This is a genomic window from Amycolatopsis sp. NBC_01480 (assembly GCF_036227205.1).
Taxonomy (GTDB): Bacteria; Actinomycetota; Actinomycetes; order Mycobacteriales; family Pseudonocardiaceae; genus Amycolatopsis.
On the sequence record NZ_CP109442.1, the window covers coordinates 112,113 to 167,425 of the forward strand.

General features: G+C 70.7%; 53 protein-coding genes (1 of these 53 only partly in view). 21 read left to right on the forward strand and 32 right to left on the reverse strand.

Annotated features, from left to right (window positions below):
- Positions 1–37: 37 nt before the first annotated feature.
- Positions 38–1,225, reverse strand: coding sequence for an MFS transporter (locus OG371_RS00575; protein ID WP_329064378.1), 1,188 nt, complete (start codon positions 1,223–1,225; stop codon positions 38–40).
- Positions 1,226–1,279: 54 nt separating this feature from the next.
- Here OG371_RS00575 and OG371_RS00580 point away from each other — a divergent pair, with 54 nt between their 5' ends.
- The 3 genes from OG371_RS00580 to OG371_RS00590 all read left to right on the forward strand — a co-directional run bounded on the left by OG371_RS00580 (position 1,280) and on the right by OG371_RS00590 (position 4,946).
- Positions 1,280–2,050 (forward strand): AraC family transcriptional regulator, encoded by a 771-nt coding sequence (locus tag OG371_RS00580; RefSeq protein WP_329064380.1) that lies wholly within the window; start codon positions 1,280–1,282, stop codon positions 2,048–2,050.
- A gap of 39 nt (positions 2,051–2,089) precedes the next feature.
- Complete coding sequence (locus OG371_RS00585; protein ID WP_329064382.1) at positions 2,090–2,893, forward strand: methyltransferase domain-containing protein; 804 nt, start codon at positions 2,090–2,092, stop codon at positions 2,891–2,893.
- A gap of 61 nt (positions 2,894–2,954) precedes the next feature.
- Positions 2,955–4,946, forward strand: coding sequence for an eCIS core domain-containing protein (locus OG371_RS00590; protein ID WP_329064384.1), 1,992 nt, complete (start codon positions 2,955–2,957; stop codon positions 4,944–4,946).
- A 290-nt stretch (positions 4,947–5,236) separates the two neighbouring features.
- Here the strand turns inward: OG371_RS00590 and OG371_RS00595 are convergent, their stop codons facing one another.
- Positions 5,237–6,226, reverse strand: a complete 990-nt coding sequence (locus OG371_RS00595; RefSeq protein WP_329064386.1) for an ABC transporter substrate-binding protein — start codon at positions 6,224–6,226, stop codon at positions 5,237–5,239.
- A gap of 109 nt (positions 6,227–6,335) precedes the next feature.
- Here OG371_RS00595 and OG371_RS00600 point away from each other — a divergent pair, with 109 nt between their 5' ends.
- Positions 6,336–6,905: a TetR/AcrR family transcriptional regulator gene (locus OG371_RS00600; protein WP_329064389.1), complete on the forward strand. Its 570-nt coding sequence runs from the start codon at positions 6,336–6,338 to the stop codon at positions 6,903–6,905.
- A 9-nt stretch (positions 6,906–6,914) separates the two neighbouring features.
- Here the strand turns inward: OG371_RS00600 and OG371_RS00605 are convergent, their stop codons facing one another.
- Entirely contained in the window at positions 6,915–7,556 is a 642-nt protein-coding gene (locus OG371_RS00605; RefSeq protein WP_329064391.1) for a class I SAM-dependent methyltransferase, read from the reverse strand.
- Between the two features lie 85 nt (positions 7,557–7,641).
- Here OG371_RS00605 and OG371_RS00610 point away from each other — a divergent pair, with 85 nt between their 5' ends.
- The gene (locus OG371_RS00610; RefSeq protein ID WP_329064393.1) at positions 7,642–8,442 is read left to right on the forward strand and encodes an NYN domain-containing protein; all 801 of its coding nucleotides are present in this window, start codon (positions 7,642–7,644) and stop codon (positions 8,440–8,442) included.
- 59 nt (positions 8,443–8,501) lie between these two features.
- Here the strand turns inward: OG371_RS00610 and OG371_RS00615 are convergent, their stop codons facing one another.
- Both OG371_RS00615 and OG371_RS00620 read right to left on the reverse strand, forming a co-directional pair.
- Positions 8,502–8,924, reverse strand: a complete 423-nt coding sequence (locus OG371_RS00615; protein WP_329064395.1) for a Rid family hydrolase — start codon at positions 8,922–8,924, stop codon at positions 8,502–8,504.
- 36 nt (positions 8,925–8,960) lie between these two features.
- On the reverse strand, positions 8,961–9,629 hold the full coding sequence (locus OG371_RS00620) for an HD domain-containing protein (protein WP_329064396.1): 669 nt from the start codon (positions 9,627–9,629) through the stop codon (positions 8,961–8,963).
- Positions 9,630–9,700: 71 nt separating this feature from the next.
- On the opposite strand from OG371_RS00620, the gene OG371_RS00625 reads away from it, so the two are divergent.
- Positions 9,701–10,657 carry a GlxA family transcriptional regulator gene (locus OG371_RS00625; RefSeq protein WP_329064398.1) on the forward strand — a complete coding sequence of 319 codons (957 nt, stop codon included), beginning with the start codon at positions 9,701–9,703 and terminating at the stop codon, positions 10,655–10,657.
- 9 nt (positions 10,658–10,666) lie between these two features.
- Here the strand turns inward: OG371_RS00625 and OG371_RS00630 are convergent, their stop codons facing one another.
- From OG371_RS00630 to OG371_RS00640, 3 genes are all read right to left on the reverse strand, one after another.
- A complete protein-coding gene (locus OG371_RS00630) occupies positions 10,667–11,872 on the reverse strand; it encodes an LLM class flavin-dependent oxidoreductase (protein ID WP_329064399.1) in 1,206 nt (401 codons plus the stop codon).
- Between the two features lie 63 nt (positions 11,873–11,935).
- Positions 11,936–13,504, reverse strand: coding sequence for an AMP-binding protein (locus OG371_RS00635; protein ID WP_329064402.1), 1,569 nt, complete (start codon positions 13,502–13,504; stop codon positions 11,936–11,938).
- A 56-nt stretch (positions 13,505–13,560) separates the two neighbouring features.
- Positions 13,561–14,106 (reverse strand): TetR/AcrR family transcriptional regulator, encoded by a 546-nt coding sequence (locus OG371_RS00640; protein ID WP_329064404.1) that lies wholly within the window; start codon positions 14,104–14,106, stop codon positions 13,561–13,563.
- Positions 14,107–14,217: 111 nt separating this feature from the next.
- Between OG371_RS00640 and OG371_RS00645 the strand changes: the two genes are divergently transcribed.
- Positions 14,218–15,219 (forward strand): NADP-dependent oxidoreductase, encoded by a 1,002-nt coding sequence (locus OG371_RS00645; protein WP_329064406.1) that lies wholly within the window; start codon positions 14,218–14,220, stop codon positions 15,217–15,219.
- A gap of 74 nt (positions 15,220–15,293) precedes the next feature.
- On the opposite strand, the gene OG371_RS00650 is transcribed toward OG371_RS00645, so the two are convergent.
- Positions 15,294–16,760 (reverse strand): sulfatase family protein, encoded by a 1,467-nt coding sequence (locus tag OG371_RS00650; protein WP_329064408.1) that lies wholly within the window; start codon positions 16,758–16,760, stop codon positions 15,294–15,296.
- 114 nt (positions 16,761–16,874) lie between these two features.
- Positions 16,875–19,745 carry an RICIN domain-containing protein gene (locus OG371_RS00655; RefSeq protein WP_329064410.1) on the reverse strand — a complete coding sequence of 957 codons (2,871 nt, stop codon included), beginning with the start codon at positions 19,743–19,745 and terminating at the stop codon, positions 16,875–16,877.
- Positions 19,746–19,907: 162 nt separating this feature from the next.
- Here OG371_RS00655 and OG371_RS00660 point away from each other — a divergent pair, with 162 nt between their 5' ends.
- Positions 19,908–21,281 carry a M4 family metallopeptidase gene (locus OG371_RS00660; protein ID WP_329064412.1) on the forward strand — a complete coding sequence of 458 codons (1,374 nt, stop codon included), beginning with the start codon at positions 19,908–19,910 and terminating at the stop codon, positions 21,279–21,281.
- Between the two features lie 42 nt (positions 21,282–21,323).
- Here the strand turns inward: OG371_RS00660 and OG371_RS00665 are convergent, their stop codons facing one another.
- On the reverse strand, positions 21,324–22,097 hold the full coding sequence (locus OG371_RS00665; RefSeq protein ID WP_329064415.1) for a maleylpyruvate isomerase family mycothiol-dependent enzyme: 774 nt from the start codon (positions 22,095–22,097) through the stop codon (positions 21,324–21,326).
- Between the two features lie 46 nt (positions 22,098–22,143).
- Entirely contained in the window at positions 22,144–23,163 is a 1,020-nt protein-coding gene (locus OG371_RS00670; RefSeq protein ID WP_329064417.1) for a methyltransferase, read from the reverse strand.
- A 207-nt stretch (positions 23,164–23,370) separates the two neighbouring features.
- On the opposite strand from OG371_RS00670, the gene OG371_RS00675 reads away from it, so the two are divergent.
- Positions 23,371–23,763 (forward strand): cysteine/serine endopeptidase inhibitor, encoded by a 393-nt coding sequence (locus OG371_RS00675; protein ID WP_329064419.1) that lies wholly within the window; start codon positions 23,371–23,373, stop codon positions 23,761–23,763.
- Between the two features lie 9 nt (positions 23,764–23,772).
- On the opposite strand, the gene OG371_RS00680 is transcribed toward OG371_RS00675, so the two are convergent.
- Positions 23,773–24,999: a LuxR C-terminal-related transcriptional regulator gene (locus OG371_RS00680; protein ID WP_329064420.1), complete on the reverse strand. Its 1,227-nt coding sequence runs from the start codon at positions 24,997–24,999 to the stop codon at positions 23,773–23,775.
- A gap of 366 nt (positions 25,000–25,365) precedes the next feature.
- Complete coding sequence (locus OG371_RS00685) at positions 25,366–26,703, reverse strand: helix-turn-helix transcriptional regulator (protein WP_329064422.1); 1,338 nt, start codon at positions 26,701–26,703, stop codon at positions 25,366–25,368.
- 225 nt (positions 26,704–26,928) lie between these two features.
- Between OG371_RS00685 and OG371_RS00690 the strand changes: the two genes are divergently transcribed.
- Positions 26,929–27,678 (forward strand): thaumatin family protein, encoded by a 750-nt coding sequence (locus OG371_RS00690; protein WP_329064423.1) that lies wholly within the window; start codon positions 26,929–26,931, stop codon positions 27,676–27,678.
- A gap of 38 nt (positions 27,679–27,716) precedes the next feature.
- Positions 27,717–28,547, forward strand: a complete 831-nt coding sequence (locus tag OG371_RS00695) for a hypothetical protein (RefSeq protein ID WP_329064426.1) — start codon at positions 27,717–27,719, stop codon at positions 28,545–28,547.
- A gap of 40 nt (positions 28,548–28,587) precedes the next feature.
- Here the strand turns inward: OG371_RS00695 and OG371_RS00700 are convergent, their stop codons facing one another.
- The gene (locus tag OG371_RS00700; protein ID WP_329064429.1) at positions 28,588–29,085 is read right to left on the reverse strand and encodes a hypothetical protein; all 498 of its coding nucleotides are present in this window, start codon (positions 29,083–29,085) and stop codon (positions 28,588–28,590) included.
- A 59-nt stretch (positions 29,086–29,144) separates the two neighbouring features.
- Positions 29,145–29,720 (reverse strand): TetR/AcrR family transcriptional regulator, encoded by a 576-nt coding sequence (locus OG371_RS00705; protein ID WP_329064431.1) that lies wholly within the window; start codon positions 29,718–29,720, stop codon positions 29,145–29,147.
- Between the two features lie 142 nt (positions 29,721–29,862).
- Here OG371_RS00705 and OG371_RS00710 point away from each other — a divergent pair, with 142 nt between their 5' ends.
- The 3 genes from OG371_RS00710 to OG371_RS00720 are packed head-to-tail and all read left to right on the forward strand — an operon-like array spanning position 29,863 to position 32,172.
- Positions 29,863–30,597 carry an SDR family NAD(P)-dependent oxidoreductase gene (locus OG371_RS00710; RefSeq protein ID WP_329064433.1) on the forward strand — a complete coding sequence of 245 codons (735 nt, stop codon included), beginning with the start codon at positions 29,863–29,865 and terminating at the stop codon, positions 30,595–30,597.
- A gap of 20 nt (positions 30,598–30,617) precedes the next feature.
- Entirely contained in the window at positions 30,618–31,241 is a 624-nt protein-coding gene (locus OG371_RS00715; protein ID WP_329064435.1) for an NADPH-dependent F420 reductase, read from the forward strand.
- Positions 31,242–31,269: 28 nt separating this feature from the next.
- Positions 31,270–32,172 carry a TIGR03619 family F420-dependent LLM class oxidoreductase gene (locus OG371_RS00720; RefSeq protein ID WP_329064437.1) on the forward strand — a complete coding sequence of 301 codons (903 nt, stop codon included), beginning with the start codon at positions 31,270–31,272 and terminating at the stop codon, positions 32,170–32,172.
- A gap of 12 nt (positions 32,173–32,184) precedes the next feature.
- Here the strand turns inward: OG371_RS00720 and OG371_RS00725 are convergent, their stop codons facing one another.
- From OG371_RS00725 to OG371_RS00740, 4 genes are all read right to left on the reverse strand, one after another.
- Positions 32,185–32,697: a MarR family winged helix-turn-helix transcriptional regulator gene (locus OG371_RS00725; protein WP_329064440.1), complete on the reverse strand. Its 513-nt coding sequence runs from the start codon at positions 32,695–32,697 to the stop codon at positions 32,185–32,187.
- A 9-nt stretch (positions 32,698–32,706) separates the two neighbouring features.
- Positions 32,707–33,876, reverse strand: a complete 1,170-nt coding sequence (locus tag OG371_RS00730; protein ID WP_329064442.1) for an MFS transporter — start codon at positions 33,874–33,876, stop codon at positions 32,707–32,709.
- Positions 33,876–35,372, reverse strand: coding sequence for an FAD-dependent monooxygenase (locus tag OG371_RS00735; RefSeq protein ID WP_329064444.1), 1,497 nt, complete (start codon positions 35,370–35,372; stop codon positions 33,876–33,878). The genes OG371_RS00730 and OG371_RS00735 overlap by 1 nt, the downstream gene beginning before the upstream one ends.
- Before the next feature lie 95 nt (positions 35,373–35,467).
- Positions 35,468–36,055, reverse strand: a complete 588-nt coding sequence (locus tag OG371_RS00740) for a TetR/AcrR family transcriptional regulator (protein ID WP_329064446.1) — start codon at positions 36,053–36,055, stop codon at positions 35,468–35,470.
- A 94-nt stretch (positions 36,056–36,149) separates the two neighbouring features.
- Between OG371_RS00740 and OG371_RS00745 the strand changes: the two genes are divergently transcribed.
- Together OG371_RS00745 and OG371_RS00750 are read left to right on the forward strand one after the other, a co-directional pair.
- Positions 36,150–37,634: a flavin-containing monooxygenase gene (locus OG371_RS00745; protein ID WP_329064448.1), complete on the forward strand. Its 1,485-nt coding sequence runs from the start codon at positions 36,150–36,152 to the stop codon at positions 37,632–37,634.
- 36 nt (positions 37,635–37,670) lie between these two features.
- Positions 37,671–38,669, forward strand: a complete 999-nt coding sequence (locus tag OG371_RS00750; RefSeq protein ID WP_329064450.1) for an NADP-dependent oxidoreductase — start codon at positions 37,671–37,673, stop codon at positions 38,667–38,669.
- Between the two features lie 4 nt (positions 38,670–38,673).
- Here the strand turns inward: OG371_RS00750 and OG371_RS00755 are convergent, their stop codons facing one another.
- Positions 38,674–39,453: a FadR/GntR family transcriptional regulator gene (locus OG371_RS00755; RefSeq protein ID WP_329064452.1), complete on the reverse strand. Its 780-nt coding sequence runs from the start codon at positions 39,451–39,453 to the stop codon at positions 38,674–38,676.
- A gap of 213 nt (positions 39,454–39,666) precedes the next feature.
- Between OG371_RS00755 and OG371_RS00760 the strand changes: the two genes are divergently transcribed.
- On the forward strand, positions 39,667–41,022 hold the full coding sequence (locus OG371_RS00760; RefSeq protein WP_329064454.1) for a pyridoxal phosphate-dependent decarboxylase family protein: 1,356 nt from the start codon (positions 39,667–39,669) through the stop codon (positions 41,020–41,022).
- A gap of 6 nt (positions 41,023–41,028) precedes the next feature.
- Here the strand turns inward: OG371_RS00760 and OG371_RS00765 are convergent, their stop codons facing one another.
- Genes OG371_RS00765 through OG371_RS00790 form a run of 6 tightly spaced genes read right to left on the reverse strand, consistent with a single transcriptional unit; the run spans position 41,029 to position 46,052 of the window.
- On the reverse strand, positions 41,029–41,601 hold the full coding sequence (locus OG371_RS00765) for an NADPH-dependent FMN reductase (protein ID WP_329064457.1): 573 nt from the start codon (positions 41,599–41,601) through the stop codon (positions 41,029–41,031).
- A 28-nt stretch (positions 41,602–41,629) separates the two neighbouring features.
- Positions 41,630–41,920, reverse strand: coding sequence for a Dabb family protein (locus tag OG371_RS00770; RefSeq protein ID WP_329064459.1), 291 nt, complete (start codon positions 41,918–41,920; stop codon positions 41,630–41,632).
- On the reverse strand, positions 41,913–42,872 hold the full coding sequence (locus OG371_RS00775; RefSeq protein ID WP_329064461.1) for a cupin domain-containing protein: 960 nt from the start codon (positions 42,870–42,872) through the stop codon (positions 41,913–41,915). Before OG371_RS00775 ends, OG371_RS00770 begins: the two co-directional genes overlap by 8 nt.
- A 44-nt stretch (positions 42,873–42,916) precedes the next feature.
- Complete coding sequence (locus OG371_RS00780; RefSeq protein ID WP_329064463.1) at positions 42,917–43,762, reverse strand: LLM class flavin-dependent oxidoreductase; 846 nt, start codon at positions 43,760–43,762, stop codon at positions 42,917–42,919.
- A 4-nt stretch (positions 43,763–43,766) separates the two neighbouring features.
- Positions 43,767–45,197 carry an aldehyde dehydrogenase family protein gene (locus tag OG371_RS00785; RefSeq protein WP_329064466.1) on the reverse strand — a complete coding sequence of 477 codons (1,431 nt, stop codon included), beginning with the start codon at positions 45,195–45,197 and terminating at the stop codon, positions 43,767–43,769.
- Between the two features lie 12 nt (positions 45,198–45,209).
- Positions 45,210–46,052: a 1-deoxy-D-xylulose-5-phosphate synthase N-terminal domain-containing protein gene (locus OG371_RS00790; RefSeq protein ID WP_329064468.1), complete on the reverse strand. Its 843-nt coding sequence runs from the start codon at positions 46,050–46,052 to the stop codon at positions 45,210–45,212.
- Between the two features lie 200 nt (positions 46,053–46,252).
- Here OG371_RS00790 and OG371_RS00795 point away from each other — a divergent pair, with 200 nt between their 5' ends.
- From OG371_RS00795 to OG371_RS00810, 4 genes are read left to right on the forward strand one after another with little or no spacing between them, the layout of a single operon-like run.
- Positions 46,253–47,284: a transketolase family protein gene (locus OG371_RS00795; RefSeq protein WP_329064470.1), complete on the forward strand. Its 1,032-nt coding sequence runs from the start codon at positions 46,253–46,255 to the stop codon at positions 47,282–47,284.
- A gap of 11 nt (positions 47,285–47,295) precedes the next feature.
- Positions 47,296–48,621 (forward strand): M24 family metallopeptidase, encoded by a 1,326-nt coding sequence (locus tag OG371_RS00800; protein WP_329064472.1) that lies wholly within the window; start codon positions 47,296–47,298, stop codon positions 48,619–48,621.
- A 9-nt stretch (positions 48,622–48,630) separates the two neighbouring features.
- Positions 48,631–49,515 carry an NAD(P)-dependent oxidoreductase gene (locus OG371_RS00805; protein WP_329064474.1) on the forward strand — a complete coding sequence of 295 codons (885 nt, stop codon included), beginning with the start codon at positions 48,631–48,633 and terminating at the stop codon, positions 49,513–49,515.
- Positions 49,516–49,546: 31 nt separating this feature from the next.
- The gene (locus OG371_RS00810) at positions 49,547–50,458 is read left to right on the forward strand and encodes a LysR family transcriptional regulator (RefSeq protein ID WP_329064475.1); all 912 of its coding nucleotides are present in this window, start codon (positions 49,547–49,549) and stop codon (positions 50,456–50,458) included.
- Between the two features lie 23 nt (positions 50,459–50,481).
- Here OG371_RS00810 and OG371_RS00815 read toward each other — a convergent pair whose 3' ends face one another.
- From OG371_RS00815 to OG371_RS00835, 5 genes are all read right to left on the reverse strand, one after another.
- The gene (locus OG371_RS00815; protein WP_329064477.1) at positions 50,482–51,951 is read right to left on the reverse strand and encodes an aldehyde dehydrogenase family protein; all 1,470 of its coding nucleotides are present in this window, start codon (positions 51,949–51,951) and stop codon (positions 50,482–50,484) included.
- Positions 51,952–52,031: 80 nt separating this feature from the next.
- Complete coding sequence (locus OG371_RS00820; protein ID WP_329064479.1) at positions 52,032–53,033, reverse strand: quinone oxidoreductase family protein; 1,002 nt, start codon at positions 53,031–53,033, stop codon at positions 52,032–52,034.
- Positions 53,024–53,635, reverse strand: coding sequence for a nuclear transport factor 2 family protein (locus tag OG371_RS00825; RefSeq protein WP_329064481.1), 612 nt, complete (start codon positions 53,633–53,635; stop codon positions 53,024–53,026). Before OG371_RS00825 ends, OG371_RS00820 begins: the two co-directional genes overlap by 10 nt.
- 17 nt (positions 53,636–53,652) lie before the next feature.
- On the reverse strand, positions 53,653–54,723 hold the full coding sequence (locus OG371_RS00830) for an MBL fold metallo-hydrolase (protein WP_329064483.1): 1,071 nt from the start codon (positions 54,721–54,723) through the stop codon (positions 53,653–53,655).
- A 35-nt stretch (positions 54,724–54,758) separates the two neighbouring features.
- Positions 54,759–55,313, reverse strand: the 3' portion of a protein-coding gene (locus tag OG371_RS00835) for an NAD(P)-dependent alcohol dehydrogenase (RefSeq protein ID WP_329064485.1). It continues 558 nt past the right edge of the window; only the last 555 of its 1,113 coding nucleotides appear in the window; its start codon lies beyond the right edge, outside the window — the gene reads right to left on this strand; it ends in the stop codon at positions 54,759–54,761.

The following is a 55,313-nucleotide window of genomic DNA, read 5'->3' on the forward strand; positions in this document are numbered from 1 at the left end:
GCATGGTTTTTACGTTCATGTATGTGAACATTAATTGTCATAACCGGACATTTTCGGGTCGCGGGAGTTTCGGGTCGGCCAATCCGCGTGAGACCAGGAACGAGACGACCGGCATCGCCACGAGCGACAGCAGCGCCCACTGCAGCGTGGTCGCGTTGGCGATCGCGCCGATCGCGGGCGCGGCCAGTCCGCCGACGCTGACCGCGAGTCCGAGGGTGACCCCGCTGGCGGTGCCGATCCGGTGCGGCAGGTAGTCCTGGCCGAGCGTGACGTGCAGGGAGAACGGCACGTACAGCGCCAGCGCGGCGATCGCCACCGCCGGGAACACCGCGTACCCCGGGGCGAACGCGATCGCGGCGACCGCGGGCACCGACACTGCGTACGAGACGCGCAGGGTGCGCGTCCGGCCCCAGCGGCCGGCCAGCACCCCGCCGAGCAGGGTGCCGAGCGCGCCGACCCCGAACAGCACGACCAGCGCGGCCTCGCCGGCGGTCGAGCTGCCGCCGACCCGTTGCGCCACCCAGAGGGCGAGGAAAGTGTTCAGCCCGAACGTCACGATCGAACGCGCGACAACCACGACCGTCAGCCGGCCGAACTGGCGCCAGTCGTCACGGCCTTCGGCTTTCGCCTGCTGATGGTGGATGGCCGACTGCGGGCCGCGCAGCCGCCTCAGCAACACGGCCGTGCCGAGGCCGCCGACGACGGCCGGGATCAGCAGGAACGGGCTCGCGGTGAGGCCGCCGGCCTGCAGCACGGGGGTGACCAGGATCGGGCCGAGCGCGAAGCCGACGTTGCCGCCGAGGGAGAACCAGCTCATCCCGACGTGCCCCTTGCTCGCGATCCGGCGGGCGATGCGCGCCGATTCGGGGTGGTAGGCGGCGACCCCGAGGCCGGACAGGGCGATCGCGAGCCAGGTGAACGCGTAGGAGTCCCCCAGTCCGGACAGGCCGATGCCGGCCCCGGCGACGGTCATGCCGGCCGGGACGAGCCACGGCATCGGGCGTTTGTCGGTCAGCACGCCGAACAGCGGCTGCACCACCGAGGACAGCAGGGTCGCGGCGAGCGTGATCCCAGCCGCGGCGAGATAGCCGTAATGCCGCTCGGCGACCAGGAACGGGACGATGGCCGGAACGGAGCCCTGGTACAGATCGTCGATCGCGTGGCCGGCGACCAGGGTGATCATCGGCCACCGGGAGGTCCGGGTGGCCGCGCGGATTGTCGTCATGGCCTCATCGTCGAGCCGGACGGTGCCTTCGCGATTCCAGTATTATGCCGAGTTGTGTCGAATTCCCGCCATCTCCCGGAGGCGCCCACCGACATCCGGGACCTGGCCGCCACCGCGAGCGTCACCGCGCACTGGCACGACGGGCACCAGGTCGTGTACGCCAGCAGCGGGGTGCTGGCCGTGCACACGGCGGACTCGCGGTGGATCACGCCGGCCCATCGCGCGCTGTGGATCCCGGCGGGCACCGTGCACTCGCACCGCGCGTACGGTGTGACCCGCTTGCACCTGTTCGGGATCCCGAAGGCGGCCAGCCCGCTGAAGCTGGCCGAGCCGACCGCGCTCACCGTCACGCCGTTGTTGCGGGAGCTGCTGATCGCCTACACCACGCTCGGCGACGAGCGCGAAACTCCCGCCGGACGGCGAATGCGCGGCGTGCTGTTCGACCAGCTTTCGACGGCCCCGGAACGGCCGGTGCGGGTGCCGGCCGCGCAGGACCCGCGGCTGGCCGAGGTCTGCCGGCTGCTGGAGGAGGACCCGTCGGATTCGCGCGGCCTCGACGCGCTGGGCCGCGAGGTCGGCGCGAGCGGGCGGACGCTGACCCGGCTCTTCCGGCACGACACCGGAATGACGTTTCCCCAGTGGCGCACGCAATTGCGGCTGTATCACGCGCTGCGGCTGCTCGCCGAGGGCCGGTCCGTGACGTCGGTGGCCCAGCAGTGCGGATTCGCGACGACCAGCGCGTTCATCGACGTCTTCCGGCGTTCGCTCGGCCACACGCCCGGCTCGTATCTCCACAATGGACTGTTCTCTCATATTTCGGGATGACCATTGCACAATGCGGGACGGTCGTCAAGGGTGGGAGGCATGAGCACTGCCGCCCATTCCTACGGCCAGGGCCACGCCGAGAGCGTGGTGCGCTCCCAGCAATGGCGCACCGTCGACAATTCCGCCGCGTATCTGCGCGCGGAACTCCGCCCGGGCCTGCGGGTGCTGGACGTCGGCTGCGGCCCCGGCACCATCACCGCCGACCTGGCGCGGCTCGTGGCGCCGAGCCAGGTGACCGGGCTCGACGTCGCCGAGGACATCCTCGACCAGGCCCGTGAGCACGCGGCCGGCGTCGGGACCATCGAGTTCCGGCTCGGCGACGTCAATGCCCTGGAGTTCCCCGACGGCAGCTTCGACGTGGTCCACGCGCACCAGGTCCTGTTGCACCTGCGCGATCCGGTCGGCGCCCTGCGCGAAATGCTGCGGGTGGCCAAGCCCGGCGGGGTGGTCGCCGTCCGCGACACCGATTACCTGGGCGCCTTCTGGTTTCCCGCCGATCCGCGCCTGGACCGCTGGCGCGCCGTCTACCGCGCGGTCTCGCACGCCAACGGCGCGGAACCCGACGCCGGCCGGCGCCTGCTTTCGTGGGCCCACGCCGCGGGCGCCACCGACGTCACCCCGAGCGCCTCCATCTGGAGCCACTCGACCCCCGCCGAGCGCGCCTGGTGGGGCGGCATGTGGGCCGAGCGGATCCTGCACTCCCGCATCGCCGAACAGGCCGTCGACGGCGGCCACGCGACTCCCGAAGACCTCCAGGAGATCTCGAGCGGCTGGCGGGACTGGGCCCGGCATCCGGACGGGTTTTTCGCGATTCCACACGGGGAAGTCCTCTGCCGCAAGTAAACCCGGGTCAGAAACGAAGACTGTGACGGCCTGGTGACGTTGTCCGAGCACTGTCTTCCGGATGAGGGAGCACCAGCCACGAGTCGCGAACGGCGCTGAACCGCGGCGGACCGCGGTCGACGACGCGCTGCACTCGCCCGGGGAGCCGTTGGCCGCCGAGGTCCGGCGGCCCATGGAGGCACGGCTCGGGCAGGACTTCAGCCGGGTGCGGGTGCACACCGACGGGAAAGCGGCAGCGGCAGCCGGGGCGGCCCGTGCGTCGGCTTACACCGTCGGGCGCGACATCGTATTCGGCGCCGGACAGTACCGGCCCGGCTCGGCAGAGGGGCAGCGACTGCTGGCCCACGAACTCACCCACGTCGCGCAACAACAAGGCGCCGTGGCGACCGGCTCACCGGTCGCCACGGAAGCCGAGCACCCGCTGGAACGGCAAGCGGCCGAAGTCGCCGCCGGTGGCCGGCTCACCGCGCCGATCAGCGCCGGGCGGCAGCGGGTGTCTCGCCAGGCCGTGGCGAGGCAGCCGGGAGCCCACGACGTTCACGCCGGACTGGGAGACGTCCAAGGGCTGCCGATGGCCGAGTTGCTGCCCGCGCTGGCGATGCTGCCGGCCGAGGTTCGCTCCGACGAGCGGGCTGGGCAGGCTGCCGGGGGACCGCGGCTGGTGCTGGCCATGCGCGTGGTCGCGGCCGGAGGAAGTGCGTGGGAACCGTTCCAGGCGCAGCACACCGGCGAACTGGGTGCGCTGCCTGCCGACCAGGTGCGCGAGATCGGCGCTTACCTGCGGGCACGTGACGTCGGAGTGCTCCGCACGACTATCGCCGCCATCGCGCCGAAGGACATCGGCCTCACTTGGCGGTCCCGGAAGCAGGATTTCGAAGCCGCCGCCAACGATCCCACCAATACCCTTGACGCCGCGCAGCTTTACCAGATCTGGCTGCATCACTGGACGGACGAGCAGGCCGCCGCCTATGCCGCGTTCGAGCCACTCAAGTCCGCGGAGGGAAAAGCCGACAGCGTCGGGTATGCCGACAAGCTCCAGATGTTCCAGGCCGGCCGCCGCGGTGTTTTCTCGCCCGAATACGAGGCGGCCGCGGACCGGGTCACGGCGGCGAACTACTACACCTCCGATCTCGCGGACGTGCTCGGCTGGCTCGAGGCCCAGCTGGACATCACGAACAAGCACGCCACGCCCGAAACGCGCAAGCACGTCACGCTGGAACAGGTCAGGCTGCAGACCGTCGAGCTGATCAAGAGGCGCGAAAATCAGATGGCGGTCCTGGGACTCGCGCTCGGAGTCGCCGGCGCGCTGGAAGCGCGCGCGATGACACCCCGGCCCGGCGCAGGCCAGGCACCCGCCGCCCGCGAGACACCCGGTGAACACCAGACGCCCGGCAAGAAGGCGCCACAGGCCGAGAGCAAGGCCCCGGGCAGTTCCGAGCCTGTTCCGGCGCCGCGGTTGCGTGACACCGACACCAAGGACTACGCGCTGCCGCGACCCGATGAGACACCCGCGATGTACGCGCAGCGGACCAGGCGGGACTGGGACGCGCAAACGGAGATCATGCAGCGGGCCATTGTCCGCGAGGCCCCGGAAGACATGGAAGCGGCCCGGTTGCATCACGCACTGCGGAATCCGGACGGCCTCTTCACCCATTACCTCACAGAAGGCGGATTCGAGCAGATCATGCTCGGTCAGGAACTTCGGTCCGGGGCAGGTCAGCTCCTGCACGGCCACGGTAAGGGTATCCGCGCCGTGGGTGGCCCGTTCGCTCCCGGGCGCCCCCGAGTGGCCAAGGCCATCCACCTCGACTTCACCGTCCCCGATCCGCCCGTGCCCGGGAATGTCGAGCGGTTCGGCCAAATGGGCACCGGAGTCATGTGGCACCTCCCCGAGGGAGAAATGCTCCCGATCGAAATTCAGCGCGTCGGGTATCCGAACGGCGCTTTCGCCGAACGCGGTGGCAGCCGCGGATGGGTGCTCAAGATCCCGGACGCGGCGCCACGCGAAGTCACCCTGCAAGAGCTGGTCCGCTTGGGCGAGTCCCCGCGCTGAGGGCCGTCCGAAGGTACTGGTCGTGGCGATCTGAGCGTCACGGCGAAATCAGGGAATCGAGGAACGGCTCCTCGACCCGTAGCCCGTGAGGACAAACCCTGTTCCCAGTGGTACCGGAGAAACGTATGGATCGTCGTGCGGTTGGCTCTGATGCCGTATGCCCAGGGAACAGGCGGCGGCTGCGCCAGCGGGAGGTAGCCGATCGGCGTGGTCGGCCGGTCCAGGCCACCGGCGTTCACGAACACCGCCGAGATCCGGAACGCCCGGGCCGGCAAGACCGGCAGCGCGATTCAAGACCCGAGCAGCTCGGGCACGAAGATGTCCTCACTGGTCAGCAACCGCTGCGACAAGCCCTGTTCATGGTGGTACCGCAGGAAAGTGTCCACCGCGTGCCGGTTCTTCCCGACGCCGTACGGCCACCAGTCCTCCGACATCAGCCGGCGGTTCTCCGCGAACAGGGAGCTGAACCAGGGGGTGATCACGTTCATGTGCTGCTTGGCCGCGCGGTCCAGGTAGAGCTGCTGCGTCTGGTCCTTCGCGGTCAGGAACGCGTCGTACACCGCACTCGCGACGTCGGGGTGCTCGGCGTGGAAGTCCTTGCGGATCGCCACCACGTGCATCATCGGGAAGTTGCCGGTGCGCGCGAAGTACTCACGTTCGACCGATTCGTAGTCCGGGAACAGGCGGCGGATCCGGCCGGTACCCGCCAGCACGGACTGTGGGACGTCCACCGACAGGAGCGCGTCGATCTCGCCCGACTCCAGCATTGCCGCCAGCGTCTCCCCTTCGCCGGCGTGACGCACGCGCACGCCCTCGGGGACCGGCTGCGGCACCCAGCCGAACGACGGGATCGGGTGGTCCGTGCCGCCGATGACCCAGCTCAGCTGATCCGGTGTCACCCCGTGTTCCTCGGCCAGGATGCCCTTCATCCAGACGCCGGGATCGCTGCCCCACAAGGCGAATTCGCCGATCGTCTTGCCGGCCAGGTCCGCGGGCCGCTTGATTCCGTTGTCCGCGTTGACGAACAGCGCGGAGTGGCGGAAGTTGCGGTTGGGGAAGATCGGCAACGCCAGGAACGGCGACTCGCCGGTGTCCCACATCCGCAGGAAGTAGGTCAGGCCCAGCTCGGCGACGTCGTAGCGTCCCTCGATCATCCCGCGGAAGACGTCCGAGACCAGTGGCTCGGTCGTCGGCTCGAGGTCTGCGCCCTTGATCGGCACAGTTCCGTCGAAGACCGCGGCCGTGTGCTCGTAGCGGTAGCCGCCGAGCCGCAGGATCATGGCCCCTCCCTCAGATAAGTGAACGACCTTTCATCTAGAGTAGGAAAGGCCGGCGACGGCGTCAAGGCGAATGCCCGTTCATTTTTCACGGACGACAGGGAGGGACGGCATGCCCCGCATCACCAGCGAGCACTGGTCCGCGAACCGCGACCAGATCCTCGCGGCCGCCCGCCGCTGCTTCGCCCGCCAGGGCTTCCACGGCACGTCGATGCCGGACATCGCGGCCGAGGCGGGCCTGTCCACCGGCGCCCCGTACCGCTACTTCAGCGGCAAGCAGGAGCTGATCCTCGAGGTCGCCCGGCTCGCGTTCGCGGCCGTGTTCGACCCGGTCCTGCGGCGCATCGAGGAGGCGGGCACCGTCACGATCGACGAGCTGGTGACCATAACCGTCCGGGCCCGGCCGGCGACCTCCGAGGCCGAGGACGAGTTGCTGCGGTGCGGCATCGTGGCCTGGAGCGAGGTGCTCCAGAACCCGGACCTGCGCGAGCACGCGATCAGCGGCTTCACCCGCGTCACCGGCGAAATCGCCCAGGCCCTCCGCGGCACCGCACCGAAACGCGACGCCGACGCTCGCATGATCGTCGCGCTCCTGCACGGCTTCATGATCCAGCGGGTCGCGCTCGGCCGGCCCGATCTCAAAGCCCTCCCCCACGCGGCGATCACCGGTGAAACGACCTGAAACAGCCGGTCAGACCGCTTTGCGCGCGAGCAGGTAGACGTCCTGGAACTGCCGCCGGTCGGCCGGCTCGGGCTCGCGAATCATCCGGGCAACCTCGCCCAGCCCGGACTCGCGCAGCAGCGCGGCGAAGTGATCGGGCGACCATCGGTAGGCCGGGGCGACCGAGTGGTCGAAAACCTGCGTCAGGTGGGACGGGTCCTCGGTGGCCGAGAAGCCGATCAGCAGGTGTCCGCCCGGCGCCAGCACCCGGTGGAACTCCGCCAGGATCGCGGGGACTTCCGGCGGCGGGGTGTGGATGACGGACCACCGTGAGAGCACGCCGCCCAGCGCACCGTCGGCGATGTCCAGCGCGGTCATCAAGCCGACCTCGAACCGCAGCTTCGGATAGGCCTGCCGGGCCAGCTCGATCATCGCTGGGGAAGCGTCGACGCCGGACACCGCCAGGCCCAGCCGGTCCAGATGAGCGGTGACGTCGCCGGGCCCGCAGCCCAGGTCCGCGACCTTGCCGTCGCCGACGACTTCGGCGAAGACGCCCAGCATCGCACGGTCGAGGGGCCGGTCGCGCAGCTGGTCGCGGAACAGCTGCGCGTACGTGGCGGCAGCGGCGTCGTACCCTTCGCGGGTGGTCGTGAGGGCGTCGTGTTCGGCCATGCCCGCGAGCGTAGTTGCCGGCCCGCGTGCCAGGCTGGTCCCCACGGGAGCAGTCGGCATCGGATGAGGAACGGGGACCCCCAGCATGGTCACGGCCAGCGAGAACACCGCGAAGCTCGCGGTGCTGATCGACGCGGACAACGCCCAGCCCTCGATCACCGAGGCCCTGCTCGCCGAGGTCGCGAAGTACGGCACCGCGCACGTCAAGCGCGCTTACGGCGACTGGACCGGCACCAACCTGCGGGGCTGGAAGGACCAGCTGCTGGCCCAGTCGATCCAGCCCATCCAGCAGTTCGCGTACACCACCGGCAAGAACGCCACCGACACCGCGATGGTCATCGACGCGATGGACCTGCTGTACTCCAACCGTTTCGACGGGTTCTGCATCGTCTCCAGCGACTCCGACTTCACCCGGCTGGCGGCGCGGCTGCGCGAATCCGGCCTCACCGTGTACGGCTTTGGCGAGCGCAAGACCCCCAAGCCCTTCGTCGCCGCCTGCGACAAGTTCATCTACATCGAGAACCTCACCTACACCGAGAGCGCCGCGACCCCGGCCGCCGCCGCGACCGCGCCGAAACCGGCCACCCCGGCCACCCAGCTCAAGGGTGACGCGACCCTGGTCACCCTGCTGCGCAACGCCGTCGAGGCCGCCTCCGACGACGACGGCTGGGCCGCGCTCTCGGCCGTGGGCAGCATCATCACCAAGCAGCGCCCCGAGTTCGACTCCCGCACCTACGGCTACGCCAAGCTCAGCGACCTGATCACCGCCACCACGCTGTTCGAAGTGGACCGCCGCAGCCCCGGCGAGGGAAAGCCGTCGACGATCTACGTCCGGGACCGGCGCCGCCGGCCGGACCGGGACGCCAAAGGCAGCGCCGCGGGTTAGGTCCTTTGTGGACAGAGACCTCGCTCCCGGGCCCGAAAACGAGCCCAGGAGCGGGGATTTCAGCGAGCGTCCTCCGGATACGCGGCCGTCGCGCGGATCTCGACCAGGAGGCCCGGGCTGGCGAGGCCGCTGACGCCGATCAGCGACCAGGTCGGGTACGGCGGGGTGATCAGGCGCTGCTTGGCCGCGCTGAAGCCGGGCAGGTGCCGGTGGATGTCGACGTGGTAGCTGGTCACGTCGACCAGGGCGGACAGGTCGAGGCCTTCCAGGCGCAGGATCTCCTCGATGCGCGCGATGGCGATTTCGGTCTGCTCTTCGATGGTCTCGGGGATGATGCCGTCGGCGCGGCGGCCGATCGTGCCGGCGATGAAGAGCAGGCCGTGCGCGCGGACCGCGGCGGAGTAGCCGAAGCGCTCGAAGGCGTTCCTGGCCTCTCCGAAGACTTCGGAGCCTTCGGGGATCTCGACGGTGTGGAGAGCCATGGTGATACTTGCCTTTCCTTGATAGCTGTTACGAAATCAGTTGCCCCAGCGCGATGAGTGGCACGAATTCTCCATCCGGGTCCGGCCGAAGGTCTGCCGCTCGTGGAGGAACTCGCCGGGGATCGAGTAGCGGGGCGCGTTGCGCGGGTTTTTCGCGGCCTGCGCGACGATCGCGTCGGTGAGCGAGCCGATCATGTCCAGCCGCGGGTAGCCGGCGTGGATGGTGTCGGCCATTTCGTCGGTGACCGCGTCGAGGTGGCCGCTGCCCACGGCGCCGCCGAAGTCGAGGCCGACGCCCTCGCGGACGAGCACGCACAGGAGCCCACGGCGTTCGGCGATGCCCGGGGAGGTGTGCAGCGCGATCGCCTGCCAGACCAGGTCGGCGCCGGCGGCGGGAATTCCTTGCTGGACCAGGAATTCGGCCGCGCGGTCGGCGCCCTCGACCTCGAACCGCTGACGGTGCGGGCCGTCCGCCGCGACCCCCAGGTCGTGCATGACACACGCGGCGAAGAGCAGGTCGTCGTCGTAGTCGTCCGGGCCGAGGCGGCCGGCCACCAACCGGGCGAACAGGTAACTGCGGATGCTGTGGCTGAACACCGACGGCGATTCCAGCGGCCGCACGAGGTCCACCACCGCCTTCGCCAGCGGCGTGCCCGGCAGCGTGATCAGGTCGGCGTTCGCCCCGTGGGCGGTGGTTCCGGTCATGCCTTCAGCGTGCTCCGCAGCGCCCTGACCTGGCGAGTGGCAAAGTTGCCCCGGTTCGATAGGATAGTGCCATGACTGTGCATCGAGTCGCGGTGCTGGCGCTGGACGGGGTCACCCCGCTGGATCTCGCGATCCCGGCGCAGATCTTCACCGCCCGCCCGGAAACCCCGTACGAGATGGCGCTTTGCGCCCTCGAGCCGACGGTGACCACCACCGCGGGCTTCACCTTGACCGCCGAAGCCGGCCTCGACCGGGTGCGGGCCGCCGACACCGTGATCATCCCGGGATTCGAGCCGATCACCCGCCTGCCGGAGCCCGCGCTGAGCGCGCTCGCCGATGCCCGCGACCGGGGCCGGCGGGTGGTGTCGATCTGCACCGGCGCGTTCGCACTGGCCGCGGCGGGGGTGCTGGACAGCCTGCACGCCACCACCCACTGGCAGCACATCGACGAGCTCGAACGGGACTATCCGGGCGTCACCGTCGACCGCGATGTGCTCTACGTCGACCAAGGCGACGTGCTCACCTCGGCCGGAGTGTGTTGCGGCATCGACCTTTGCCTGCACATCGTGCGCCGCGACCTGGGCGCGATGACGGCCAACCGGATCGCCCGCGGCATCGTCGCGGCGCCCCACCGCGACGGCGGGCAGGCCCAGTACGTACCGGCCCCGGTCGCCGTCGCGGGTGAGGCCTCCCTGTCCGGCACCCGGGCCTGGGCCTTGGCCCGCCTCGACGAACCGCTCGCCCTGCGGGTGCTCGCCCGCCACGCGGGCGTCTCGCAGCGCACCTTCATCCGCCGCTTCACCGAAGAGACCGGCACGACCCCGTTGCAGTGGCTGCTCAACGCCCGCCTCAGCCAGGCCCGCGAACTGCTCGAAACCACCGATCACCCGATCGACCGGATCGCCCGCGACTGCGGCCTGGGCACGGCCACCAACCTGCGCCTGCACTTCCGCCGCGCGCTCGACACCACGCCCACCGCGTACCGCCGCGCTTTCCGGCAGACGGTGCCGGAAAGCGCGGCAGTCTGAGCGCCGCCGTCACGAGATAGCTTGTGCGGCAACGATTTCCGGCCCGCGATCGAGGTCGGGGATGAGTTCGCCGATCAGCTGGATGCTGCGGGTGACCTTGTCGTGGGCGAGGCCGCCGATCTGCTGCAGGCACATCATCCGGTCGATGCCGAGGCCGGCGTAGGCCCGCAGCTTCCGGAGGCAGGTCTCCGGGCTGCCGACGATCAGCGAGTCCTGCGCGCTGAGCACGGTGAAGATCTCGTCGTCCGGCACTTTTTCGCCCTGCAGGACGCGGCCGATCAGCAGGGCGGCCTCGCTCGGCGGGTCGGCGGCCTCGCCGCGCAGGAAGCCGCCGGTGAGGCCGCCGCCGTCGGGCGCTTCCGCCAGTTGCTGCTGGACCTGGGCCGTGCGGACGAACTCCTTGGCCGCCTCGAAGAAGTTCAGCGCCGTGACGGTGTACCAGGCGGCGGCCGCGGCGGCGCCGTTGCGCATCGCTTCCTCGTCGGTGTCCGCGCAGTGCACGAAGGTGAAGAAGCCGACCTGGTTGTTGACGAACGCGCCCACCGGTTCGGTGCACGACGCGGCCGCCTCGCGGTAGAGCGAGATCATCCGGCCCGCGCGTTCGAGCGACTCCCACATGGTCGTGCCCAGCACGCCGACGCCGCGTTTTCCCGCGTCCTCGAACGACTTCGGGCTCGCCGCCGCCTGCCACAGCGGCGGGTGCGGCCGTTGCAGCGGCTTGGGCGAGATCGGCACGTCGTCGATCTGGTACGCGTCGCTGTGGTAGGAGAACCGGTCCGTGGTCCACATCTTCGGCACCATCTCGAACGCCTGCTGGGTCTGGGCCCGGGCGTCGTCGGCCTCGATGCCGAACAGGCGCCACTCCGGGATCGTCGAACGGGTCAGCCCCAGCTCGACCCGGCCCCCGCTGAGGTGGTCGAGTGTCGCCGCGCGCTCGGCGACGCGGATCGGGTGGTTGAACCGGCCCGGCGCGAGCACGGCGGCGTGGCCGAGCCGGATCCGGCTGGTGCGCTGGGAAAGCGCGGCGAGCATCAGCTCCGGCGCCGAGGACAGGCTGAACTCGCCGGCGCCGTGGTGCTCGACCTGCCACCAGCAGCCGTAGCCCAGCCCGTCCGCGAGCACGGCCTGCTCGATCGCCTGCGCGAACCGCAGCTGCTCATGGCCCGCCGGCCAGGGCCGGGGATTCTGGATCTCGTTGAACAGGTCGATCTGCATCGGGTCCTCCACGGGTCGCCGGATCCAGCCGTAGAGTCCATCGCCGCGAGCGGGCGGGCCGTATCAGCCGGCGGCCAGGAATTCGTCGCGTAGCGCGTGCTTGCGGACCTTGCCGGAGCCGGTCATCGGGAACTCCGTGACGAACCGCCACACCCGCGGTGTCTTGTGCGGCGCCAGAATCCCGCGGACGTGGTCGAACAGCTCGGCCTCGTCGGCCGCGGCGCCGGGCACGAGGCGGACGAACGCCGCGACCTGCTCGCCCCACTCGGGATCGGGCACACCGACGACCGCGGCCGCGTCGATCGCCGGGTGCGTGAGCAGCGCGTGCTCGACCTCCTGGGGGTAGATGTTCTCGCCGCCCCGGATGATCATGTCCTTGATCCGCCCCTCGATGCGCAGGTAACCGCGCTCGTCCCGGCGGCCGAGGTCGCCGGTGTGCAGCCAGCCGTCCGCGTCGATGGCCGCCGCGGTCTGCTCGGGCAGGCCGAGGTAGCCCGTCATCACGTGGTAGCCGCGGGTGCGCACCTCGCCGATCCGGCCCGGCGGGCAGGACTCCCCCGTCGACGGGTCGACGATGTCCACCTCGCAGGCGGGCAGCGGGAGCCCGACCGTGGTGGCGCGGTCCTCCGGGCTGTCGTCCGGGGTGGTCATGGTGATGCCCGGGGACGCCTCCGTCTGCGCGTAGACGGTGCTCATCGGCACGCCCAGCGTGGCCTCGACGCGCCGGACCAGCTCGGGTGGGACCAGCGCGCCGCCGGAGAGGGCGTACCGAACCGACGACAGGTCGGTGGCGGCGAAATCCGGGTGGCCGAGCATGGCGAGGATCATCGTGGGCACGCCGCCGAACACGGCGCTGCGCTCGGACTCCATCACGTGCAGCTGCAGCGCCGGGTCGAACCAGGGCATGAGCACCTGCGTGCCCAGGGTGGCGATCGGTGCCAGCGTCGCCAGCACGCAACCGGCGGTGTGGAACAACGGCATCGGGTTGACAAACGCCTCGCCGGGCTGCATCGCGAGCTTCCGGGCATAGGAGAGGCGCGCGTTGTTGGTGAGGCCCCGGTGGTGCAGCACGGCGCCTTTCGGCGTGCCGGTGGTGCCGGACGTGTACTGGACCTGCGCGGCGTCGTCCGGGCTGACGACGGGCAGCTTCTGGCCGGCCGAGCCGGAGTCGCGGAAGGCGCGCCAGTCCTCGAACAGCACGGTCTCCCGCAGGTGCGGCAGGTCGGGGCGGAGGTGCTCGACGAGTTCGGCCATCCGGCTGCCGCGGTATTCGCGCACCAGGAACAGGCCGGTGGCCTGGGAGTTGCCCAGCACGTGCCGCAGCTCCTGCTCGCGCAACGCCGGGTTGACCGTCACGAGCGTGACCCCGGCGAGGGCGGCGGCCAGTTCGAGCAGGACCCATTCGGGAATGTTGTTGGCCCACACGGCAATCCGCTCACCGGGCTCGAAGCGGCCCAGCAGCGCCTTGGCCGCGCGCTCGGCCTCGTCCAGCAACTCGCCGTACGTCCACCTCCGGCGCGCGTCCGCCTCAGCGACCCCTTCCACCAACGCGGGCGCGGCGGGTGCCTGTTCGGCGGCGGCGCGGAGCAGGTCGCCGACGGTCTCTTCACGCACCAGTTCCGAACGGGACATGACCGCTCCTTCCCTTTGGGCGGAGCATAACCGCGATTCTTGTGGGGTCGGTGTTGTCACGCCACCAGGATCGCGCTCACCACCACGTCGAAGAGGTGCTCCGCACGGGCCTCCAACCCCGGCTGGTCACCGAGCCAAGCCAACGACGAAGCCAACGCGAACAAGTCAGCACCATCCAGGTCCGCCCGCGCCACGTTCTCAGCCTGAGCCCGGGTCAGCAGCCGAGTCCCAGCCGCGCGCATCGCGACGCAGGAGGTGTGCAGCGCGGACTCCGGGTCCTCGATCGCGCGGACCATCGACGTCACCACCCCGCGGTAGTTCGTCGTGTACGTGACGAAATCGCGTAGCCACAACCGCAGCGCGTCCGGCGCCGAGCTGGAGGTCTCGACCTCCGCGGCCCGTGCGGTCAGCTCGTCGAAGCTCGTGCGGAGCAACGCTTCGAGCAGGGACTCCCGCGTCGGGAAGTGGCGGAGCAGGGTGGCCAAGCCGACCCCGGCCTGGCGGGCGATGTCGCGCATCGACGCGTCCGCGCCCTGGTCGGCGAGGACGGCGCCGGCCACCTCCAGCAGGCGGTCGTGGTTGGCGCGGGCGTCCGCCCTCATCGGCCCTCCTTGAACAAACGGATCACTGACCCGTATTATCGGATCAGTGATCCGGAAAAACGGATCTCTGGTTCACTTAGGTTACCCCGTTGCCAGACGCAGGAGAGCATCGTGCCGACACAGACCATGAAGGCGATCCGGCTGCACGAGTTCGGCGGCCCCGAAGTGCTGCGCCACGAGGAAGTGCCGGTGCCCGCGCCGGGGCCGGGCGAAGTGCTCATCCGCGTGCACGCGATCGGCCTCAACCCGCCCGACTGGTATGCCCGCGAGGGCATGCCCGACGTCCCGGCCGAGCTGAAGCCCCCGATGACCCTCCCCCTGATCCCGGGGACCGACGTCTCCGGCGTCGTCGAGACCGGAGACGGCTTCGAGCCCGGAGACGAGGTGTTCGGCCTGCTGCGCTTCCCCACCGCGCTCCAGGCCGGCGCGTACGCCGAGTACGTCACCGCGCCCGCGTCCGACCTCGCCCTCAAGCCCGCCGGCGTCGGCCACGCGCACGCCGCCGCGCTGGCCATGTCGGGGCTGACCGCGTGGCAGTTCCTGATCGACCTCGGGCACGACCACCCGTCACCGTTCCAGGCCGCCCAGCACCGCCCGATCCCCCTCGGCCCGGGGACCACGGTCCTGGTCAACGGCGCGGCCGGCGGCGTCGGGCACCTCGCCCTGCAACTGGCCAAATGGCAGGGCGCGCGCGTGATCGCCGTGGCCTCCGGCGCCCACGAGGACTTCCTGCGCGAACTCGGCGCCGACGAGTTCATCGACTACACGAAGGACCGGCCCGAAGAGCTCGCGCGCGACCTCGACCTGGTCCTGGACACCGTCGGCGGCCCGCACAGCCGTCGTTTCCTGCCGGCCGTCAAACGCGGCGGATCCCTTTACCCCGTGTACTTCGGCGAGTTCGACGACGAGGAGAACGCGAAGCTGGGCGTCACGGTCACCGCCGCCCAGGTCCGCTCGGACGGCGCCCAGCTCGCCGAACTCGGGCGCCTGCTGGCGGACGGCACGATCCGCGTGGCGATCGACAGCACCTTCCCGCTCCAGGACGCCCGGGCGGCGCACGAGCGAGCTGCGCGGGGCCACATCCGGGGCAAGATCGTGCTGACCGTCCCCTGAACACTGAACCGCTCGTGAGTGTTTATGCCGGTTAGAACCGGCATAAACACTCACGAGCGATTACCTGCGGGCCTTCAGTGCCGGCAGGCGGCCGCCCCGTGGCAGGAAGTCATGGCCTGCAACGTTTCGTGCAGTTTCTTCGCGGTGTCCGGCGGCAGCTGGGCCACGGTGTTGTGCAGCTCCTGCGGGTCCGTGCTGCGGTCGTAGTACTCCTTGGTGCCGTCGGCGTACTCGACGTAGGTGTACGTGGTGCTGCGGATCGCCTCGTACGTGGTCGGGTTGCCGCTGTTCTTCCCCGGTTTGTCCGGGTCGGCCGGGTCGAAGTCCGGGCCGTGGTGCTCGACCAGCCCGACCGTGCGCCACGCCGGCGGGGTGGTCCCGTTCAGCAGCGGCACCAAGCTTTCGCCGTCCACCGCCGCGGGCGTCGCGGCGCCGGCCAGCGCCTCGAAGGTCGGTCGCAGATCGATGTTCTCCACCGGGCTGGCCACCGTCGCCCCGGCCTTGACGCCGGGCCCGGTGACCACCAGCGGCACGTGCACGTCGGTGTCGTACGCGGTCTGCTTGCCGGGGGTGAGCCGGTACTCACCCATGTGGTAGCCGTTGTCCGAGGTGAACACGATGTCGGTGGCCCCGCGCACGCCGGCCTGGTCCAGCGCGGACTCCACCGTGCCGATCATCTTGTCCACCGACTGCACAGCCTGCGCCCGCTTGCGGAACGCCTTGTTGATGGCCGCCTTTTCCTTGTCGGTCAACGGAGTCCGCGACGCGAGCCACGGCGGCGGCGAGGACGGCAGGGTGTCGAACGCGGGCCCGCGCGGCGCGGTGAGGCCGGGGAACGCACCGGCGTCGCGCGGCGCCGGGGTGTACGGGGCGTGTGGCGCGAAGGTGGCCAGCTCGATCGCGAACGGTGTGTGCGCGCTCGCCGAGCTGGTCACGAACTGCGCGGCCTTGCCGGCCATCACGTCGACCAGGTAGTCGCTCGGGGTCTTGCCGTAGTGCTTGACCGTGCCGTTTTCGTTGAGGTCGTAATTGAACTCGGGGTACCCGTTGCCGGCGACGTCCCACTCGTTCCAGCCCGGCGGCACGCCGTCGCTCTTCGGGTTGTAGCCGTTCAGGTACTTGCCCATCATCGCCGTGCGGTATCCGGCCTGCTGCAACGAGGTCGCGTAGGTCGACTTGTCGTCGCCTTTGCCGTGGAAGGCGCCGTAGCCGCCGTCGGCGCCGCTATTGGTGAACACCCCGGTGTCGTGCGGCAGCATCCCGGTGAACAGCGACGACCGCGACGGGCAGCACAGCGAGTCGGTGACCGTGTAATTGCTGAACGACGTGCCGGTCTTGGCCATCTCCTGCACGTGCGGCAGGTACGGCAGCAGGTTCATCGACAGGTCGTCGGTGAGCACGAGGACGAGGTTCGGCTTGCTGCCCGCGGTTCCGGCGACGGTGGACTGGGCAGTGGCCGAACCGCCGGTCGAGCAAGCGGCGGTCGAAGCCACTGCCACCGCCAGTACCGCGGTCAGGAGGAGACGGACGCGAGAGGACATGCGGTCAAGCTAACGGTGCCACCACAGAGCCCGGTCAGCGTTGTGTTCGGGCTCGGTAAAGACTCGTGAGTGGCAATGACGGTTCTAACCGGCATAAACACTCACGAGCCTTTCCTAGCGCAGCCGCCACAGGTGGTCCGCGGTGCCGCTGTCCGCGAACTGGACCACCTGCGCACTGTCCGCTTTGGACATCTGATCCACGCTGAGCACCTTGCCCGAGTTCCGGTTCATGATCCGGAACCAGCCGCTGCCGTCGTCGAGCAGGCGCCACTGGTGATCGGCCGTGCCGTTGTCGGAGAACTGGACGACCTGCGCGCTGTCCGCCGTGGACATCCGGTCCACGCCCAGCACCTTGCCCGAGTTGACGTTGCGGATCAGCAGCCAGCCGTCCGCAGTGGACTCGAACGTCCACAGGTGATCGGCTGTGCCGCTGTCCGCGAATTGGACGACGCGGGCGCTGTCGGCCGTCGACATCTGGTCGACGCCCAGCACCTTCGCCGAGTTCCGGTTCTCGATCCGCACCTGGCCGTTCGCCACCAGCTGCCAGAGGTGGTCGGCGGTCCCGTTGTCCGCGAACTGCACCACCTGCGCACTGTCCGCCGTGGACATCTGGTCTACGCCCAGCACCTTGCCGGAGTTGCGGTTCTTCAGCCGCCACCAGCCGTCGCCGTTGTCCATCAGCTGCCACAGATGGTCGGCAGTGCCGGTGTCGGCGAACTGGACCACCTGCGCACTGTCCGAAGTGGCCATTCGATCCACCCCGATCACCTTGCCCGAGTTGACATTGCGGATCCGGTACCAGCCGTCGCCGTTCGCGACCAGGTGCCAGAGGTGGTCGGCGGTCCCGTTGTCGGCGAACTGGACGACCCGCGCACTGTCCGCCGTGGACATCCGGTCCACGCCCAGCACCTTGCCGGAGTTGCGGTTCATGATCCGGAACGCCGCCCCGCCGCCGCCCGGCGACCACGGGTGCCCGTCCGGCGAGGCCGTCGGGAAGGACGTGATGCGCAGCCGAGCGGCACCCATCGGGATCAGCGTGACCGACTCGACCTCAGCCACACTGAGCGCCGGCGACGCCTGCAGCGTGGTCACGACGTCCTGGTCGTCCGCGGTCCACTCGGCGATCTTCCGCGCGGGCGCGGTGATCTTCACCGGCACCGCGTCCGGGGTGAACGGGTTGGCAGGCAAGGGACCGCCCGACGCAGCGAACGTCATCGCCGACGCCGCGGTCCCCGGGTCGACGGCCAGCCCGTAGTTCCACGGCGTGGTCGCGTGCACCGCGTACTCCGGGAACTGCGCGCTCCCGCCGAGCGATTCGTACTGCTCCCCGATCTCCAGCGAGTACGTCAGCGGGCCGTGGTCGACCGAAAGGGAGTCGTGGTTCGCGCTCCAGGTCCGCACGGAAGTCTGCTGCGGCAGGGTCAGCTTCACGACGTCGCCGTTGCGCCAGGTCCGGTCGACTTTCGCGAACGCGGGCCCGGCCGGCACCGTCACCGGCGCGCCCGCCACCGTGACCTGCGGCGCCGCACACCAGGCCGGAATCCGGAGGTACAGCGGGAAAGCCAGGTCCTTCGGTGTCTGGACGGTCAGGGTGATCTGCTCCGAGAACGGATAGGTCGTGTCCTCGGCGATGGTCACTGAAGTGCCGTCGGCGACCTTCGCCGTGACGCTGCTGGCCGCGTACATCGCCGCCGCGAGCCCGTTGTCCGGGGTGGCCAGCCAGAGTTCCTCGGTGAAGTACGGCCAGCCCATGCCGTAGTTGTGCGGGCAGCAGCGGTACTGGTCGACGGCGGGCAGGTAGGCCTGCATCGCGAAGCCGTTCTGGAACTGGCCCTCGGTCTTGACCACGTCGTCGAGGTCGATGCTGTTCGCGCTGGTGATGTAGTGCACCGCGCGCCCGGCGGGATCGAGTGCGGCGGGCAGCAAGTTGAACGCGAGGTCTTCGCAGCGGTCGGCCCACACCGGGTCGCCGGTCAGCCGCGTCAGCAATTGGTGGCTGGCCATGAATTCGACGATCCCGCAGGTTTCGAAGCCCTGCCGCGGGTCGCCGAAGCCGGGCCGCGCGTTCTCGTCCCCGGCGAACCCGCCGCCGGCGAACTGCCCGTACGTCCCCATGATCGTGGCGTAGTCCTGATAACTCGCCTGCACCAGCGACGCGTCACCGGAGCGCAGCGAGTACTGCGCGGGCTCGCGGAAACCCTGGGCCACGTTGACGTTGTGCAGGGTCGGCAGGTTCCCGACCCAGTCCGCGCCGTAGCGGTGGATCTTGTCGGCGAGGTCGAGCAGGAACGCGTCGCCGGTGCGGTTGAACAGCCAGAACACGCTGTCCAGGCCGTCGCCCCAGCGCACGTACAGCCAGTCCGCCTCGAACGCGTCCTGGCCCTGCGCGTTCATGTACTGCAGGAACCGCGTCAGGAACGAGACGATCCGCGCGTCGCCGGAGTACTCCTCCCAGGACCGCAGCGCCTGCATCATCGGCAGGTACGGCCAGAAGTGCGGGCCGCCCCGGAACTTGGTGCGCAGCTCCGTCGGGCCGAAGAAGCCGTCGGACTGCTGGGTGGCCAGGACCGCGTCGACCCAGCGGTGCGCGGTGGCCAGCGCGGTGGCGTCCCCGGTCACGGCGGCGAGGTCGAGGTAACCGCGCAGCCAGTAGGGCACCTCCTCCCAGCCCCCGTATTCGGGGTGCACCCAGCCGTTGGTGTCGAAGTTCAGGAAGTGCGACGTCTCGGGGTAGTGCCCGCAGAGCCCGTCGAGCTGCAGTTGCAGTTGCCCGGCGAGCCAGCCGCGAGCGGTGACGGCGCCGGGCGGGAGCTTGAGGAACGCGGTGGGTTGCAGCGGCGCGGCATTCGGCGTGTACAGCCCGCCTCGCGCTGGGGCGACTGTCTGGCGGAGGGCCGTGGCCCCGGCGGAAATGGGCCTGACGGTCGCTCCGGCCAGCAGAGTCGCAACGGCTCCGGTGACGAAGTGTCTACGGTTCAGCGGCACGGGGACCGGCCTCCACTCGTCATTACAACGTTGTAAAAATATAACTACCCGGTGCGGGTGGTCGTGCACAACCGCCGTTCGTCCTAGCCGGTGGCGGCCGGCCCGCCCGGATTCCGCGTCTGGCAGGATTTGCCGGGTTCGGGGAGAAACAGGGGGATTGTCATGCGGTGGATCAGGCTGGCCGCGGCGGCTGGGGCCGTCGGGATCGTGGCGGGCGCGACGCCGGCCGCGGCGGCGGTGGACGGCACGGGCCACGGGTACCACGCCGGGACGGTGGCGCTGAGCACGAGCCAGCGGACCGACGGCACGTTCGAACTGCTCGACGGGCAGCGCGGGGGCGGCGAAACGCGGTTCTTCCCGAAGAATCCCGCGTCCAGCCCGCCGACCCGGGAGACCAGCGAGCCCATCACCTCGCCCGGAAACACTTGGGGCGACGGGAAAGCCGGCACTCTGGAGACGACGGCCGTCGACGTGCACTACGGCCTCGGCGAGGCCTGGGACTACTTCAAGACCGTGCACGGCCGCGAGGGCGTCCGGGGCGACGGCAAGGGCATCGTCACGTACCTCTACCGGGACACCTTTCCCGGCTCGTCGTTCAGCAGCACCTGCTCCTGCCTGAGGTTCGCTTTCGGCGACACGATCCGGCCGGCGACCGACCTGCAGACCGTCGGGCACGAGTTCACCCACGCGGTCACCGCGTCGACCGCGAAGCTGGCCAACGACGGTGAGCCGGCCGCCCTCAACGAGGCGACCAGCGACATCTTCGGCGTCCTGATCAGGTTCTACGCGCAGAACCCGGCCGACCCCGCGGACTACGTGATCCCGGACGGGTCCGAGGACGCCCAGGCGCCCGAGAAACCGTTGCGCTACATGGACGATCCGGCCAAGGACGGCAAGTCGCCGTCGTGCTGGTCCCCCGGTCTCAAGGACCTCGACGAGCACTACGGCTCGGGCGTCGGCAACAAGTTCTTCTTCACCCTGGCCGTCGGCAGCGGCAAGTCCGCCTGGGGCGACAGCCCGACCTGCGGCGACGCGCCCGCGGTGACCGGCATCGGCAACGACAAGGCCGCCCGGATCTGGTACCGCGCGCTGACCACCGTGATGGTGTCGAACACCAACTACTCCGGCGCGCGGCAGGCGACCCTGCGCGCGGCCGCCGACCTCTACGGCGAGGGCAGCAGCGAGCAGTCCTCGGTCCAGGCTGCCTGGCTGGCCGTCGGGGTCGACGGCTCGGACCCGATCCCGCCCGTGCCGCCGGTGCCGCAGGACCCGGTGGTCACCGCGCCGCTGCCGGACCTGATCCAGGTCGGCACGCCGCTGCAGGTGCAGGTGCCGGCGACCGACCCGCAGGACGACCCGCTGACCTTCACCGCGGCCAACCTCCCGCCGGGCCTGACGATCAGCCCGAGCGGGCTGGTCTCCGGCACCCCGACGACCGCCGGTTACTACGTGATCACCGTGACCGCGACCGATCCGGCCGGGCACGCCGGGAGCGACCGTTCCATCTGGAAGGTCGAGCCGGCAGCGCGCGGCTGAGCTGGGTCACTAAAAGCCGAACCCAGCCGCGCGCCGGCTGGATCAGTAGCCGGGGAACACCTTCCGCAGGTCGTCCAGGGTCAGGTTGCCCTCGGCGGTGACGCCCTGGTCGTACGGGGCCTTGAGGCGGCCGCTGACCAGGCGGACGAACGCCTCCGCCGAGCCGTTGAACGTCGCGGACGGCGCGTCGAGGTGGTCGACGACGGTGACCGCGTCGTCGATCACCAGGCCGCCGCCGGGGATCGCGAGCGAGACCGGGTCGGCGAGCTCGGCCGGCTTGGCGAAGAAGCCCAGCATGAAGCCGAGCGGCCCGGTCAGGTGCTCGACGAGCACCGCGGCCGACTCGGCATCGACCCCGGCGTCCGGTTCGAAGGCCACCCGCACGTCCCACGAGTGGTTGGCGACCTCGTTGAGCCGCATGGCCACCGCGGTCAGCAGCGGGACCGGCTCCGGCAGGAAACCGAGGTCGACGCTCAACGACGAGCGCTGCTCGGGCGTGAGGGCCTCGACGGTTTCGAGCCAGCGGGCGTTGTGCTCCAGGAACCCCTCGGCCTGCGCGCGCGGCGAAGACGCGTCCCAGCGGGCCCAGATGGTCTGGTTGTCCTCGGCGGCCACGGTCTCGCCGGCGGCCCGGGCGATCGGCGCGAGGCCGATCTCCGCGCCGCTGCCGAGGTGGGAAAGGGCCTGGGCGACGGTCCAGTCCGAGGCGCCGCTGGTGGTGGCCAGCTGCTCGTCGGTGAGGGTGCGGACCAGGCCGGCCAGCGTGTCGTGCTCGGAGCGGAGTGCGGTGATCGTGCGGTCCACGAGTTGGCTCATGCCACGCTCAACTCCCCGCGGGGCGTGTGTGTTCCGCCGGCCGCCGTCACGGGGCGACCGACTCGAAAATCACCAGCGGGGTCGACGTGGCCACCACCCGTTCGACGGCGAAACCCGCCTCGGCGAGCAACGCCCGGTACTCGCTCCCGGTGCGTTCCTTTCCCCCGAGCAGGCTCACCATGACCAGGTCCATGTGCTTGGCCGGATGGGGCTCGTCCCCCTCGGGCACGGCCTGCTCGACGACGATCAGCCGGGCGCCGGCCGGGGCCGCGGCCCGGACCGACCGCAGGATCCGCAGCGCTTCCTCGTCGCTCCAATCGTGCAGGATCCAGCTCAGCACATAGATGTCCGCGGACGGGACCTCGTCGAAGAAGTTGCCGGCGACCGTCTCGACGCGGTCGGCCAGCCCGGCGGCGGCGAGCACCGCACGCGCGGACTCGACGACGCCGGGGAGGTCGAAGACGATGCCCCGCCGGTCGGGCCGATCGTCCAAACGCAGCAGTTCCGTGAGGACAGTGCCGTCGCCGCCGCCGAGGTCGGCGATCAGCTCGCCGTCCGGAAGCCGGTAGCCGTCGAAGGTCCCGGCCCGCAGCGTCCGGGAGAACACGGCCATCGCCCGGCCGAAGAGCGCGGCCATGGCCGGATCGGTGGCGACCTGGTCGAAGTACGGCTTCCCGAAGTACTTCAGCGCCGCGGACTCCCCGGTCTTCAGGGTGTGCCCGAGTTCGGCGACGGCCCGGTAGTGCAGGTGCATCCCGCCCACCGCGATGCCGTGCAGGGACTGCGGGTGGCTCTCGGAGAGCGTCGCGCCGAGCGCGGTGACCGCCACCTTGTCGCCCTCGGTCCGGAAGACACCGTGCGGCGTGACGGAGCGGATCAGCCGGGCGAGCACGCCGGCGTCGGACCCGGTGCGCTCGGCCAGCGCCGCGACCGTCTGAGGTCCCTCCTCGTCCAGGATCGTCGCGATCCCCGCTTCGGCGAGCACGAACAACGCCTGGGACAGCAGGAAACCGTCCAGCAGCTGCGCCATCACCACGGTGGGCGGCTGGACCTCTTCGTCGGACATGGTGGTGCCTTCCTGCTTGGAGCCGTTGATCTTCCAGCTTGCCCCCGAGACCGCGCGGGGCCGGGCCCGGGTTCCCTGTGGCCCGGCCGCAACGCGTGCCGCCGCCCGTTGCGGCCGTCCCACAGCCGGGGCCGTCCTCCGTTGCGCCCGGCCAGGCCGCGCCGGACGCTGAGGCCGAACTGCCTCCTGCGAAAGGCTGGTCCCCCCATGAAAACCCTGCTGAAGGCCGCCGGCGCGGTCGCTTCCGCGGCCGCTCTCACCGTCTCCATCGGAGGGATCGCCGGCGCGAGCCCCGCCACCAGCGGCAGCGCCACGTACTACACCGACGCGGGTTACGGGGCCTGCGGAACGCAGATCAACGCGAGCACGGACATGCTGGTCGCCGCCCCGGCCGCGCTCTGGACCACGCCAAACCCGAACAACGACCCGTTGTGCGCCCAGTCGATCCGGGTCACCTACAACGGCACAACGATCACCGTGCCGATCAAGGACAAATGCCCCACCTGCGATCCCGGCAAGATCGACCTCAGCCTGCCCGCCTTCCAGCAGCTGGCCGACCCGAACCTCGGGATCATCCAGCTGGACTGGGAAATCCAGTAGCCCGGCCGGTCAGGGCAGCGGCACGGGCAGCGTGGCCAGCTCGCGCCGGCCGGCCACGCCGAGCTTGCGGTAGACGCTCGAGAGGTGGAACTCCACCGTCCGCACGGTGAGGAACTGCTGCTCGGCGATGCTGCGGTTGCTCAGCCCGGACCGGGCCAGCTCCGCGATCTTGCGCTGCTGCCCGGTCAGCCGGTCGCCGGCCTGGCGGGTCAGCCGGTGCAACGCGGCTTCCGCGCGCTCGGCCCAGGCCGCGTAACCCGCCTTGCGCGCGAGATCCCGTACTTCGCCGAACATCGCGGCGGCCTGCGGGCACTGCCGCTCGGCGCTGAGGAAGTGCGCCAGGTCGTAACGCGCGCGGAGCAGGTCTTCCGTGGCCGGGCCCTGGGCGAGCAGGTCCGCGGCTTCGCGGGCCTCGCCGGAAGTCCGGCTCCCCACCACGGCGTGCGCGTGGATCGCGACGCTGAGCGTGCGCGGATCCGGCCACCGTCGGGCCAGTCTCAGCTCACGGTCGGCGAGCACCGAGGCCAGCCGGTGCCGTCCGGACGCGTGGGCGCACAACGCGGCCCGCGACCGCCACGGGACGACGGCCGGATTCCGCACCCCGCGCTCGGTGAGCAGCCGGCCGCATTCGAGGAACGCCGTCCTGGCCACGTCGTGGCGTTCGGCCGCCAGCTCCAGTTCCCCCAGCGCGGCAAGGAGTTCGGCCTTGTCCTCGCTGGGGGGCTCGCCGCAGACGTGGTCGAGTATCCGGCGGTACGCCGTGTCGAGGTCGCCCCGGCTGACGTGCGCGGACGTCGACCACGCCACGAGCAGATCACGCAGCCGCGGTCCGCGTTCGAGGGCCTGGTCCAGGATTTCCGCCGCCGTGGCGGGATCACCCTGCAGCCAGGCCAGCCGGCCCCGCAACGCGAAAGCGAACTCCCCCAGGGCTTCCGCGCTTTCAGTGGCCAGCACCCGGTCGCAGTGTTCCCCGGCGAGGTCGGTCTCCCCGGCGTGCACGAGCGCCATCGCGGCGTACCAGAACGACAGCACGTCGTGCCGGCCCGGCGAGCGCAGCACGAAAACGGCCTCGCGGATCACCTGGTCCCGGTTCTCGCCGTTGTTGGCCATCGCGATCGCGCGCAGCGCATGGTCGCGTTCGGGCGGCTCCGCGGCCGAGGCCCGCACGGCGGCAGCGCCACCCGGCGCGTACGGCAGCCCGGCGCCCGATGGCTGTTCCCTCCCCGTCGACGACAAGAGATGCTCCTCTGCCCTCACTGGCGGCCAAGGTTTCACCGTCATCCCGCCGATGATGGTGCCGGTTAACCGGCGGACCGGCGTCACCTGGGGAAGAACTCCGCCGGCGCCCGCGGAAAACGTGCTCACCCAAGTGGCCCAGCGACGGGTCCGGCTTCGGCTCATCGCGAGGCCGTGACCAGGGCGTTCATCCCGCTCACGACGGCGGGATCCGACCATCGATGTCACTCGTTCGCGTGAGGGCGGCCGAGAGTAATCCGGGCACGGAAATTGCCCGGAAATCGGTTGTTTTCCGCCCGGATCCGGGCATGCGCGGCTATTCGAAAGCTTATCCCAGGTGGACCGGAAATAGTGGGCCGCGGCCGGTCAGCCGGCCGGCAGCCATTCCGGGTCGAGCAGGTGGAAACGGAGTTCGTCGCGGCCCCGCACGCCGAGCTTGCGGTAGACCTGCGAAAGGTGGAACTCGACCGTGCGCACGGCGAGGAACTGCTGGGCCGCGATGTCCTGGTTGCGGAAGTTGGCCAGGGCGAGAAAGGCGACCTTGAGCTCGGTCGGGGTCAGCGCCGGGCCGGGCCGCGGATCGAGCCCGCGCAACGCTTCCTCGGCCCGCGCCGCGCGATGCCGGTTCCCCGTGCCGTGGAATCCCGCGGCCGCCTTGGTGAACTGCACGCGGGCGAACGCGCGCTGTCCGGTCCGCAGCAGCCGGCGGCCGAGCTCGTACCGTGCCTCGCCCGCCTCGATCGCCGCTTCGCCGACTTCCAGCAGCTCGGCGGCCTCGCCGAGCAAGTCGATCTCGTGCCCGTCGCCGGCCAGCAGCGCGACGCCGGCCAGCGCCTCCCCCACCACCCGGGGCTCACCCCAGGCCAGCGCGGCCTCGTGCTCCTCGCGGGCCAGCTCCGCCGCCAGTTCCGCGTCACCACCGGCCCGCGCGCACCACGCCGCGCGCCGCCGCCACGGGGACACCGCAGGATTGACCACGCCCTGCGCGGCGAACTGCCGCCCGGCGGCCAGGTGATCGGCCAGCGCGGCCCGGAAATTCCCAGCGGCCATGGCCAGCAGTCCACGGGCGCATCGCAGCTCCGGAGTGTTGCGGATGTCGCTGCTGTGTTCGGTGAGCGGGGCGCCTGCTTCGGCCGGTTGACCACGGCCGACCCTGCAAACATCGCTGCCATGTTCGGCAAGCAACGCGCTCGCCTCCGCCTGTTCACCACGGCCGACCACGCGAACATCCCTGCCATGTTCGGCAAGCAGTGCGCTCGCCTCAGCCGGTTGACCGCGGCTGACCAGCAGTTCGACGGTTTCGGCCACGATCACCGGCCGCAGGGCCGGGTCGATCGGCCGCCCGCGTAGGTGCTCGTACAGCTCCCCCGCGGTGTCCAGATCACCGCGCCACCGGGCGGTGCGGGCGCGGATGAGCGTGCCCCGGTCGAGCAGGTCGTCCTGCCCGTCGCTGTGGCCGAGCCGGGCGGCTGCGCGGTCGGCGGTGGTCAGTTCCCCGGCCAGTACCAGGGTGGTCAGCGCGTCGAGGGCGCAGCCGGGGCGCCGGGCACAGCCGGGGTCGGCCAGTGCCAGCTCGGCCTCCTGCACCGCGCCCGCCGGGTCCGTTCCGGCGCGGGCGAGCACGATCGCCCGCCGCGCCGGGCAGGAGCCGGGCGGCGGTATGGCCGGACCGGCTTTCCCGGCCCGCGAAAGACGCGACGACACAGCGGAAACACCCCCGGTGGGACGGGGAGAAGGTCCGCGGAGCCCGCGCACCGTTTCCGAGAATGGGGATCGCCGCCGGATTCGTCAATACTCGTGGCGATACCTGACCGGTTGTCTGTCTCGCCGGGGTTCGCCGGAAATGTGCGGCCGGACCGTAAAGACGGATCCCGCCGCCGCGGCGACACTTTTGTGCATATCCCGGTCCCGGACACGCCAGGAGCAGCGATGCACAGAGCCCTCTTCCCGGTGCTGGCCGCCCTCGCGGCCGCCTCGCTGATGACCGCCGGTTCGGCCGGCGTGACGGCGGCCGCCGCGGACGGTCCCACCGTCACCTTCGTCAACCAGAGCGGCGAAACGCTCTGGATCGGCAGCACCGTCAACGCCGACGGCTCGGAGAACCTGACCGGGCTGCCGGTCCTCGAGGACGGTCAGCAGGCCACGGTCACCGTGCCGGCTTCGGCCCAGCACTGGCGGGGCAAGTTCTTCGGCCGGCAGGGCTGCACCGGCGATTCCGGCAGCTCGTTCCACTGCGCGATCGGCGACTGCGGGCCGGACGCCGGCGGGTGCACCACCGGTGAGCAGCCGGCGAGCCTGGCCGAGTTCAACTTCGACCCGCAGGACCAGCTGGCCCCATGGTACGACGTGAGCTACGTGAACGCGGTGTCCCTGCCCATCACGATCGATCCCGCGGGCGCCGGCGCCCGCTCGCCGAGCGCGGAATGCGAGCCCGTCGGCTGCCCGGACCCGCTGCTCCAGTACTGCCCGCCGGAGAACCTGACCACGGACGGCAACGGCAATCCGGTCCTGTGCACCAACCCGAACCGCGACGCCAAGACCCCGTACAGCGACGCGATCTCCAGCCACTGCCCGAAGGCGTACGCATGGTCCAAACAGGACACCGAGGGCGGCAACCAGACCGTCCGGCAGTGCCGCGGCTGCAGCGGCTTCACGGTGACCTTCCACCACGGCGCCTGACCCGGCCCGTTGGTGCGCAACAAGGAAGGCGGTAGTTCATGATCAAGCGAAACCACGCGACGGTGTTCGGGGCCGCGACGGTGCTCGCCGCCGCACTGGCCGCAGGTGCGCCGGCAGCGACCGCCGCGTCCGGTCCGGTGGCGCATTCGACCGTGTGCGATGGCGACGGCACCGGCGGGAAACGCGTCCAGCCGCTCTACGTGCACAGCACGGACCAGCCGGACCGGCACGACGAGCTGGTCGAGCAGTTCCGCACCTTCGCCGACCAGATCGACGACGACTTCGTCGAGGCGGCCGGGCGGCTCGGCGGCGGCACCCGGCACGTCCGGTTCACCACCGACGCCGGCTGCCGCGCCACTGTGGACGACGTGGCGATCGATCCGTCCGCAATGGACACCGTGGACACGATCACCGACGCGATCAAGGCGCAGGGCTACGACCACGCCGACCGCAAATACCTGGTCTGGTACGACAAGGACGGCTGTGGCCTGGCCTTCGGCAACGGCGGCGACGACCGCCCCGGCGCCGACAACCCGTACAACGCGGGCCCGCACTACGCGACGATCGGCACCGGCTGCTGGTCGTGGGAGGCCAGCGGGCACGAGCTGCTGCACACCCTCGGCGCGGTCCAGTCCAGCGCCCCGCACGCCACCAGCAACGGCCACTGCTGGGACGACGAGGACATCATGTGCTACGACGACGGCGGTATCCCCAACCCGCCGGGCGGCCTGGTGAAAGTCTGCGAAGGCGCGCCCGAGAACCAAATCGACTGCAACGGCGACGACTACTTCAACACCAACCCGGCGCCGGACAACTACCTGGCTACACACTGGAACGTGGCGAACAGCGAGTACCTGATCCAGCAGTAGCCCGGTCCTTTGTGGACTATTCGATCCGGCGAGGTGCCGGTCAGTAGGCCGGGATCTCCGGATAGGACTGGTGGCAGATAAAGGAGCTCGTGACCAGGTAGCCGCCGCCGTCGGTCCGGCTGCACATCGCCAGCGTGCCGAGGCACCAGCCACCGTTGTAGTCGACCAGGTAGAGCGCGTACCGCACGTTCGGGTCCGCCGGGTCCGTCACGCGGGCGAAGTCGAGCTTGTCGGTCAGGTGGTCCTCGCTGTCGAGCACGTAGGAACCCGCGTCGTAAACCGGATCGCTGCGCGGCGGATCGGACGGCCCCGGTGTGCACTGGTAGCCACGCAACTCGTCCCCCGGCGGCTCCGCCATCGTCTCGACGACCGCCTCCGCGAGGCTGTGCCCGTCCGTCGGCCGCGATGCCGGCCGCAGGACCAGGAACGCCGCGACCCCGGCCGCGATCAGCACGACCCCGCCGAGCGCGAACCACCGCCACCGCGCCCACCGCGGCCGCCTCGGCTCCGGGGCCGGCGGCCCCACCAAATCCGTCATGCGGAGCACATTACCGACGGCTCCGGGGAGGGGTCCCCGGCTTCAGCGGCGGAACTCCGTCAGCCAGCAGGAATGGCTTTGTCGATCAGAACCGCAGCGATCGCGGCGGCCGTGGAGAAGGATTCACGGTCAAGAACCCGAGTGCGGGCCGAGGCGCCGTCAATCAGCAGCGCCAGTTGTTCGCCGAGTTCTTCGGGATTGGCAGCACCGGCTTCGCGGGCGGTTTCGGTGAGGCGGGCGGCGATGGCGAGCTTGTACTCGCGGGCGTATTGCGACGCGGGGTGCTGGGGGTCGTGGAGTTCGACGGCCGCCGCGATGTAGGGGCACAGAGGAGTGGACGCGGGCATCTCGAAGGCGGCGAGGAGCCGTTCGCGCGGAGTGAGGTCGGGGCGGTCGAACACGCCGGGCAGGACGTCGGGATCGAAGCGGCGCAGGTATTCGGCGACGAGTTCGTCCTTGGTGGCGAAGTGCTGGTAGGCCGTGCGCTTGGACACCTGGGCCACAGCGCAGAGCTGGTCCATGCCGGTGCGGTTGATGCCCTGATCGCGGAACAGCTGCTGTGACGCGCCGAGGATGCGCTCGCGCGCGCCCCGGCCGCGGCGCCGGCCCAGCGGGCCCTTCTCCAACTCCGTCATGCCTCCCAGCATAGCCCTGTTCGGTACCGACCGGTGTACGTAGCTTGCGCCCCGGCCGAGCCGTCGGGTACGTTAAGTACACAGGTCGGTGTATTTAAGAACCCGGACTGGTTCGCAACCCCAACAAGGCAACGGAGTGATCGTGGGAAAGCTCGAAGGCAAGGTCGCAGTGATCACCGGCGGGTCGACCGGCATGGCACTGGCCGGCGCCAAGCTGTTCGTCGAGGAAGGAGCGCATGTTTTCATCCAGGCCCGGCGCCAGGAGGCACTGGACGACGCGGTCAAGCTGATCGGCCGCAACGTCACCGCCGTCCAGGGTGACGCGACCGAGCCGGCCGACCTGGATCGCTTGTACGACACGGTAAAGCGGGAAAAAGGCTCGATCGACGTGTTGTGGGCCAGCGCCGGCATGGGTGAGCCCGCCGTCCTCGGCGAGATCACCGAGGAGCAGTTCGACCGCGCCTTCTCGCTCAACGCGCGCGGCACCCTGTTCACCGTGCAGAAGGCGCTGCCGCTGCTCAATGACAACGGCTCGATCCTCATGACCGGGTCCAACGCCTCCCTCGGCGCCTTCCCCGGCTGGAGCCTCTACGCCGGGAGCAAAGCCGTCCAGCAGGCCTGGGCCCGCGTCTGGCTCAACGAACTGCGCGACCGCAAGATCCGCGTCAACGTCCTGACCCCCGGCCAGGTCGCCACCGCCAAACAGGAAGAACTGTTCGACGAGGAAACCAAGTCCGCGTTCGAATCCCTGATTCCCCGCGGAAAAATGGGCCGTCCCGAGGAAATCGCCGCCGTCGCGCTCTTCCTCGCCTCCGAAGACTCCAGTTACGTCAACGGCCTGGAATTGGTCGCCGACGGCGGCACCACCGCCATCTGAACCGGAAGAGAGCACACCTCATGAGCAGCATCACCCTCATCGGCACGGGGAACATGGCCCGCGCCATCGGCACGCTCGCGGTCACGGGCGGCAACACCGTCGAGGTCATGGGCCGCGATCAGGCCAAGGCCGACAACCTGGCCAACACCCTGGGCGGCGAAACGACGACCGGCAAGTGGGGCACCGTCCCGGCCGGGGACATCGTCATCACGGCCCTGTTGTACGACGGCGTCGTCCCGGTCGTCGCCGAGTACGGAGACGCCTTGGCGGACAAGGTCATCGTCGACATCAGCAATCCGTTCAACGCCACGTTCGACGGGCTCGCCCACGGCGAGGAGACCTCGATCGCGCAGGAAGCCGCCAAGATCGCGCCAGTCGGCACGAGCGTGGTGAAGGCCTTCAACACCATTTTCCGCAATGTCCTGGAAAAGGGCCGGCCCAACGTTTTCCTCGCCGGCGACAATGCGCAGGCCAAGGCGAGCGTCGTGGCATTCATCGAGAGCCTCGGGCTGCGCGCGCTCGACGTCGGCGGCCTGAAAATGGCGCACTGGCTGGAAGGAATGGGCTTGGTCACGGTAGGCCTCGCCGGAAACGGGGTCGGCCACTGGGACTTCGCCCTCGGCGTCGACGAATTCACCGGCTGAACCCCGCTCCGAGGAGGAAACCCTCACCATGAAGCTCGGCTTCACGCTTCCCATCGTCGGGCCCGCCATCAGCAGCGCGGCCGGCCTGAGCACGTTCTGCCGCGAACTCGAAGACCTCGGTTACGACACCCTGTGGGTCGGCGATCGGCTGGTCACCCCGGTGGACCTGGACAGCACCTATCTGGCCCGCGGGCCGCAGATGGGCCGTTACCTCGACCCGGTGCTGCTGCTGACCGTCGCCGCGACGGCGACCAGCCGGCTGCGGCTGAACTCCAGCACGCTCAGCACGTTCTACTACGAGCCGCCGCACCTCGCGCGGCTGCTGACCACCCTCGACGTGCTCAGCGACGGCCGTCTCGGTGTCGGCGTGGGGCTGGGGTGGATGAGGCAGGAGTACGACGTCGCCCGCAACGCCGACTGGCACCGGCGCGGCAAAATGCTCGACGACCTGCTGGCGTTCCTGCAAGCGTGGTGGACGACCACCCCGGTCTCCTGGGACAGCGAGTTCTTCTCCCTGCCGCCGGTCCACGCCGACCTGCGCCCGGTCCAGGCGGGCGGGCCGCCGATCTGGATCGGCGGTGAAAGCGAGGCGGCGATGCGCCGGGTCGGCCGCCTCGGCACCGGCTGGCTCGGGGTCGACGGGCCGCCGCCCGCCGCGTCGATCGCCGGCCGGGACAAGAGCGCCGAGCACCTGTGGTCGATCGCGCGCCGTGCGGCGCAGGACGCCGGCCGCGATCCCGACGCGCTCAAGACGGCCATGCGCATCAACGTCGAACCGGGCACGTCCGTCGACTCACTCGCGGACAAGCTGAAGCGGCACGCCGATTCCGGTGCCGACGAGGCGTACTTCGACGCCTTCGCAGTGTTCAGCAGCCTCGACCAGCTGCTCGACTTCGCCGGCCAGGTGATCGCCCGCACCGGCCGGGTGTGACCAACGGACGGGTCAGCGAGGGCCTTCCAACGCGACCAGCAACGTCCGGAGATCGTCGTTCAAGCGCTGCTGCGAGGCCGGGCCGAGGGAGGACAGCAGCGTCAGCTCGGTCTCGCTCTTGACGTCGAAGACCTCCATCGCGCGCTGCTCGCCCGCCGGGGTCAGGGTGACCAGCACCGAGCGGCGGTCGTCGGGGTCGAAGTCGCGGGCGACCCAGCCGTTGCGCTCCATTTTGCTGACCCGGTTGGTGACCGCGCCCGAGGTGAGTTGCAGCTGCGTCATGAGCGCGCCCGCGCTGAGGCGGTGCTCGGGCTCGGTGCGGATGAGGCAGGCGAGCAGTTCCAGCTCCCACAGCTCGATGCCGTGTGGCGCGAGTTCGCGCTTGATCTCGGTCTCCAGGCGGTGGGCCAGCCGGCGCACCCGGTATGCGAGTGCCTTGGCCAGCGCGACGTCCGGCTCGTGCCGGTCCGCGATGACCTCGATCATCCCGTCCACGTAGTCCTGGTGCTTCGGGCGCGTCGCCATCCTCGCATCCTAACCGCGAACGCCGGACATCTTGACGTTCACACGTTCCCCGCGGCTCGACGCCCAGGCCAGCCCGAGCCCGGTCAACGCCAGTGCCGCGCCGGCCAGGCTCGGTGCGGTGTAACCGAAACCGGCGCCGATCAGGGCCCCGCCGAGTGCGGCGCCGCCCGCGTTGGCGATGTTGAAGCCGGACTGCACCGAGGCGGCCGCCATCGTCGGCGCGTCCCCGGCCGCGCGGATGATGCGCAGCTGCACCGGCGGGATGACCAGTCCCGAGGCCAGCCCGATCACCCCGACCGTCGCCAGCGCCGTGACCTCGTTGTGCACCGTCACGGCAAACAGGGCCAGTGCCGCGGCGAGCGCGCCCAGCGCCACGTAGGTCGCGGGGAGCAGCGCGCGGTCGGCCAGCCGTCCGCCGACCAGGTTGCCGACCGACGAGCCGAGGCCGAACAACGCCAGCGCCACAGCCAGGCCGGCCGGTCCGACGCCGGCCAGCGAGGTGAGTGTGGGGGTGATGTACGAGTAGGTGGCGAACACCCCCGCGAAACCGAACGTCCCGACGGCGAGGGTCAGCAGCACGGCCGGCCGGGTGAAGGCCCGCAGCTCCGAGCGCAGCCGGACCGGCTGGTGGGTCGTGTCGGCCGGTACCAGCAGCACGATGCCCAGCACGGCGAGCAGGCCGAGCACCCCGATCAGCGCGAACGCGAGCCGCCAGCTGACCGCGTTGCCGAGCGCCGTGGCCGCGGGGACGCCGATGATGTTCGCGACGGTCAGGCCGGTGAACATCAGCGAGATCGCCCGCGCTTCACGTCCTTGGCCGGCCAGCCCGGTCGCGACCACCGAGCCGACGCCGAAAAACGCGCCGTGCGGCAACGCGGTCAGCACCCGGGCGGCCATCAGCCAGCCGTAGCCCGGGGCGGCCGCCGCGGCGAAGTTGCCGACGGTGAAGATCACCATCATGGCCAGCAGCAAGCGTTTGCGGCTGAACCGGCCCGACACCGCCGTCAGCAGTGGCGCACCGATCACGACGCCGAGCGCGTACCCGGTGATCAGGTAGCCGGCCTGCGGAATCGACACATTCATCCCGTCGGCGACCGCGGGCAGCACACCCATCATGGCGAACTCGGTCGCGCCGATGCCGAACGCGCCGAGAGCCAGGGCGAACAGAGCGGGCCGCATTACGAGCGGTCCCGAGTGGTCCACGCGGCGATCGCCTCGGAGAGCCCAGCGACGGAGCGCGCGGCGTGCGCGATGTAGCCGTCAGGCCGGATCAGCGCCGCCCGCACACCTCGCCACGCCGCGCGACCAGCGCCGTCAGGCAGCGGCGCGGAACGGACCTCGACGCGCGCGCCGGCGAGTCCCGCGAGCGAGCCGTCGGTGGTGAAGTCGAGGAGCAGGAACCGGTCCGGGCGCAACGCCCGCATGAGGGCTCCTTGCGCCAGCACCAGATCCGGCGCGCGCGTGCCGGTCAGCGGATGGGCGCCGTCCGGGCGCGGGTAGGCCACCGCCAGTCCGGAAAGGACACCGGCCAGCTGCCGGCTGACCTCGCCGCCCTGGGCGATGAAACCGCTGAACATGTCGCGCAGCGCCGCGCCGGCCGGGCTGAAGGTGTGCATCAGCGCGTCCTGCGCCTGGGTGTTGGCCACGAGCTGCGCCGCGATCGGGCGCCGCTCGGCGTCGTAGCCGGCCTCGCCGTCGGTCACCTGTTTCGGCGCCCAGCCCTGCACCTCGGCGGCCAGTTTCCAGGCGAGGTTGGTGGCGTCCTGCAGGCCCACGTTGAGGCCCTGGCCACCGGCCGGCAGGTGCACGTGCGCCGCGTCGCCCGCGAGCATGATCCGGCCGACGCGGTACGTCGCCGCGTGCCGGCCGGCGTTGCTCGCCTTGGACAGCCAGGACGGGCTGTGCACACCGAAGTCCCGGCCGCAGACGGCGGTGAGCGACTCGCGCAGTTCCTCGAGCGTGAGCGGTTCGGCCTGCCGGCGCCGTACCTCCACTGAGGACAGTCCGACGTCGGCGGCCCGGACGCCGAAGACCCGCGTGGTGGTTTCCGTCATCGGCATCAAGGTGGCGTGACCGGCGGCCTGGTTCCAGTGGTGCACGGTGCGCCCGACGGGCTCCGCCAGCTGAACGTCGGCGGCGAAGCTGAGCTGATCCGGTGCGGTACCGGGGAAGTCGATGCCGGCGGCCCGGCGCACCAGGCTGTGCGCGCCGTCCGCGCCGATCAGGAACCGCGCCGGGTGCCACGCCTCCCCCACGCGGACCCGTACTTCGTCCGCCGACTGCGTCACCTCGGCCACTTCGGCGCCGTAGTGCACCGGGACGGACCTGGCCCGCAGCCGGTCGGCGAGCGCCTGTTCGGTTTGCCATTGCGGGATCTGCAGCACAAACGGGAACGGGGTGTCGAGGTCGCGGTAGCCGACCCGGTCCGGCAGCGTCGCGAAGTGCGTGTCCGGCACCTGCCTTCCCTCCGCCACCAGTACTTCGCTGATCCGGCGGCCGTCGTCCGCCTCGAGCATGGTGAGCACCTCGAGCGTGCGCGGGTGCATGGTCGAGCCGCGGGACTGACGGCTGGGCCCGGTGTTCCGCTCGTACACCGCCACCCGGACCCCGGCCGCGTCCAGCAGCGCGGCGGCCATCAGCCCGACCGGACCGCCGCCGACCACGATGACGTCCATCGTCCAGCTCCCCTCATCGACAACTTCTACGAACGTGAAGATAATGAATGTTGTCCGATGAGGCAAGGAGTGACCGGCAAGAGCACCTGTTTGCCTTATCCCCCCAGGGGAGAAGCGGAGTACAGCGCCCGGACCGCGGCGTGGATCCGGGCTTCGACCGCGCCGGCGTCGGACGCGTCGAGCTTGCCGTCGAGGTGGAGGAAGGCCAGGCCGTGCACCAGGGCCCAGACGGCGGTCGACAGCGCTTCCGGCTCGCCACCGGGAAACGCGCGCTCGACGATGCCGCTGACGTACCCGGAGATAGCGGCGGTCGCGGCGACGCGCTCGGCACTGCCCGGATCGCAGGGCTCCACGAACATCACCCGGAACAACGCCGGATGATCAAGGGCGAACCGGACATACGCGACGGCGACCGCGGCCAGATCCTCCGTCGTCGAAGGCTCCGGATGCGCCTCGTACAGCTTCGCGCCGAGTTCGCCGTAACCCTCCGCCGCGACCGCGGAGACCAGGGCGTCCCGATCGGCGAAGTGGCGGTAGGGCGCCGTCGCGGACACCCCCGCACGCCGCGCCACCGCCCGCAGCGACAACGCCGCGCTGCCGTCCTCTTCGAGCAGCTCGCGCGCCGCGCGCAGGCAGGCGGCGCGCAGATCGCCGTGGTGGTACCGGTCAGCCGCCTTGGCCATGGATCACTCCCGCGCGATGTTGACGGTGCTTACATCGTGGGCTAATGTAAGCGCTGTACACATAGTAGCCGACCCAGCGGACCCTGGAGAAACGATGACCCCGCACAACCACGTCGCCGTCATCGGCACCGGCTTCGGCGGCATCGCGGCCGCGGTCCGCCTGCGGCGAGCCGGGTTCGACGACCTCGTCCTGCTGGAGCGGGCCGGCGACGTCGGCGGTGTCTGGCGCGACAACGACTACCCCGGCGCCGCGGTCGACGTGCAGAGCGATCTGTACTCGTTCTCGTTCGCGCCGAACCCCGCCTGGCGCACCACCTATGCCAGGCAGCCCGAGCTCCACGCCTACCTCAGGCAGGTCACCGACCAGTTCGGGCTCCGCCGGCGGACGGTCTTCGGCTGCGAGGTCGAACGGCTCGACTGGGACGCCGCCGAGCAGGTGTGGCGGCTCCGTACCGCCCAAGGCCCGCGCACCGCCGCCCACGTCGTCGTCGCGACGGGCGCGCTCGCGGACCCGGTCGTGCCGGATCTGCCGGGCCTGGACCGGTTCGGCGGGGTCAGCTTCCACTCCGCGAGGTGGGACCACGACCACGACCTGACCGGGAAACGGGTCGCGGTCGTCGGCACCGGGCCCTCGGCCGTGCAGTTCGTGCCGGCCATCCAGCCCGAGGTCGAGCGGCTGACGGTGTTCCAGCGGACCCCGGCGTGGGTCGTTCCCCGGCACGACCGCGAGATCAGCGTCCTCAGGCAGCGCCTGTACCGGAACGCGCCGTTCCTGCAGCGGCTGGCCCGGCTCTCCCGCTACGTCCGTCGCGAATGGACGGTGCTCGCCTTCCGGCACCCGGCGCTGATGAAGCTGCCCGAGCGCGGGGCCCGCAAGCACCTCGAGCGGCAGGTCCGCGACCCCGGGCTGCGCGCCCGCCTGCTCCCCGGATTCCGGTTCGGCTGCAAGCGCGTCCTGATCTCCGACGACTACCTGCCCGCGCTCGCGCAGCCCAACGTCTCACTTGTCACCGACGGCATCCGCGAGATCGACGAGCACGGCATCATCGACGCCGCCGGCACCCGGCACGCGGTCGACACGATCATCTTCGGCACCGGGTTCCGCACCACCGCGCTGCCCCTGACCGACCGGATCCACGACGCCGGCGGCCGCACGATGGCCGAGGCCTGGGGCGACCGGCCCAGCGCCTACCTGGGCACCGCCGTCGCGGGCTTCCCCAACTGCTACCTGATGCACGGGCCGAACGTCGGACTCGGCCACACGTCGGTGATCCACATGCTGGAGTCGCAGGCCAACTACCTCTCGGCGGCCGTCAGCCACGCCCGCGACCACGGGCTCGCGTCCGTCGAACCGACCGCCGCGGCCCAGGAAGACTTCACCGGCCACGTCGAAGCGCTCGGCGCCGGCAGCGTCTGGACCACCGGCGGCTGCCGGAGCTGGTACCTCAACGAGCACGGCGTCAACACCAACATCTGGCCGGGCAGCACCCTCGAATTCCGCCGGCGCACCCTCCGGTTCGAGCCCGCCCACCACCGGCGGCATCGCCGGACCGCCGGTTTGACCACCGCCTTATTCTGACCACATCGGACACACACGGAAAGCGAAGTGCTTGTCATGCGGGCATATCTGTTGACCCGGTACGGAAACGCGGACGCCATGGAGCTGCGGGAGGTGCCCGAGCCGTCCCCCGGCGCCGGCGAGGTGCTCATCCGGGTGCACGCGGCCGGGCTGAACCCGATCGACTACAAGGTGCGGGCCGGGCAGCTGCGCCTGCTGAGCCGCCTCGACCTGCCGATGGTCGCGGGCAGTGAGCTGGCCGGGGTCGTCGAGGGACTCGGCACCGGCAGCACCCGGTTCGCCGTCGGGGATCGGGTGTACGCCCGGGTGGACAAGATGAAGCTCGGCGCCTTCGCCCAGTACGCGGTGGTCGACGAAAACCTCGTCGCGAAAATGCCGGAGTCCCTGGATTTCGCCGAGGCCGCCGGGCTGCCCCTGGCCGGTCTGACCGCGCTGCAAGGGCTCCGCGACGAGCTGGCGGTCTCCCCGGGCGATCGGGTATTCATCTCCGGCGGCGCCGGCGGGGTCGGCACCCTGGCCATCCAGCTGGCCGCCTGGATGGGCGCGAAGGTGGCCACCACCGCGTCGCCCCGCGGTGAAAAACTGGTGCGCTCCCTGGGCGCCGAGACGGTGATCGACTACCGGACGCAGAAGTTCAAGGACGTCCTGAGCGACTACGACGCCGCGTTCGACCTCACCGGCGGGCCGGACCTCGCGGACAGCTTCACGATCCTCAAGCCGGGCGCCAAAACGGTCTCCGTCGCGGGGATCCCCACGCCGGTCACCGCGAAGGAGTACAACGCGGGGCCGCTGGCCACCACGCTGCTGCGGATCGCGAACGCCAAGACCCTTTGGCAGGCCCGACGAAAGGGCGTCAGCTACCGCCACATGTTCATGCGCCCCAGCGGGGAAGACCTCGAACTGCTGGCGAGCCTCGTCGACAGCGGCAAGCTCAAGGCCGTGATGGACCGGACCTTCCCGTTCGACCAGATCGCCGACGCCTTCGCGTACCTCGAGCAGGGGCGGGCGAAGGGCAAGGTCGTCGTCCAGCTGTGAGGAGTCAGAGACCCTGGTCCCAGCCGGGCAATTCCAGCCTGAGGTGTTCCAGGAGCGCGCGCTGGTGGGCGACGCAGGCGCGGTCGAACTCGCCGCGCCGGCCCCGCGCGAGCGCCCGGGCCATCGGCTCGTGCAAGGCGATCTGCTCCTCGAACGCCGCCCCGGTGAGCCAGCGCGGCGACTTCTTGGCCGACACCCAGGATTCGTAGGCCTTCTCCACCAGCGCGGTGTGGATGCTGGAGAACACGCTCGTCAGGAACCGGTTTCCGGCCAGGCGCACGATTTCGACGTGGAACACCGTGTCCGCGGCGATCCATTCGGACGCGCTGCCCCGCGCCCCGGTCAGGTCGGCCAGCGCCCGGTTGAGCGGTTCCAGCTCGCGGGCGCCGCGCGCGATGGCCTGCCGGCCCGCGGTCAGCTCCAGCAGGAACCGCAGCTGCGCCGCTTCGCCCAGCGACTCGGGTTCCAGTCGCAGCATCAGGTCGATGCTCGCGTCGACCATGGTGGACGGATCACGCAGCACGTACGCGCCGGAGCCGGGCCGGATGATCACCAGGCCCTGCACCGCCAGCGAGCGCAGCGCCTGGCTGACCGTCAGCCGCGAGCTGCCCACGAGCTCGGCCAGCCGCCGCTCGCTGGGGAGCCGCTCGCCTTCGGCGATGCCCTGGTCGAGGATGTAGTTCCGGATCTGGTCGGCGACCCGGTCGGCGATCCGGGAGAACGACTCGACCTGGAACGACGCGCCGATGCCCGCGTCGCCGGATCGACCACCTGGCGTAACCATCGTCCCTGTGCTCCCGCAGCCCTCTCGGTAAGCCGGCGCCCAGTTCAGGCCCGGCCGCGACCGTCCGGCCCATGGTAGCGGCCGCCGCCCGGCCATCGGCCGGGTGCTGTCCCAACCGGCCGAATTTCGGACTAGTGGCTAAGCCAGTTTAGAGTGTCCGAACGGTACTGTCGAGTCTGGCGCGCCCGTCGCCGGAAGCGTTAGCCTGCACCGATGTTCCCGAAACTGGCCGAGGATCTCGCCGAGCTGCCCGCTCTCCTCGAAGAAACCCGCGCCTACGCCGAGCGGATCCTCACGGGTCTCGAGGCCCGGCCGGTCGCCGCCGGGCCGGTCGAGCCCGCTCCGGCCGCGCTGCCCGAGGACGGGGCCGGCCTGCGCGCGGCGCTGCGGACGTTCGCCTCGCGCTGGGAGCCGGGCTTCTCCGCCAGCGCCGGACCGCGTTACCTGGGATTCGTCACCGGCGGCACCACTCCGGCCGCGCTCGCGGGCGACTGGCTGACCGCGGCGCTGGACCAGAACGCGCACGGCGCGGTCGGTTCCTCCGCCACCGCACTGGAGCGGGAGGCCGTCTCGTGGCTGGGCGCGCTGTTCGGGCTGGACCGGCCCGGGGCGTTCGTCACCGGCGCGACGATGTCCAATCTGGTCGGACTGGCCATCGGCCGGGAGTGGCTCGGCTCGTTGTCCGGCGGCTCCGTCGCGCAAGACGGGGTGACCACGCCGATCCGCGTGCTGTCCGGAACGCCGCACTCCAGCATCGGCAAGGCCATGTCGATCCTGGGCCTCGGCCGCCGGAACCTCGTCCCGGTGGCCACCCTGCCGGACCGCGAGGCTGTCGACGTGGCCGCGCTGGAACGCGAACTCGCCGCCGGACCGGCCATTGTGGTCGCCAACGCGGGCACCGTGAACACCGTCGACTTCGACGACCTCCGCGCCATCGCCGCGCTGAAGTCCCGCTACGAGTTCTGGCTGCACGTCGACGCCGCGTTCGGCGGTTTCGCCGCGGTCTCCCCCGGCTTCGCGCCGCTGCTCGACGGCTGGGCGGAGGCCGATTCTGTGTGTGTGGACCTGCACAAGTGGCTGAACGTCCCGTACGACTCGGCCGTGCAGTTCACCCGCCGGCCGGATCTGCAGCTGCGGGTGTTCGAGAACGTGTCGAGTTATCTCGGCGCGCCCGGCGACACCCCCGACTTCATGCACCTGACGCCCGAGACCTCCCGGCGCCTGCGCGCCCTGGCCGCGTGGTTCGCCCTGGCGGCGTACGGCCGCGCGGGCTACCGGGAAATCGTCGAGCGCAACGTCGCCTGCGCCCGGGAAATGGGCGCCCGGCTGGACCGCAGCGCCCGCTGGCGGCTGCTGGCGCCGGTCCGGCTGAACGTCGTGTGCTTCACCCTCGCCGGCGACGCCACCGCCGATCGGGTCAAGGAAGCCCTCGACGCCGTGGCCCGCAGCGGCGAAGCTTTCCTGACTCCCACGGTCTACCAGGGCATCCCGGCTGTCCGCGCCGCCTTCAGCAACTGGCGCACCACCGCGGCCGACGTCGAGCGGATCTGCACCGCCTTGGGCGCCTGAAGGCCGTCAGTGGTCGCGGCGCAGGACCTTGAGCGCGTCGCTGACCCGCCGCAGCTCGTCGAACATCGACTTCGCCGCGGCGGTCATGATGTCATTCGTGTTCAGCTGGTCTTCCTCGCCGATCAGGCTGTGCACGAACGGAATGGACACCGCTTCCAGGATCGGCATCATCTTCAGCGTGGTGACCACCTCCTTGATCATCTGCGCGGCCCGGGTGCCCGCCGAGACGCCGCCGTAGCTCACCAGCCCGACCGGCTTGTACTCCCATTCCTGGTGGAGGTAGTCGATGGCGTTTTTCAACGGCGCGGTGAAACCGTAGTTGTACTCGGGCATCACGAACACGAACGCGTCCGCCGCGTCCACCCGGGCGCTCCAGTCCCGGGTGTGCTGGTGGACGTACTGGCGCAGCCGCGGGTGGTGCGGCTCGTCCAGCATCGGCAGGTTCAGCTCGGCGAGATCAACCGGGTCGACGTGCTCGAACCCGCCGTGCTCCCGCGCGGCCGCCTCGATCCACCCGGCCACCGTCGGCCCGATCCGGCCCGGCCGGGTGCTGGCGGTGACGATCTGCAGCGTTGGCACGACAGAACTCCTTTTCCTCAACGGGACTTCAGTAGTCGATGGCGAACCGGTCGGTGCTCAGCCGGTCGAGTTCGCCGAGCAGTTTCCGGTGCGCGGGGTGGTGCCAGTACTCACCGCGCAACACGTTCTCGTCGGTGAGCCGGACGAAGCAGCCCACGGTGTAACCGCGGTCGCGGCCGGACGGGTTCGTGTTCTCGCCCCAGGTGATTTCGTGGACGCCGGCGAGTTCCACGATCGCGGCGCCGAACTCGGCCAATGCGTCCACGAGCGCGGCCTCGGTCCCTTCGGCCGGCCGGAAGGCGAGGTAGTGGTCAAGCACGCCGCTCGCCCCCGCAGTAGCCGGCTTCGAACCGGTCCCAGTCCGACGGCCAGCGGTAGCTGTGCAGCTGCGGCGGCACCGGCGCCTGCGTCTCGAGCCACCGCACCCGGCCGCCTTCGGTGTTGTAACAGGCGTGGGTGGTGCCGACGCCGGCGAGCGCGGCGTCGCCCGGCCGGAAATGGTGGACCTGGCCGCCGAGTTCGAAGTCCGTCTCGCCGGACAGGAAGAAATAGCCCTCTTCGAACGGGTGATCGTGGCTCTGCGCCGCGCCCCCGACCTCGTAGTCGACCATGAACAGGGTCAGCAGGTGCGCGCCGCGGTTGCGGTCCACCAGCATCTTCACCGAGATCCCGCTGTAGGTCAGCAATGCGCTGTACATGCCCGCGGACTCGCGGCCGCGCGCCGGGCTTTTGACGGCCTCGGCCAGATGATCGGGATCGGTGCCCTCGTAGTGGCCGACCAGCCGCAGCGTCGGGTCGCCGAGATCCGGCGGCGCGGCGCGCGAAAGCAGATCGGGCGCGGCAGTCGGGAAGAACGTGTCACGCCGGCCGGATTCGGGCTGGAGCGACACCGGGCTGCTCACGTCGAGCCAGCGTGCTTCCGTGCTGCTTCGGTTGGCGCAGGCGAAAACCGCGCCCTGCGGGATGAACGCGAAATCGCCCGGCCGCAGGAGGTACGCGTTTTCCTCCAGCTGCACGGCCATTTCCCCGTCGAGCACGTACAGCGCCTGTTCCCCGGCCCGGACGTGCGCGGGCACCCGTCCCCCGGGTTCGAGCCGGCCGATCCCGAGGTCGGTGTGCACCGACCCGGTGCCCGCGCCGATCAGGTCGAGCCGGTCGAATCCCTCCGACCGGCCGGTGAACTGCCACGGGGTGGCCGCGGCGGTCCAGTCCTGGCGGACCACGGCGCTCGGGCCGTGCGCCGCCGTTCGTTCGACGAGGTGATTGCCCATAACGGTCACCACAGAGTCCCTTCTTCTCGCAGAGGTGGAACGGGTCAGCCCACGGCGGCTTTGAGCGCCTCGAGGTGCTCCGGCTCGGCCGAGGTCGGAAGCAGCAGCAGTTCGCTGAAGCCGGCTTCCGCGATCCGGTCGCGGGTCTCGACCAGCTGCCCGGGATCGGTGACGACGTGGCTCGCCAGCTCGGCCGCCCGCTCCGCGCCGAGAAACCCGTAGTAGCTGTGGATGTGCCGGTCGGCGTCCGCCCGCGCCCGGGGCCCGGCCGCGGCGTAGATCATCGCCACCAGGCGTGGCGCGCCCGGCTTTCCCGCCTGCGCCCAGGCGGCGCGTACCTCGGTGGCCAAGGCCGCCGTCCGGTCCCACGCGCCGAGGCCGGCCGCGGCGATCCAGCCGCCGCCGTGCCGGACGACGCGGTTCACCGTCGCCCGGCTGTTGCCGCCGAACAGCAGCCGTTCCCCCGGCATGCCCGCGACCGACGGGAACCCGGCGTCCAGCTGATCGTCCAGGGCCCGGCCGCGCCGGGAGAAGTCCACCCCGCACGCGACGTAGTCGTCCTGACGGCGGCCGACGCCGATGCCGAGCACCAGCCGGTGCTCGCTGAGCCGGTCGAGCGTGGTGATCTGCTTGCGGAACAAGGCGTTCCCGGTCCGCAACGGCGCCACCAGCACGCTGGTCATCAGCCGCGCGCGAGTGGTCACCGACGCCACGCTGGCCAGCGTGAGCAGGGATTCCAGGCTCGGGTACTGCACCCGGTCCGTGCACGCGAGGGTGCTGGCCCCGAGGTCTTCGGCCTGCCTTGCCCAGCGCACCAGCTGGGCCGGGGTGACGCCCTCGACGTCCGCCGGCAGGCCGACGCCGATGTCGATCGCTACCACCGCAACCACCCGCTCATCGCAGCGTCACCAGACGCGGTTCGGTCATCTCGGCCATGGCGTACCGCGGTCCCTCGCGCGTGTTGCCCGAGTCCTTCACCCCGCCGTACGGCTGCTGGTCGGCGCGGACCGTGGGCACGTCGTTGACGTACACGCTGCCGAACTCCAGCCGCCGCACCGCCTTCAGCGCCTTGCCGATGTCGTTCGTGTACACCCCGGCGTTGAGTCCGTAACGCGAGTCGTTCGCCAGGTCGAGCGCGGTGTCGAAGTCGGCGAACTCGGTCAGGGTCACCACCGGCCCGAAGACCTCCTCGGCCTGCACCCGCATCGTGGCCGTGACGTCGCTCAGCACCGCCGGGGTGACGACGTTGTCGATCCGCTCCCCGCCGATGTCGGCCCGGGCGCCGCCGCCGATCGCCTCACCGATCCAGGACTCGACCCGGAGCGCGTCCTTGGCGCTGATCAGCGCGGAAACGTCGACGTCCTCGGCCAGGGGGTCGCCGACCTTCAGCCCGGCCACGCCGGCGACCAGCGCCTCCCGGAACCGCGCGGCGACCCCGGCGTGCACGTAGATCCGCTGCGTCGATACACAGGACTGGCCGGCCTGCACGAAGCCGGCCGACGCCGCCTTGACCGCGGCCGTCTCCCAGTCGCTGTCCGCGTCCACGATCAGCGGCGCGTTCGAACCGAGTTCCAGCCGCACCTTCTTCTTCGGCGCCCGGGCGGCGATGCCCCAGCCCACTTCGGGTGATCCGGTGAACGTCACGTACGCGACGTCCGGCTCCCGGACCAGCGCGTCGCCGACTTCGGCTCCCCCGCCCGGCACGACGTTCAGCCAGCCGGGAGGAAGACCCGCGTCCAGCAGCAGCTCGGCGAGCAGCAGCGAGGACAACGGGGTCTGCGACGCCGGTTTCAGCACGACCGGACAGCCGACCGCGATGGCCGGCGCCACCTTGTGCGCGACCAGGTTGAGCGGGAAGTTGAACGGCGCGATCGCCGCCACCACGCCGACCGGCACTCGCAGCGTGAACGCGACCTTGCCCTGGCCCGAGGCCGCGGCGTCCAGCGGGACCATGTCCCCGGTGTAGGTTCGCGCCTCGGCGGCCGCGAACGAGAAGGTGTCGATCGTCCGCTCCGCCTCCAGGCGCGCGGTCCGGATCGGCTTCGCGCACTCGACGGCGATCGTCCGGGCGAACTCTTCCTTGCGCCGGCGGAGCCCTTCAACGGCGGCGTCGAGTACCGCGATCCGCGCGGCCCGGTCGAACCGGTCTGCTCTCAAGGCGTTCCGGGCCGCGGCGACCGCGCGCGAGACTTCGGCGGCGCCCGCCTGCGGGACCTCGGCGATCGCCGTGCCGTCGTACGGCGAGTAGAGCGTGGTCACCCGGTCGGCGGCGAGCCACTCGCCATCGATCAGGAGTCCGCGCGGGGACGGGATTTCCAGGCTCATCAACACTTCTCCTCACCACATCCGCGCAGGGACCCGCGCGGCATTCGCTTCACCGTCGTCGCAGACCTTGCGCGCCTGTTCGACGGTGTCCGGGCCGAGCTTGAGGAAGTGGCCGTCCGCCTCGTCCGGCAGCACGGAGTCCAAACCGGACAGTGTCCAGGTCGATCCGATCAGGACACCGGGCCGCGGAGTGCCGCGCAGGCGCGTGAGGCCGTCGCGGACCGCGGCGACGTCGTGGCCGTCGGCCTCGCCGACCTCCCAGCCGAAGGAGCGCCATTTGTCGGCGATCGGGCTCAGCGTGGTGATCGACTCGGTCGGGCCGTCGACCTGGCTGTTGTTCCGGTCCAGCACCACGGTCAGGTTGCCGAGGCCGTGGTGCGCGCTGAACAGCGCCGCCTCCCAGACCTGGCCCTCCTCCATTTCCCCGTCGCTCATCAGCACGTACACGTGCCGATCCGACCCCGCGAGCTGTTGCGCCAGCGCCAATCCGGCGGCCACGGACAGCCCCTGCCCGAGGGAGCCGCACGTCGCGGTCAGGCCCGGGGTCTGCTCGGTGCCGATCGCTTCGAGCCGGCTGCCGTCCCGCCCGTAGGTCGCCAGCTCGGCCGGGTCGACCAGCCCCACCTCCACCCCGGCGGCGAAATGGACGATGGAGTAGTGCCCCGGTGAGACGACCAGCCGGTCGTGGCCCGGGCGCAGGGCGGTCAGGTACAGCGCCGCGGCCAGCTCGGCGGCGGACAGCGCCTGGCCGAGGTAGCCGAAGCCCTCGATCGCGACCATGTCGACCGCGCGCCGCCGGATGCGCCAGGCGGCCCGGCGCAGCGCTTCATCGTCGTCCCGGCTTGGTTTTGTCATGGGTGATCACCAGTTTCACGCTCTCGGAGCTAGCCGACGCCGCCAGCAAGTGGACTAGTGGCTTAGCCAATATTCCGACAGTACCCGGGCTCTGTCAAGCGGCGGCGAAACACTTGACAGCAGCTCGGCCGAGCCCGCACACTCGTCTCAAATTGGCTAAGCCACTTGTCCAATCAACGCCGAGCTGGAAGTGAACGAAGATGCCACTGCAGCCGCCTTACCGGACCATCCTCAAGCCGTACGGGCAGGCCCTCGTCCGGTACGCGGCCGAGCATCCGGAGGTGATCTGCCTCGGCGCCGACCTGACGCGGCAGACCGAGACCGATCTCTTCCGCGACGACCCCCGGCTCGCGTCCCGCTTCTTCAACGGCGGCATGGCGGAGCAGAACCTGATGGGCGTCGCCGCCGGCCTGGCCCGCGAGGGGCGCACCGTTTTCGTCAACACCTTCGGCGTGTTCGCCACGCGGCGGCCGTTCGAGCAGGTCGCCATGCAGATCGCCTACGCGAACCTGAACGTGAAGCTCATCGGCCTGATGCCGGGCCTGTCGTCGCCGGGCGGGCCGAGCCACCAGGCCATCGACGACGTCGCGGTCATGCGCGCGCTGCCGAACTTCACCGTCGTCGACGTCGCCGATGCCACCGAGGTGACGCAGGCGGTCGCGGCCGTCGCCGAACGCCCCGGCCCGGTCTACTTCCGGCTCAAGCGCGGGGAAATCCCGGTCATCTTCGACGACGGCCATGTGCTCGACCTCGACCGCGCGAAGGTGATCGACCCCGATCCCGCGCGGGAGACCGCGGCCGCCGACTCCGTCATCTTCGCGTCCGGGATGCTCGTCGCCTCGGCCCTGCGCGCGGCGACCGCGCTGCGCGAGGCCGGGCTGGTGATCGACGTGGTCAACGTGACCACCATCAAACCGCTGGACGCGACCACCGTGCGCCGGCTGTCCGCCGAAGCCCGATCCGTGGTGACGGCCGAAAACCACACGATTTTCGGCGGTCTCGGCAGCGCGGTGGCCGAAGTCCTCGCCGAAGCGGGATTCAGCCCGCCCCTGCGCCGGGTCGGCATCCAGGACCGGTTCGGGCAGGCCGCCAGCGCGCGGTTCCTGTTCGCCGAATACGGCCTCACCGCCCAGCACATCGTCGACGCGGTCTGGGACTTGGCCGGCCTGGGCGGCGAACGCCCGGCCGTCGCCGAGATCGAGACCGCCCCGGGTTCCTACTCACCCGTCTGAAAGGGAGTTCCATGTCCACCGTCAAGGCCCAGCCCTGGCAGCCGAGCGAGGCCGCCCGCGACACCACTCCGGTCGCCTCACCCGGCACCTTCATGTCCACCGACTGGGAGAACCGGGTCAACTTCCCCCGGCTGCGCGAGCAGCGGCTCGCGCGCGCGATGGCCGAACTCGAGAACGGCGATCTCGGCGCGGTCCTGTTGTACGACATGAACAACATCCGTTACGTCACCGGCACGCACATCGGCAACTGGGCCCGGGACAAGCTCTTCCGCGCCTGCCTGCTCGTGCGCGGGCACGCGCCGATCCTGTGGGACATCGGCTCCGCCGCGCGCCTGCACCAGCAGTACCTCACCTGGCTGCCCGAGGAGAGCTGGCGGGCCGGCCTGTCCACCTGGCGCGGGGCGATCGACACCGAGGTCGGCGTCGAGGCGGGTAATGCGCGCAAGATCGCCGATGTCCTGCGCGAGCACGGCCTCGCCGGTGAGCCGCTGGGCATCGACGTCGTCGAGATCCCGCAGCTGCGCGCGCTGGAAGCCGAGGGGCTGCACGTGGTCGACGCGCAGGGCCTGATGATGCGGGCCCGGCAGATCAAGACCGCGGACGAGATCGCCCTGCTCGACCAGGCCGCCGGCCTCGTCGACGCCGCCTACGAAAAGCTGTACCAGTTCCTTCAGGTGGGGGTGAAGGAGAACGAGACCGTCGCGCTGGTCAACAAGACGCTGTACGACCTCGGCAGCGAAGAGGTCGAGGCCGTCAACGCGATCTCGGGCGGACGCTGCAGCCCGCATCCGCACGTGTTCAGCGACCGGATGATCCGGCCGGGCGACACCGCGTACTTCGACATCGTCCACTCGTTCCAGGGCTACCGCACCTGTTACTACCGGACGCTGAACGTCGGCAGTGCGACCACGGCCCAGCGCGATGCCTACCGCCGGGCGCGGGAAGCGATCGACGGGGCCATCGCGCAGGTACGGCCGGGCGCGTCGAGCGCGGACGTCGTGGCGTCGTTCCCCTCGGCGCAGGACATCGGTTTTTCCTCCGAGGAAGAGGCTTTCGGCCTGCAGTACGCGCACGGCGTCGGCTTGTCGGTGTGGGAGAAGCCGCTGATGAGCCGGTATCACTCGTTCGAGCACCCGATCGAGATCAAGGAGGGCATGGTCTTCGCGCTGGAGACCTACTGGCCCACCCCGGACGGCAGTTCGGCGGCCCGGATCGAGGAGGAGGTCGTGGTCGAGAAGGACGGCGCCCGCGTGATCACCCGCTTCCCGGCCGAGGAGCTGCTCGTCACCGGCGTGCGCTACTGGAACGGCATCGACCTGCCCGCCTCTGCCCGTTAGGAGTCCGTCATGCGGATCGGTTTCATCGGTCTCGGGAACATGGGCCGCCCCATGGCCGAGCGGCTGCTCGGGTCCGGCTGGGACCTGACCGTGTACAACCGGACCCCGGCCAAGGCCACCGCGCTGGTCGAGGCCGGCGCCCGCTTCGCGTCCACCATCGCGGAGCTGCGCGGCTGCGACGTCGTGCTCAGCATGGTCGGCACCGACGACGACCTGCGCGCGATCACCGTCGGCCCGGGCGGCCTGTTCGACACCCCGGGCACCGGCGTGCTGCTGGTCGACTGCTCCACCGTCGGCGCCGAGGTCACCGAGGAGGTGGCCTCGGCGGCGCGGTCGGCCGGCGGCGACCTGCTGGCCGCCCCGGTCGCCGGCGGCCCGGCGGTCATCCCGGACGGCGGCCTCGCGATCGTCTGCAGCGGCGCCCCGGCGGCGTACGAGCGGGCCGAGGCCGTGCTGAAGTCGTTGGCCCGCAAGGTTATCTACGCCGGAGAGGGCGCGACCAGCCGCCAGGTGAAGATCCTCCACAACCTGATCGTCGCGGTGATCGCGCACGCGGTCGCCGAGGTGAGCGTGCTCGGCGAAGCCATCGGGGTCGCCCGCGCCGACCTGCTGGAGTTCGTCGGGGCGGGCGCGATCGGCAGCCCGTTCATCCGGTACAAGGCCGAGCAGATGAAGTCGCTCGACTTCTCCGCGGCGTTCACCACGGCGCTGATGGCCAAGGATCTCGACCTGGGCCACGCCCTCGCCGCGGGCCGCGCCGATACGCCCCTGGTCGACCACACCCGGGCGACGCTGCACGACCTGCTCGCCGCCGGGTGGGGTGAGCAGGACATCGCCGCGCTGGTCGCGTACCTGGCCGGGCGCAACGGGATCGACCTGCTGCCCCAGCCGTAGACCGCCCGCCGGAGAACAAACGGTGCCCACCATGGAACTTCGCCAGCTCGGCTACTTCGTCGCTGTGGCCAAGGACAGCAGCTTCACCAAGGCGGCCCAGCGGCTGCACCTGAGCCAGTCGGCGCTGTCGATCGCGATCCGCGCGCTGGAACGGGATCTCGGCGCGCGCCTGTTCGACCGCACCCGGCGCGAAGTGGCGCTCAGCGATGCCGGCCGGGCGCTGCTGCCCGAGGCGCTTCGCGTGCTGGCCGCCGCCGACGCGGCCAGAGCCGCGGTCGGCGATGTCGGCCACGGCCTTCGCGGCACTGTGCGGATCGGGTTGATGCAGGCGTCGCCACTGGTCGACATGGCCCGGATCCTGCACAGCTACCACCGGGAACGGCCGCTGGTGAAGATCCTCCCGCGCCCGGCCGAGGGAGGATCCGTCGCACTGGCGGACGCGCTGCGCGCCGGCGATCTCGACGTCGCCGTCGCCTCCCTGCCGGGCGGCCCGCACCCCGGTCTCCACCTCGTCCCGCTGGCCGCCGAGCCGATCCGGCTGATCACGCCGCCCGGGCACCCCCTCGCCGCCCGCCGCAGCGTATCGGTGCCGGAGCTGGCAGAGGAGGATTTCGTCGAGTTCCCGGCCGGATTCGGCACCCGGTCCGCAGTGGACACCACGTTCGCCGAAGCCGGGCTCGAGCGGGGGATCTGCATCGAGGTCTCGGACCTGGCCACCCTCGCCGAACTGGTCCGGGCCGGTCTGGGCGTGGCCGCGCTGCCCCTTTCCCTGCTGCCGAACCGCGGCCGGCTCGCGGTCGTGGACATCGAGCCGGCGCCGATCTTCGAAGTCGCGCTCGCCCTGCCCGCGGACCGGCGCCCGAAGGCGGCGACCCAGGCCTTCGTCGATCTGGTCGGCGCCATGCACCCGGCCGGGCAAGCGGTGGTCCGGCCCGGACGGTGACCCCCGGGCCCGGACCACCGCCGTCACCGCTCGACCGAACCCGGCCGCAGCGCGATGTGCTTGTACTCGGTGAAATCCTCCAGCGACGCCAGCCCGTTCAACCGGCCCTGGCCGCTTTCCTTGTAGCCGCCTTCCTCGAACTCGTCGAAGGTGACGCCCCAGTGGTTGACCCACACCGTGCCGGCCTCCAGCTCCCTAGCCACGCGTAACGGCTGGTCCACGTCCCGGGTCCAGACGCTCGCCGCGAGGCCGTACTTGCTGTCGTTGGCGAGCGCGATGGCCTCGGCCTCGGTGTCGAAGGCCTGCATGGTCAGCACCGGCCCGAACACCTCCTCCTGGACGACGGCCGCCGCGGGGTCGTCCACCTCCAGCAGCGTGGGCCGGTAGAACGCGCCCGCGGCGAGCGCCCCTTCGGTGATCGGGCCGCCCCGCACCACCGCGCGGGCGCCGGCCGCGATCGCGGCCTCGACCATCGCGTCGACCCGGGCCACGTTCGGCTTGTCGATCATCGGGCCCATGTCGCTGGCCGGGTCCGCGGCCGGGCCCGGGCGCACGGCCGAGAGCCGCTTGCCCAGCCCGGCCCGGACCTCATCCGCGACGGAGCGGTGCACCAGCAACCGCGTGCCGGCCATGCAGAACTGGCCCGCGAACGTGGTCAGCGCCTTCTCCAGCACGGGCAGCGCGCCGGTCAGGTCCGCCGACTCGAAGACGATCATCGGCGTCTTCCCGCCGAGTTCGAGCCCGAACCGCTTCAGGTGCGCCGCGCCCGCCGCGGAGATGGCCTTGCCGGTGGCCGTGCTGCCGGTGAAGCTGATCGCCGGCACGTCGGGCGACTCGATCAGCGCCGAGGCCGCGTCGCGGTCGCTCGTGAACATGTTGAGCACGCCCGGCGGCAGCCCCTCGGTCTGGGCGAGCACCTCGATGAACAGCCGGTTGACCTGCGCGGTCTGCTCGGGCAGCTTCACCACCGCGGTGCACCCGGCGGCCAGCGCCGGCGCCAGCGACCGGACGGTGAGGACCACCGGCGAGTTCCACGGCGTGATCACGCCCGCGACGCCGAGCGGCTCGCGCAGCACCACGGAGAGGCTGCCCGGCCGTACCTCCGCGGCCCGCCCGAAGTCGCTGAGCGCCAAGGCCGCGTTGAACCGCAGCTTGCCCGGCACCAGGTCGATCTCGAGCGCGGCCTCCGCCTTGACCTTCCCGTTGTCCAGTGACAGCAAGGAGATCAGCTCGTCGCGGCGTTCTTCGATCCGGTCGGCCATGGCGCTCAAGACCCTGGCGCGCAGCCGGCGGTCGGTCCGCCAGGCGGTGGTCCGGAACGCGTGTTTCGCCGCGGCGATGGCCCGTTCCACGTCCGCCCGGCTCGCCCGCGCGAACGTGCCGATCGGCTCGCCTGTCGCGGGATCGACGCTCTCGTCGTGGTCCGGCGAATCCGTCCAGCGCCCGTCGATCCAGTTCAGGGCGGCCGGACGGCCGCCGTTGGTAGCAGACAATTTCGTGTTTCTCCGTTCGTCGGCCCCAAGACTCGTGAGTGTTCAGGACGGTTAGAACCGGCATAAACACTCACGAGCCTTTACCAGGGCAGGAGTACGACCTTGGCGCCCGCGGCGCCGGCCAGGACGGCTTGGTACGCAGTCCTGGCTTCCTCGAGCGGGTAGGTGGTGACGCGTGGCGCGCGCAAGGCGCCCGATTCGAATCCCCGTCGCAGGACGTCGAGGATTTCGGCGGCCCCGGCCAGCGTGAGGTCGAGGGTGTTGACGCCGAAGACGGTGCGCTCGTTGCGGTAGAGCTCCAGCACGTTCAGCTCCGCCACCGGATTGCCGAGGCTGGCGATGACCGCCGACCGGCCGCCGTGGCCGAGTGTGTCGAGCACCGGGCCGAAGAGCGCTCCGCCGACGGTGTCCAGCGCGACGTCCACTCCCGCGCCGTCGGTCGCGACCCGCACGGTGGTCACGAGATCGACCTTGGAGCTGTCGATCGCCAGGTCGACCGCGAGGTCTTCGGCCAGCCGGAGGTCGGCGCCGATCACCCGGGCCCCGCGCCAGTGCGCGATGTCGGCCGCCGCGCGGCCCACCGCCCCCGAAGCCCCGGTGACCAGCACGGTCTCACCGGCCTGGACGTCCGCCCGCCGGGCCAGGCCCAGGAACGCGGCCGAGTGGCTCACCCCGACCGCCGCCGCCTCGGCGAACGACAGGTTCTCCGGCTTGCGCCGCACCGTGTCCGCGGGCACGACGAGGTACTCGGCCTGGGTGCCCGGCCGGCTGACGCCCAGCCCGCCGCTGGTGCCCCAGACTTCCAGGCCGCGCACCGATTCCGGGCCGTCCACGACGATCCCGGCGTAGTCGCGGCCCGCGGTCCTCGGCGGCTCGGCCGCCGGGCCGTTCGCCACCCGCACCTTCCCGGCCAGGTTCGCGACGTCGACCGGGTTCACCGCCGCCGCCCGCACCTGCACCAGGGCCTCACCGGCGCCCGCTGCCGGACGCGGGACCTGTTCGACCACGAGGTCGTCCGGCGCCCCGTACTTGACGATCCGGGCCGCCCGCATCGGCGGGCCGCCCTCCCAGTTCAGGACCACTCCTTCAGCCCCTCACTCGCCTTGCCGGACAGCCAGTCCCGGCCGAGCGCGTACAGCGCGTCCGTGCGCGGACCGGTGGTGCCGGGCATGTCCTTCTTCACCCGGTAGCCGATCCGGGTCTGCAGGTAGGCCAGGTGCCGGTAGCCCGGAGGGAACTCGGCCAGCAGCCCGGGGTCGAGCCGGACGACGGCGCCGGGCTCGACCGGGTCGATCCGGTCCCGCTCGTAGATCGGCTGGCGCAGCACCAGGCTCCAGTTGCCGTCCCGCTTCACCAGGAAGTCGAAGAACCGGCCGGTGCACACGACGTCGCTGACCACACCGTCCACTTCGGCCCGTTGCGCGATGGTCATCTTGGTCGACGCGGTCGCCCGGCCGCCGGCCACCTCGACGGTCGAGCCGCCATGGGAGTGCAGGATGCTCACCCCCTTTTCCCAGCCCTGCCGGGAAACCTCGATGAACTCGTCGCCGGTGCCCTGGAACCAGGTGGCCATCACCCGGCCCGCCGGGTGCCAGACGGTGCGGAACCGCTCCCAGTCCCCCGCGTCGCGCCACAGGATCCAGTTGTCGACGAGCGTGCGGATCTGTTCCCGATCCGATGTCATGAGCCGTCTCCTCGCGATCAGATGAAGAACTTGTCCGACGAAGGCGTGCCGTCCCGCAGGAGGTAGCCGTTGTGCGTGCGCTCCAGCCGGGTCTTCTCCAGGATCGAGAAGGCGTTGTGCTTGGTCAGCACGTCCGCGCCGTTCAGCCGCTCTTCCCAGCGCAGGCCGTTGGACGTCTTGCGGTCCAGCGTCTTCTTGGTCACGTAGTTGACCAGCGCCGCGAAGTAGTTCTCCTCCACCGCGCGGAACGCGGCCCGGTACGGCCCGTCCATGCCCGCGTGGAAGTACTCCATCGGGATGGTTTCCAGTGCCTCGCGGGAGAACCGGACGAGGTCGTCGAGGTACTCGATGCCTTCTTCGACGTCCTCGCGGTTGCCGATCCGCGACACGTGCCCGGAGACGACGGTGTCGAAGTCGTACTCCAGGATCTGGTGGTGCGCCTGCTCCCAGGCCGCGAGGTTCTCCGAGGAGTCGCAGTCGCGGAAGGTCACCCACGCCGGGCTGGCGATGTCGATGGCCGCCAGCACCTTCTGCTTCGGCAGGTAGGTGAAGATGTTGCCCTCGGTGTGGTTCTGGCCCTTGTAGGACAGCTCGACCTTGACCCCGTTGACGTCCAGGGTGGCGTCGGTGGCGAAGGTCTCGGTCGGCAGCGGCCGGTACGCGTCCGGGAACCGGGCCAGCAGGTCGCGAGTGCGCTCGTGCGCGACGATCTTGATGTCCGGCCCGAAGATGGTGGCCGCGCCGATGTGGTCGGCGTGCCAGTGGCTGTAGATCAGGTGCGTGACCGGCTCGTCGGTGACGTCCTCGATCGCCGACAGCAGCCGCTCGCCGATCGCCGGCGGCGCGTCCAGCACGATCACGCCGCGGCCGGTGACCACGAACATGCAGTCGTACCAGCCGACCGACACCCAGTACACGCCGTCGCGGATCTCCTCGACGTGGTAGCCCTTCGCCAGCCGGTCGGGCAGGAACAGGCTCCCGTGGGACTCCTCCGGCGGCGGCGCGAAATCGGTCAGCTTGATGAAGGGAGCCCCCTTCGGGCCGAGGTCGTCCACCAGCCATTCCGGCTTGCGGTCGGGGTTGTTCATCGTTTCCTCCTGATGGTTGTTCCGGTGTCGGATCGTCACTCGCCCAGGACGAGGACGGGCTTGATGACGTCGCCGCGGGCGGCGTCCTCGAACGCCCGGTTGATGTCGGCGAAGTCGTAGGCGCGCACCAGCCGGTCGAACGGGAACCGGCCCGAGCGGTACAGCTCGGCCAGCGCCGGGATGAAGGACTGCGGCCGGGAGTCGCCCTGGGCGATACCGCGCACCGTCCGGCCGCCGTTGAGCAGGCTGTTCATGTCGATCGGCGCCTTGGTCCCGGCGGGCGCCCCGCCGATCAGCGCGGCGACGCCCATCGAGCCGAGCACCTCGACCGCGAGGGCGAGCATGGCGGGCAGCGCGGTGATCTCCAGGACGTAGTCGAAGCCCCCGGCACGGATCTTGCGCAGGCGCTCGCCGGTGTTCTCCTTGCTGCCGTTGATCAGGTGGGTCGCGCCCAGTTCCTCGGCGAGCGCGAGCCGGGCGTCGTTCACGTCGACCGCGACGATCGTCGTGGCGCCGACGGCCTTCGCCGCCATCACCGCGGCCAGGCCGACCGCGCCGGTGCCGAACACCGCGATCGATTCGCCCGCACC

What these genes read in the sequence shown, in the direction of transcription:
- OG371_RS00725 (WP_329064440.1), bottom strand. Translation starts at nt 32,697, where the DNA reads ATGGCGACGCGCCCGAAGCACCAGGACTACGTGGACGGGATGATCGAG.
- OG371_RS00700 (WP_329064429.1), bottom strand. Translation starts at nt 29,085, where the DNA reads ATGACGGATTTGGTGGGGCCGCCGGCCCCGGAGCCGAGGCGGCCGCGG.
- OG371_RS00640 (WP_329064404.1), bottom strand. Translation starts at nt 14,106, where the DNA reads ATGAGGGCGGACGCCCGCGCCAACCACGACCGCCTGCTGGAGGTGGCC.
- OG371_RS00720 (WP_329064437.1), top strand. Translation starts at nt 31,270, where the DNA reads ATGAAGCTCGGCTTCACGCTTCCCATCGTCGGGCCCGCCATCAGCAGC.
- OG371_RS00715 (WP_329064435.1), top strand. Translation starts at nt 30,618, where the DNA reads ATGAGCAGCATCACCCTCATCGGCACGGGGAACATGGCCCGCGCCATC.
- OG371_RS00775 (WP_329064461.1), bottom strand. Translation starts at nt 42,872, where the DNA reads ATGGGCAATCACCTCGTCGAACGAACGGCGGCGCACGGCCCGAGCGCC.
- OG371_RS00705 (WP_329064431.1), bottom strand. Translation starts at nt 29,720, where the DNA reads ATGACGGAGTTGGAGAAGGGCCCGCTGGGCCGGCGCCGCGGCCGGGGC.
- OG371_RS00585 (WP_329064382.1), top strand. Translation starts at nt 2,090, where the DNA reads ATGAGCACTGCCGCCCATTCCTACGGCCAGGGCCACGCCGAGAGCGTG.
- OG371_RS00790 (WP_329064468.1), bottom strand. Translation starts at nt 46,052, where the DNA reads ATGACAAAACCAAGCCGGGACGACGATGAAGCGCTGCGCCGGGCCGCC.
- OG371_RS00675 (WP_329064419.1), top strand. Translation starts at nt 23,371, where the DNA reads ATGAAAACCCTGCTGAAGGCCGCCGGCGCGGTCGCTTCCGCGGCCGCT.
- OG371_RS00735 (WP_329064444.1), bottom strand. Translation starts at nt 35,372, where the DNA reads ATGGACGTCATCGTGGTCGGCGGCGGTCCGGTCGGGCTGATGGCCGCC.
- OG371_RS00760 (WP_329064454.1), top strand. Translation starts at nt 39,667, where the DNA reads ATGTTCCCGAAACTGGCCGAGGATCTCGCCGAGCTGCCCGCTCTCCTC.
- OG371_RS00665 (WP_329064415.1), bottom strand. Translation starts at nt 22,097, where the DNA reads ATGAGCCAACTCGTGGACCGCACGATCACCGCACTCCGCTCCGAGCAC.
- OG371_RS00785 (WP_329064466.1), bottom strand. Translation starts at nt 45,197, where the DNA reads ATGAGCCTGGAAATCCCGTCCCCGCGCGGACTCCTGATCGATGGCGAG.
- OG371_RS00600 (WP_329064389.1), top strand. Translation starts at nt 6,336, where the DNA reads ATGCCCCGCATCACCAGCGAGCACTGGTCCGCGAACCGCGACCAGATC.
- OG371_RS00635 (WP_329064402.1), bottom strand. Translation starts at nt 13,504, where the DNA reads ATGTCCCGTTCGGAACTGGTGCGTGAAGAGACCGTCGGCGACCTGCTC.
- OG371_RS00730 (WP_329064442.1), bottom strand. Translation starts at nt 33,876, where the DNA reads ATGCGGCCCGCTCTGTTCGCCCTGGCTCTCGGCGCGTTCGGCATCGGC.
- OG371_RS00805 (WP_329064474.1), top strand. Translation starts at nt 48,631, where the DNA reads ATGCGGATCGGTTTCATCGGTCTCGGGAACATGGGCCGCCCCATGGCC.
- OG371_RS00630 (WP_329064399.1), bottom strand. Translation starts at nt 11,872, where the DNA reads ATGCAGATCGACCTGTTCAACGAGATCCAGAATCCCCGGCCCTGGCCG.
- OG371_RS00610 (WP_329064393.1), top strand. Translation starts at nt 7,642, where the DNA reads ATGGTCACGGCCAGCGAGAACACCGCGAAGCTCGCGGTGCTGATCGAC.
- OG371_RS00695 (WP_329064426.1), top strand. Translation starts at nt 27,717, where the DNA reads ATGATCAAGCGAAACCACGCGACGGTGTTCGGGGCCGCGACGGTGCTC.
- OG371_RS00615 (WP_329064395.1), bottom strand. Translation starts at nt 8,924, where the DNA reads ATGGCTCTCCACACCGTCGAGATCCCCGAAGGCTCCGAAGTCTTCGGA.
- OG371_RS00660 (WP_329064412.1), top strand. Translation starts at nt 19,908, where the DNA reads ATGCGGTGGATCAGGCTGGCCGCGGCGGCTGGGGCCGTCGGGATCGTG.
- OG371_RS00750 (WP_329064450.1), top strand. Translation starts at nt 37,671, where the DNA reads ATGCGGGCATATCTGTTGACCCGGTACGGAAACGCGGACGCCATGGAG.
- OG371_RS00595 (WP_329064386.1), bottom strand. Translation starts at nt 6,226, where the DNA reads ATGATCCTGCGGCTCGGCGGCTACCGCTACGAGCACACGGCCGCGGTC.
- OG371_RS00605 (WP_329064391.1), bottom strand. Translation starts at nt 7,556, where the DNA reads ATGGCCGAACACGACGCCCTCACGACCACCCGCGAAGGGTACGACGCC.
- OG371_RS00625 (WP_329064398.1), top strand. Translation starts at nt 9,701, where the DNA reads ATGACTGTGCATCGAGTCGCGGTGCTGGCGCTGGACGGGGTCACCCCG.
- OG371_RS00590 (WP_329064384.1), top strand. Translation starts at nt 2,955, where the DNA reads ATGAGGGAGCACCAGCCACGAGTCGCGAACGGCGCTGAACCGCGGCGG.
- OG371_RS00800 (WP_329064472.1), top strand. Translation starts at nt 47,296, where the DNA reads ATGTCCACCGTCAAGGCCCAGCCCTGGCAGCCGAGCGAGGCCGCCCGC.
- OG371_RS00795 (WP_329064470.1), top strand. Translation starts at nt 46,253, where the DNA reads ATGCCACTGCAGCCGCCTTACCGGACCATCCTCAAGCCGTACGGGCAG.
- OG371_RS00745 (WP_329064448.1), top strand. Translation starts at nt 36,150, where the DNA reads ATGACCCCGCACAACCACGTCGCCGTCATCGGCACCGGCTTCGGCGGC.
- OG371_RS00810 (WP_329064475.1), top strand. Translation starts at nt 49,547, where the DNA reads ATGGAACTTCGCCAGCTCGGCTACTTCGTCGCTGTGGCCAAGGACAGC.
- OG371_RS00830 (WP_329064483.1), bottom strand. Translation starts at nt 54,723, where the DNA reads ATGAACAACCCCGACCGCAAGCCGGAATGGCTGGTGGACGACCTCGGC.
- OG371_RS00755 (WP_329064452.1), bottom strand. Translation starts at nt 39,453, where the DNA reads ATGGTTACGCCAGGTGGTCGATCCGGCGACGCGGGCATCGGCGCGTCG.
- OG371_RS00575 (WP_329064378.1), bottom strand. Translation starts at nt 1,225, where the DNA reads ATGACGACAATCCGCGCGGCCACCCGGACCTCCCGGTGGCCGATGATC.
- OG371_RS00690 (WP_329064423.1), top strand. Translation starts at nt 26,929, where the DNA reads ATGCACAGAGCCCTCTTCCCGGTGCTGGCCGCCCTCGCGGCCGCCTCG.
- OG371_RS00670 (WP_329064417.1), bottom strand. Translation starts at nt 23,163, where the DNA reads ATGTCCGACGAAGAGGTCCAGCCGCCCACCGTGGTGATGGCGCAGCTG.
- OG371_RS00620 (WP_329064396.1), bottom strand. Translation starts at nt 9,629, where the DNA reads ATGACCGGAACCACCGCCCACGGGGCGAACGCCGACCTGATCACGCTG.
- OG371_RS00650 (WP_329064408.1), bottom strand. Translation starts at nt 16,760, where the DNA reads ATGTCCTCTCGCGTCCGTCTCCTCCTGACCGCGGTACTGGCGGTGGCA.
- OG371_RS00825 (WP_329064481.1), bottom strand. Translation starts at nt 53,635, where the DNA reads ATGACATCGGATCGGGAACAGATCCGCACGCTCGTCGACAACTGGATC.
- OG371_RS00740 (WP_329064446.1), bottom strand. Translation starts at nt 36,055, where the DNA reads ATGGCCAAGGCGGCTGACCGGTACCACCACGGCGATCTGCGCGCCGCC.